General features: G+C 63.9%; 57 protein-coding genes and 1 riboswitch (1 of these 58 cut by a window edge). Of the genes, 43 read left to right on the top strand and 14 right to left on the bottom strand.

The features are described 5' to 3' along the window. Positions 1-379: 379 nt before the first annotated feature. Positions 380-1,435 carry a hypothetical protein gene (locus AB5I84_RS11415; RefSeq protein ID WP_369455988.1) on the bottom strand — a complete coding sequence of 352 codons (1,056 nt, stop codon included), beginning with the start codon at positions 1,433-1,435 and terminating at the stop codon, positions 380-382. Between the two features lie 381 nt (positions 1,436-1,816). On the opposite strand from AB5I84_RS11415, the gene AB5I84_RS11410 reads away from it, so the two are divergent. The 5 genes from AB5I84_RS11410 (at position 1,817) to AB5I84_RS11390 (ending at position 9,546) form a co-directional block, all read left to right on the top strand. Further along, a complete protein-coding gene (locus tag AB5I84_RS11410) occupies positions 1,817-2,317 on the top strand; it encodes a sigma-70 family RNA polymerase sigma factor (protein ID WP_369455987.1) in 501 nt (166 codons plus the stop codon). Positions 2,318-2,384: 67 nt separating this feature from the next. Further along, a complete protein-coding gene (locus tag AB5I84_RS11405; protein ID WP_369455986.1) occupies positions 2,385-3,293 on the top strand; it encodes a FecR family protein in 909 nt (302 codons plus the stop codon). 111 nt (positions 3,294-3,404) lie between these two features. Then, complete coding sequence (locus AB5I84_RS11400) at positions 3,405-6,140, top strand: TonB-dependent receptor (RefSeq protein ID WP_369455985.1); 2,736 nt, start codon at positions 3,405-3,407, stop codon at positions 6,138-6,140. Positions 6,141-6,190: 50 nt separating this feature from the next. Then, positions 6,191-8,770: a PKD domain-containing protein gene (locus tag AB5I84_RS11395; RefSeq protein ID WP_369455984.1), complete on the top strand. Its 2,580-nt coding sequence runs from the start codon at positions 6,191-6,193 to the stop codon at positions 8,768-8,770. 86 nt (positions 8,771-8,856) lie between these two features. After that, positions 8,857-8,998, top strand: a riboswitch (FMN riboswitch). 71 nt (positions 8,999-9,069) lie between these two features. Beyond that, positions 9,070-9,546, top strand: coding sequence for a 6,7-dimethyl-8-ribityllumazine synthase (locus tag AB5I84_RS11390; protein ID WP_369455983.1), 477 nt, complete (start codon positions 9,070-9,072; stop codon positions 9,544-9,546). A 76-nt stretch (positions 9,547-9,622) separates the two neighbouring features. On the opposite strand, the gene leuA is transcribed toward AB5I84_RS11390, so the two are convergent. From leuA to AB5I84_RS11375, 3 genes are all read right to left on the bottom strand, one after another. Then, positions 9,623-11,299 (bottom strand): 2-isopropylmalate synthase, encoded by a 1,677-nt coding sequence (gene leuA, locus AB5I84_RS11385; protein ID WP_369455982.1) that lies wholly within the window; start codon positions 11,297-11,299, stop codon positions 9,623-9,625. Positions 11,300-11,639: 340 nt separating this feature from the next. Continuing rightward, positions 11,640-12,401 carry an AraC family transcriptional regulator gene (locus AB5I84_RS11380; protein ID WP_369455981.1) on the bottom strand — a complete coding sequence of 254 codons (762 nt, stop codon included), beginning with the start codon at positions 12,399-12,401 and terminating at the stop codon, positions 11,640-11,642. Continuing rightward, entirely contained in the window at positions 12,398-13,045 is a 648-nt protein-coding gene (locus AB5I84_RS11375) for a DNA-3-methyladenine glycosylase family protein (RefSeq protein WP_369455980.1), read from the bottom strand. Before AB5I84_RS11375 ends, AB5I84_RS11380 begins: the two co-directional genes overlap by 4 nt. 157 nt (positions 13,046-13,202) lie before the next feature. Here AB5I84_RS11375 and AB5I84_RS11370 point away from each other — a divergent pair, with 157 nt between their 5' ends. The 14 genes from AB5I84_RS11370 to AB5I84_RS11305 all read left to right on the top strand — a co-directional run bounded on the left by AB5I84_RS11370 (position 13,203) and on the right by AB5I84_RS11305 (position 24,044). Next, positions 13,203-13,649, top strand: a complete 447-nt coding sequence (locus tag AB5I84_RS11370; protein ID WP_369455979.1) for a hemerythrin domain-containing protein — start codon at positions 13,203-13,205, stop codon at positions 13,647-13,649. Between the two features lie 109 nt (positions 13,650-13,758). Beyond that, complete coding sequence (locus tag AB5I84_RS11365) at positions 13,759-14,961, top strand: MFS transporter (protein WP_369455978.1); 1,203 nt, start codon at positions 13,759-13,761, stop codon at positions 14,959-14,961. 107 nt (positions 14,962-15,068) lie between these two features. Next, complete coding sequence (locus AB5I84_RS11360) at positions 15,069-15,215, top strand: hypothetical protein (protein WP_369455977.1); 147 nt, start codon at positions 15,069-15,071, stop codon at positions 15,213-15,215. Next, positions 15,208-15,870 carry a hypothetical protein gene (locus AB5I84_RS11355; RefSeq protein ID WP_369455976.1) on the top strand — a complete coding sequence of 221 codons (663 nt, stop codon included), beginning with the start codon at positions 15,208-15,210 and terminating at the stop codon, positions 15,868-15,870. The genes AB5I84_RS11360 and AB5I84_RS11355 overlap by 8 nt, the downstream gene beginning before the upstream one ends. 23 nt (positions 15,871-15,893) lie before the next feature. Beyond that, positions 15,894-16,169: a DUF2218 domain-containing protein gene (locus AB5I84_RS11350; RefSeq protein ID WP_369455975.1), complete on the top strand. Its 276-nt coding sequence runs from the start codon at positions 15,894-15,896 to the stop codon at positions 16,167-16,169. A 57-nt stretch (positions 16,170-16,226) separates the two neighbouring features. Further along, positions 16,227-16,619, top strand: coding sequence for a DoxX family protein (locus AB5I84_RS11345; RefSeq protein WP_369455974.1), 393 nt, complete (start codon positions 16,227-16,229; stop codon positions 16,617-16,619). Between the two features lie 541 nt (positions 16,620-17,160). Then, positions 17,161-17,298, top strand: coding sequence for a hypothetical protein (locus AB5I84_RS11340; protein WP_369455973.1), 138 nt, complete (start codon positions 17,161-17,163; stop codon positions 17,296-17,298). Between the two features lie 153 nt (positions 17,299-17,451). After that, positions 17,452-17,751 carry a hypothetical protein gene (locus AB5I84_RS11335; RefSeq protein WP_369455972.1) on the top strand — a complete coding sequence of 100 codons (300 nt, stop codon included), beginning with the start codon at positions 17,452-17,454 and terminating at the stop codon, positions 17,749-17,751. 42 nt (positions 17,752-17,793) lie between these two features. Next, entirely contained in the window at positions 17,794-18,564 is a 771-nt protein-coding gene (locus AB5I84_RS11330; RefSeq protein ID WP_369455971.1) for a M90 family metallopeptidase, read from the top strand. Next, positions 18,561-21,167, top strand: a complete 2,607-nt coding sequence (locus AB5I84_RS11325; RefSeq protein ID WP_369455970.1) for an intermembrane phospholipid transport YdbH family protein — start codon at positions 18,561-18,563, stop codon at positions 21,165-21,167. The genes AB5I84_RS11330 and AB5I84_RS11325 overlap by 4 nt, the downstream gene beginning before the upstream one ends. Before the next feature lie 44 nt (positions 21,168-21,211). Then, entirely contained in the window at positions 21,212-21,403 is a 192-nt protein-coding gene (locus AB5I84_RS11320; RefSeq protein WP_369455969.1) for a YnbE family lipoprotein, read from the top strand. Between the two features lie 10 nt (positions 21,404-21,413). Then, positions 21,414-21,737 (top strand): YdbL family probable chaperone protein, encoded by a 324-nt coding sequence (locus tag AB5I84_RS11315; RefSeq protein ID WP_369455968.1) that lies wholly within the window; start codon positions 21,414-21,416, stop codon positions 21,735-21,737. Positions 21,738-21,990: 253 nt separating this feature from the next. Further along, positions 21,991-22,908: an aspartyl/asparaginyl beta-hydroxylase domain-containing protein gene (locus AB5I84_RS11310; RefSeq protein WP_369455967.1), complete on the top strand. Its 918-nt coding sequence runs from the start codon at positions 21,991-21,993 to the stop codon at positions 22,906-22,908. Positions 22,909-22,997: 89 nt separating this feature from the next. After that, on the top strand, positions 22,998-24,044 hold the full coding sequence (locus AB5I84_RS11305; protein ID WP_369455966.1) for an NAD(P)H-dependent flavin oxidoreductase: 1,047 nt from the start codon (positions 22,998-23,000) through the stop codon (positions 24,042-24,044). A 19-nt stretch (positions 24,045-24,063) separates the two neighbouring features. Here AB5I84_RS11305 and AB5I84_RS11300 read toward each other — a convergent pair whose 3' ends face one another. Both AB5I84_RS11300 and purT read right to left on the bottom strand, forming a co-directional pair. Beyond that, positions 24,064-24,480 (bottom strand): NINE protein, encoded by a 417-nt coding sequence (locus AB5I84_RS11300; protein ID WP_369455965.1) that lies wholly within the window; start codon positions 24,478-24,480, stop codon positions 24,064-24,066. 111 nt (positions 24,481-24,591) lie between these two features. After that, complete coding sequence (gene purT / locus AB5I84_RS11295) at positions 24,592-25,779, bottom strand: formate-dependent phosphoribosylglycinamide formyltransferase (protein ID WP_369455964.1); 1,188 nt, start codon at positions 25,777-25,779, stop codon at positions 24,592-24,594. Between the two features lie 124 nt (positions 25,780-25,903). Between purT and tadA the strand changes: the two genes are divergently transcribed. Then, positions 25,904-26,335 carry a tRNA adenosine(34) deaminase TadA gene (tadA, locus tag AB5I84_RS11290; RefSeq protein WP_439650210.1) on the top strand — a complete coding sequence of 144 codons (432 nt, stop codon included), beginning with the start codon at positions 25,904-25,906 and terminating at the stop codon, positions 26,333-26,335. Between the two features lie 526 nt (positions 26,336-26,861). Here tadA and mltF read toward each other — a convergent pair. Beyond that, complete coding sequence (gene mltF, locus AB5I84_RS11285; protein ID WP_369455962.1) at positions 26,862-28,268, bottom strand: membrane-bound lytic murein transglycosylase MltF; 1,407 nt, start codon at positions 28,266-28,268, stop codon at positions 26,862-26,864. Between the two features lie 364 nt (positions 28,269-28,632). On the opposite strand from mltF, the gene purL reads away from it, so the two are divergent. The 5 genes from purL to AB5I84_RS11260 all read left to right on the top strand — a co-directional run bounded on the left by purL (position 28,633) and on the right by AB5I84_RS11260 (position 35,200). Next, complete coding sequence (gene purL, locus AB5I84_RS11280; protein WP_369455961.1) at positions 28,633-32,520, top strand: phosphoribosylformylglycinamidine synthase; 3,888 nt, start codon at positions 28,633-28,635, stop codon at positions 32,518-32,520. A 103-nt stretch (positions 32,521-32,623) separates the two neighbouring features. Further along, a complete protein-coding gene (locus AB5I84_RS11275; protein WP_369455960.1) occupies positions 32,624-33,310 on the top strand; it encodes a PaaI family thioesterase in 687 nt (228 codons plus the stop codon). Next, complete coding sequence (locus AB5I84_RS11270) at positions 33,310-33,639, top strand: YqfO family protein (RefSeq protein ID WP_369455959.1); 330 nt, start codon at positions 33,310-33,312, stop codon at positions 33,637-33,639. Before AB5I84_RS11275 ends, AB5I84_RS11270 begins: the two co-directional genes overlap by 1 nt. 284 nt (positions 33,640-33,923) lie before the next feature. Then, a complete protein-coding gene (locus AB5I84_RS11265) occupies positions 33,924-34,199 on the top strand; it encodes a hypothetical protein (protein WP_369455958.1) in 276 nt (91 codons plus the stop codon). Positions 34,200-34,303: 104 nt separating this feature from the next. Beyond that, positions 34,304-35,200 carry a CobW family GTP-binding protein gene (locus AB5I84_RS11260; protein ID WP_369455957.1) on the top strand — a complete coding sequence of 299 codons (897 nt, stop codon included), beginning with the start codon at positions 34,304-34,306 and terminating at the stop codon, positions 35,198-35,200. Here AB5I84_RS11260 and AB5I84_RS11255 read toward each other — a convergent pair. Continuing rightward, positions 35,197-35,754, bottom strand: coding sequence for an NUDIX hydrolase (locus tag AB5I84_RS11255; RefSeq protein ID WP_369455956.1), 558 nt, complete (start codon positions 35,752-35,754; stop codon positions 35,197-35,199). The two genes, AB5I84_RS11260 and AB5I84_RS11255, sit on opposite strands and share 4 nt — an antisense overlap. Positions 35,755-35,932: 178 nt before the next feature. Here AB5I84_RS11255 and AB5I84_RS11250 point away from each other — a divergent pair, with 178 nt between their 5' ends. Genes AB5I84_RS11250 through AB5I84_RS11240 form a run of 3 tightly spaced genes read left to right on the top strand, consistent with a single transcriptional unit; the run spans position 35,933 to position 37,276 of the window. Continuing rightward, on the top strand, positions 35,933-36,538 hold the full coding sequence (locus AB5I84_RS11250) for an NUDIX hydrolase (RefSeq protein ID WP_369455955.1): 606 nt from the start codon (positions 35,933-35,935) through the stop codon (positions 36,536-36,538). Next, entirely contained in the window at positions 36,535-37,068 is a 534-nt protein-coding gene (locus tag AB5I84_RS11245) for a gamma carbonic anhydrase family protein (protein ID WP_369455954.1), read from the top strand. The genes AB5I84_RS11250 and AB5I84_RS11245 overlap by 4 nt, the downstream gene beginning before the upstream one ends. Then, entirely contained in the window at positions 37,061-37,276 is a 216-nt protein-coding gene (locus AB5I84_RS11240; RefSeq protein ID WP_369455953.1) for a DUF1289 domain-containing protein, read from the top strand. The genes AB5I84_RS11245 and AB5I84_RS11240 overlap by 8 nt, the downstream gene beginning before the upstream one ends. A 6-nt stretch (positions 37,277-37,282) precedes the next feature. Here the strand turns inward: AB5I84_RS11240 and AB5I84_RS11235 are convergent, their stop codons facing one another. Together AB5I84_RS11235 and AB5I84_RS11230 are read right to left on the bottom strand one after the other, a co-directional pair. After that, a complete protein-coding gene (locus AB5I84_RS11235) occupies positions 37,283-38,518 on the bottom strand; it encodes an HlyC/CorC family transporter (protein ID WP_369456087.1) in 1,236 nt (411 codons plus the stop codon). 98 nt (positions 38,519-38,616) lie between these two features. Further along, positions 38,617-39,417: a cytochrome C assembly family protein gene (locus tag AB5I84_RS11230; protein WP_369455952.1), complete on the bottom strand. Its 801-nt coding sequence runs from the start codon at positions 39,415-39,417 to the stop codon at positions 38,617-38,619. Between the two features lie 140 nt (positions 39,418-39,557). Between AB5I84_RS11230 and ffh the strand changes: the two genes are divergently transcribed. From ffh to rplS, 5 genes are all read left to right on the top strand, one after another. After that, positions 39,558-40,955, top strand: a complete 1,398-nt coding sequence (ffh, locus tag AB5I84_RS11225; RefSeq protein ID WP_369455951.1) for a signal recognition particle protein — start codon at positions 39,558-39,560, stop codon at positions 40,953-40,955. 160 nt (positions 40,956-41,115) lie between these two features. Beyond that, on the top strand, positions 41,116-41,367 hold the full coding sequence (rpsP, locus tag AB5I84_RS11220) for a 30S ribosomal protein S16 (RefSeq protein ID WP_369455950.1): 252 nt from the start codon (positions 41,116-41,118) through the stop codon (positions 41,365-41,367). Between the two features lies 1 nt (position 41,368). After that, positions 41,369-41,908 (top strand): ribosome maturation factor RimM, encoded by a 540-nt coding sequence (gene rimM / locus AB5I84_RS11215; protein WP_369455949.1) that lies wholly within the window; start codon positions 41,369-41,371, stop codon positions 41,906-41,908. 13 nt (positions 41,909-41,921) lie between these two features. Next, positions 41,922-42,689: a tRNA (guanosine(37)-N1)-methyltransferase TrmD gene (gene trmD / locus AB5I84_RS11210; protein ID WP_369455948.1), complete on the top strand. Its 768-nt coding sequence runs from the start codon at positions 41,922-41,924 to the stop codon at positions 42,687-42,689. A 49-nt stretch (positions 42,690-42,738) separates the two neighbouring features. Then, positions 42,739-43,104 (top strand): 50S ribosomal protein L19, encoded by a 366-nt coding sequence (gene rplS, locus AB5I84_RS11205; protein WP_369455947.1) that lies wholly within the window; start codon positions 42,739-42,741, stop codon positions 43,102-43,104. 68 nt (positions 43,105-43,172) lie between these two features. Here the strand turns inward: rplS and AB5I84_RS11200 are convergent, their stop codons facing one another. Further along, a complete protein-coding gene (locus tag AB5I84_RS11200; protein ID WP_369455946.1) occupies positions 43,173-43,430 on the bottom strand; it encodes a GlsB/YeaQ/YmgE family stress response membrane protein in 258 nt (85 codons plus the stop codon). A gap of 118 nt (positions 43,431-43,548) precedes the next feature. Between AB5I84_RS11200 and xerD the strand changes: the two genes are divergently transcribed. The 5 genes from xerD to AB5I84_RS11175 all read left to right on the top strand — a co-directional run bounded on the left by xerD (position 43,549) and on the right by AB5I84_RS11175 (position 48,508). Beyond that, complete coding sequence (gene xerD / locus AB5I84_RS11195; protein WP_369455945.1) at positions 43,549-44,463, top strand: site-specific tyrosine recombinase XerD; 915 nt, start codon at positions 43,549-43,551, stop codon at positions 44,461-44,463. Between the two features lie 83 nt (positions 44,464-44,546). After that, the gene (locus AB5I84_RS11190) at positions 44,547-45,290 is read left to right on the top strand and encodes a DsbC family protein (RefSeq protein ID WP_369455943.1); all 744 of its coding nucleotides are present in this window, start codon (positions 44,547-44,549) and stop codon (positions 45,288-45,290) included. Positions 45,291-45,545: 255 nt separating this feature from the next. Next, entirely contained in the window at positions 45,546-46,850 is a 1,305-nt protein-coding gene (locus AB5I84_RS11185; RefSeq protein ID WP_369455942.1) for a homoserine dehydrogenase, read from the top strand. A 66-nt stretch (positions 46,851-46,916) separates the two neighbouring features. After that, on the top strand, positions 46,917-47,996 hold the full coding sequence (gene thrC / locus AB5I84_RS11180) for a threonine synthase (RefSeq protein ID WP_369455941.1): 1,080 nt from the start codon (positions 46,917-46,919) through the stop codon (positions 47,994-47,996). A 110-nt stretch (positions 47,997-48,106) separates the two neighbouring features. Beyond that, positions 48,107-48,508: a globin gene (locus tag AB5I84_RS11175; RefSeq protein WP_369455940.1), complete on the top strand. Its 402-nt coding sequence runs from the start codon at positions 48,107-48,109 to the stop codon at positions 48,506-48,508. Here the strand turns inward: AB5I84_RS11175 and AB5I84_RS11170 are convergent. Beyond that, the gene (locus AB5I84_RS11170; protein WP_369455939.1) at positions 48,502-49,722 is read right to left on the bottom strand and encodes a serine hydrolase domain-containing protein; all 1,221 of its coding nucleotides are present in this window, start codon (positions 49,720-49,722) and stop codon (positions 48,502-48,504) included. The two genes, AB5I84_RS11175 and AB5I84_RS11170, sit on opposite strands and share 7 nt — an antisense overlap. 161 nt (positions 49,723-49,883) lie before the next feature. Here AB5I84_RS11170 and AB5I84_RS11165 point away from each other — a divergent pair, with 161 nt between their 5' ends. The 4 genes from AB5I84_RS11165 to arr all read left to right on the top strand — a co-directional run bounded on the left by AB5I84_RS11165 (position 49,884) and on the right by arr (position 52,057). Next, entirely contained in the window at positions 49,884-50,201 is a 318-nt protein-coding gene (locus AB5I84_RS11165; RefSeq protein WP_369455938.1) for an Mpo1-like protein, read from the top strand. 7 nt (positions 50,202-50,208) lie between these two features. Continuing rightward, a complete protein-coding gene (gene ybaK, locus AB5I84_RS11160) occupies positions 50,209-50,685 on the top strand; it encodes a Cys-tRNA(Pro) deacylase (protein WP_369455937.1) in 477 nt (158 codons plus the stop codon). Between the two features lie 248 nt (positions 50,686-50,933). Continuing rightward, complete coding sequence (locus AB5I84_RS11155) at positions 50,934-51,563, top strand: dihydrofolate reductase family protein (RefSeq protein ID WP_369455936.1); 630 nt, start codon at positions 50,934-50,936, stop codon at positions 51,561-51,563. Positions 51,564-51,604: 41 nt separating this feature from the next. Then, the gene (gene arr, locus AB5I84_RS11150; protein WP_369455935.1) at positions 51,605-52,057 is read left to right on the top strand and encodes an NAD(+)--rifampin ADP-ribosyltransferase; all 453 of its coding nucleotides are present in this window, start codon (positions 51,605-51,607) and stop codon (positions 52,055-52,057) included. Between the two features lie 97 nt (positions 52,058-52,154). Here arr and AB5I84_RS11145 read toward each other — a convergent pair whose 3' ends face one another. Next, a complete protein-coding gene (locus AB5I84_RS11145; protein ID WP_369455934.1) occupies positions 52,155-53,363 on the bottom strand; it encodes a CaiB/BaiF CoA transferase family protein in 1,209 nt (402 codons plus the stop codon). A gap of 3 nt (positions 53,364-53,366) precedes the next feature. After that, positions 53,367-55,175, bottom strand: a complete 1,809-nt coding sequence (locus tag AB5I84_RS11140) for a hypothetical protein (protein WP_369455933.1) — start codon at positions 55,173-55,175, stop codon at positions 53,367-53,369. Between the two features lie 108 nt (positions 55,176-55,283). Here AB5I84_RS11140 and AB5I84_RS11135 point away from each other — a divergent pair, with 108 nt between their 5' ends. Beyond that, on the top strand, positions 55,284-55,724 hold the 5' portion of the coding sequence (locus tag AB5I84_RS11135; RefSeq protein ID WP_369455932.1) for a class I SAM-dependent methyltransferase. The gene runs 225 nt beyond the window's last position; only the first 441 of its 666 coding nucleotides appear in the window; its start codon is at positions 55,284-55,286; the stop codon falls past the right edge of the window.

Below are 55,724 nucleotides of genomic sequence, written 5' to 3'. Positions count from 1 at the left end.
GCTGGTAACTCATGTTTTGATGCGTTTTAAAATGTACTGCGACAAGTTGGAGGCACAAGATGGATAGAATTACCTCGGGGCCACGGCGGCTTAGTGTTGAAGAGATACAAGAGCTTCGTCGCGATATGCAAGAATCCTCAGCTTGGGGTAAAGCCGAACTAAAACGTCGACGGGCCGCAAAAAATCAAAAAAATTCTGTGCATGGTATAAATGATGGTATCGAGAAAGCTCGCCTTTCTAACTAGCTGTTATTTAGGTTGATTTTCTGCTCGTTGATATTCGAGTGGGAATGATCCCCGTCTCTAGCTACGTTGAGTGACTACCGACCAACCAATAAAAAAACCGGCGAAAGCCGGTTTTTTTATTGGTCCCAGTTCGATCAATGGTCGTGATAGAACAGGTACTCCAAAATGCGCTCTTGCGGCAGATAATCGCTGGCGTGAGTGTGGTCATCAGCAGTGTGGTAGGCGCTGAAAATTACACGCCCTTGGCCGTGGCGGAAGGACCAGGTCATTGGTGCTTGCGCCAACTGATCAACATCGGCTTTCACCAGCGTGCTGGGATGCAGGGTCGGATTGGGCACACCCCAGCGCCAGCCGGACAGGAAGTGGTACAGGGTGATATCCCCCTGGGCGTTGACACACTGACCGCTGTCACAGGGCACGGCGGCAAGCCAGTCGGCCAGTTCAGGGTAGTCGACGGTACCGATCAGCTGGTCCAGCTGGCCCTCCCATCCTTCGTCGCCGGTCAGCGCGTCCGGGAAGGCGGCGCGGATCACTTTCAGTTCCCAGTCGGTGGCGTACAGCGTGCCGCCTTGCTGGACGAAGCGGCGCAGCTGCTCCAGTGACTGTTCTTCGCCGGGCTGGAACACATGGCTCTCGATGCCGCAGTTGAGATAGAGCAGGTCGTACTCGGTCAACCGGTTTAGGGCGACCTTTTCCTCAAGCTCGGCAGCGGACAGGATGTCGAAGCGCTCGGTGCCGGCCTTAAGACGGGATTGGCCGCTCACATAGGGGTGCACTTCCAGTTCCCCCAGTCCCATTTTTGCCAGCAAGTGCTCGACGTGGTCGTAATAGCCTTCCACCACGGCGATGCGGGGCATGCCCAGTGACAGCGGGCTGAGCGGCACGTCGGCGCCGGTCAGCGTCACGGTTTGGCGGCTGTTCCAGCTGCCTTTGCGGATGTGCAGTTCTACTTCGCCCTGCAGTTCTCCGTAGGGCAAGCTGAAGCGACCTTCCGCGTCGGTACAGGTCCAATACGGCGTATTATCCGGTGGGTTGCAGGCACCGGGGTCGGTCACCGTGGGAGCGGCCAGTCCCTGCATTCGTAGCTGCGGTGTGTTAGGCAACCAGACGGCCGCCGACGGGATCGGGGTGCTGGCATTGGGGCCAGTGACCAGCCCGGAGATCGCCGGCCCCTCTTGCTGGGGTGGCATGGGGCCGGTGTGGCCGCCTCCTGAATTGCTTCCGCCGCCGCTCCCGCCACAGGCACCCAGAGCCAGAGTGATTAGCAGCAGGCTTCGCTGCATGGTCCGTGTTTTCATTTTTTCTCCCCACAATCGAAGGTCGCAAGCCAGCTTAAAAGGCGGTCATGATCAAGCCAGACCGGTCCCGGAGCAATTGGACCCGCGGTCAGTGGTGGGCTTTCTTTGCGTTTTGAGCAGAGCGTCTCAGCAGGAATGAGAGGCGCCTGTCGGCAGGGTCGGAGATTGGCTGTAACGGGGTGATTAGCGGCACTCGAGCATGTCGCAATTGATAACCGTTATCATTTAAAATAAGCTCCGCATCGGTTCTCCACCTTCTGAGCATCCGCCTCCATGACCTTCCGCGTCGGAAAACTGCAACTGTATCTCCAGCACCGTCAGGCGCTGGTGGACTTTGCCACGCCCATCACCGGCTGCCGTGACCGCGCCGAGGACGTGGTGCAGGACGCGTGGCTGCGCTTTGCTGATGCGGCCGCTGCCACCGATCAGCCGCGTGCTTACCTGTACCGCATCGTGCGCAATCTGGCTTTGGACGGCCTGCGTCGGCAGCAGATGGAAAGTCGCCACCAGACGCCGGACGGCACGCCGTGGCTGGAGCCGTCGCCGTTGCCGGAACCGGAGCAGACGTTGGACTTGCAGCAGCGCATGGCGCATCTGGTCGGGGTGCTGGATACTCTGCCGCCGGATGTGCGCCGGGCATTGGAGCTGTATCGCTTCAGCGGCTTGACGTTGGAGCAGGTGGCGGCGGAGTTGAATGTCTCGGTGGCGACCGCTCACCGTCATGTGCGCCGCGCGCTGGTGGCGTTGGCGCAGCACCTTTCTTCCACGGAATGAAAAAAGCGCATCCGGTGATCGTCTCGGTAATTGAGATCCTCCCTATGCCTCACGGCAAGGAGCTGCCATGACCCTGTTTCCTGATGACCAGGAGCGGCTGCACATGCAAGCCGCCGACTGGTTAATACGTTGCCGCGAAGACGGCGAAGAGCAGGCGCGGGCGGCGGGGCTGGACGCTTGGCTGGCGCGCAGTCCGGCGCATCAGCGTGCTTGGTTGTCGGTGTGTGAAAGCTGGACCCTGCTTGGCGTGTTGCCACCGCCGACGGAGCAGCCGGTGCGCAAGTTGGCGCGCTGGCCGTTGGCGCTGGCTGCTGCCTTGGCGCTGGTGATGTTCGCCGCCCTTTGGCCACAAGCGCCGGAGTTCCAGACCAGTCGTGACGGCTGGGCAAGCTGGACTTTGGCAGACGGCACGGAGCTGCACTTGGCCGCTGGCAGTGCGGCGGCACCGGGCGACTCGGCCCGTGAGCTGACGCTGCTGCGCGGCGAGCTGTATCTGGATGTGGCGCCGGACCCCGCGCATCCGTTTGTGCTGACGGTGAAAGACGGGCCGCAGGTGACGGTGCTCGGCACCGCTTTCAACGCGCGCCGTGGCGTGCGGCTGCATGAAGTGTCGGTGCACCACGGCCGGGTAGCGGTCGCGGCTGATGGCGCGCAGGTGCTGCTCGGCGCGGGTGACCAAGTGCGGGTGGCGGATGGTCAGTTCAGCGCGGTGCAACGCGTGGACGTGGCGCAGGTGGGGGCCTGGCGCCAAGGCCAGCTGCATCTGGACGCGCTGCCGTTTGAAGAAGCGGTGGCGGTGTTGCAACGTCATTTGCCGGGCTGGTTCTGGCAGCGCGATCCGTTGTCGCAGCGGCCGGTCTCTGGCGTGCTCGATCTGCAGCGTCCGCGTGAGGCGCTGGAAGGCTTGGCGCAAACCCAAGGTGCAACGCTGGATTACCGCTGGCCGGGTATCTGGCAGGTGGCACCGGCTCGCTGACAGCCTGCCGGCGGCGGTAATTAATTTCACTCGCCGGTGAAAAAAGCGCACACCTCCCTCGTCTTAACTCTCAATAGCGAATGAAACTCATTTGTAATTGAGAGCTTGCCCATGACCTCTTCCCGATCCCTTGTTGTTCGCCGGCGTCGCTGGCTGCTGTGCGCCGCCTTGAGTCTGGCGCCGCTAGCAGTGGCCGCCCCGGTGTTGGCGGACAGCGGTTACCAAGTGGCGGCGCAACCGCTTGGCAGCGCTTTGACGCAGTTGGCCCGTGATGCCGGTGTGCAGTTGTCATTCGATAGCGCGCTGGTGGCGCCTTTCCATGCACTGGAGATGCGCGCCGGGTCGGTGGGCGCCATGCTCGATCAGTTGTTGCTCGGCACCGGTCTGCGTTGGGGGCGTACCAGCGGTGGCGTCTATGTGATCGAGGCGCTGGCGCCGCTGGATGAGCGCGCCGACCTGTCGCTGGGCCCGGTGACCGTAATCGGCGAAGCCGGTCCGCAGGACGAACCCTACCGCAGCTCCGGCTCGGCGGTGGCGCTGACGCAGCGCGATATTGAGCTGTTTCGCGGCACCTCGGTGGGCGACATCTTCAAGGGCACCACCGGGGTGTTGGTGGGCGAGAACCGTAACAGCGGCGGCCTGGATGTGAACATCCGCGGTATGCAGGGCCAAAGCCGGGTACCGATCCTGATCGACGGCAGCCGCCAGGAAACCACCGTGTACCGGGGTTACGCCGGCGTGTCGTCACGCACCTATGTGGACCCGGATCTGATCGGCAGCATCTACATCGAGAAAGGCCCGGTAATGGGCGTGGAAGGCACCGGCGCCACTGGCGGGGTGGTGAACATGACCACGCTGCGGGCGGAGGACATCGTCAAACCCGGAGCGACAGAGGGGGTGCGGCTGCGCGCCAGTGCGCTCGGCAACAACAGCGGCAAGCGCGCGCCGGTGGGTTCCACCTCCGGCTACAACGTCAATAACCTCGACGGCCTCAGCAACGATGTTTACCGCATCAATTGCGTGACGCCGTCGCTGTGCGAAGGGCCCCATGACATCAACCGCGTAATGGGCCCGAGCTACACCATGAACCGTCCGCAGATGCTGGACTTGCGCGGCTGGGCGGGCAGCTTGGCGGTGGCGAAACGGTTCGAGTCGGTGGATCTGGTGGCGGCCTATGCCCAGCGTCGGCAGGGCAACTACTACGCCGGTCGCCATGGGCCGACGCCGGAGCTGGACCTGAGCGACCAGCTTGACCGCAAATTCTGGACCGAAGTGCGGCCGACGCTCACCGGTGCTTCGCGATTCCGTGGCGGTGAGCGCATTGCCAACAGCCATATGGAGAGCACGTCCACGCTGTTGAAAGCGCACTTTTTCTTGCCAGACGACCACGATCTGGAGCTGGGTTTTATTCGCTATGTCAGCGACTACGGTGAACTGATGCCGTCCCAGTTGCTGTGGCTGGGTGAAGTGCGTGAAACCGGCGGCAGTCATGTTGATGCCCGCACCTACACGGCACGTCACCGCTGGAATCCAGCGGCGTGGATGGACCGCATCAACCTGCGCGCCAATCTCTGGCATACCGACACCGATAGCAGCAACCAGAACTATTCCGAAGAGCTGACCGGCAGCACCGGCGTCACCGGCAAAGAGTCCGAGGACTACCAACGCTGGGGCGCCGACCTCAGCAACGGCATGCGCTTTGTGGGCGGCGGTGAATGGCACTGGCATTACGGCGTGTCTTGGCAGGAAGAAAAGCTCAGAACGGAAGACGGTGCCGGCGGCGCCGGTGGCTTTGTCGATACCAGCGGGCGTCAGGGCAGCCGCGATGAAGTGAGTGCGTTTACCAGTCTGAAATGGGCGCCGGTCGACAGCGTGGAAGTGGAAGCCGGGGTGCGTTACACCCGTTTCACCGCCCGCGACCGCAAGCCGTACCACGTCACCGCGGGCAACAGTGCCTGTGTCGACAGCAACGGCGACGGCCAGTGTGATCCGCTCAGCTACCGCAACACCCATTCCGGCACCGCGCCGGTGGTCAGTGCCAGCTGGGAGTTTCTGCCTGGCCAGCAACTGTATGTGCGCTACGCCGAAGCGCTGCGCATGCCGAGCCTATTTGAAAGCACTTCCGGCTTTTCCACCGCGCCGGCCTTGGATGTGGAGCTGAAACCGGAGCACGCCAAGAACCGCGAAATTGGCTGGAACCTGGCGCGCGATGACCTGTTCCTGCCCGGCGATCGGCTGCGGGTGAAGTTGGCCACATTTGAAAATCGCACCGACGATTACCTCACCCGCACCATGCCCAACCTGTGGGAGGAAGACGCCCATGCGCGCTTCTTCACCACCCGCAACATCGGCGATGTGGAGTTCTTCGGCAGCGAGCTGATGGTCGAGTACGACGCCGGCCGCTGGTTCACCGAGTTCGGCGGCACCCGCTATCACCATGTGGAGCTGTGCTACTACGGCAGCTACCGCCGCCAAACCTGCACCGATTACGGCATCGAAGGCAGCTACGTTAACAACATGATCCCGCCCAACTGGCACGCCAGCGCGCTGCTTGGCGTGCGTCTGCTGCAGAACAAACTGGAGCTGGGTGTGCGCACCATCCTGATGGGCAAACGCAACAGCACGCCGGAATTCGACAACGAAACCGCCGGCGGCTTTGCCTCGCCGGTGCAATGGCGCAACTACCAGCTCTACGACCTGTTCTTGAGTTACCGCCCCAACGACACCGTGACGGTGGACGTCAACGTCGACAACGTCACCGACCGCTACTACCTCGATGCGCTCAGCCTCGGCCTGGTGCCGGCGCCAGGGCGCAGCGCACGGCTGAGCGTCGCGCTGCAGTTTTGACACCTTGATCGCCGCCCGCTGGGGCGGTGTCCAACATGGAGATGACCTTGATGAAATTGACATCCTGGCAATGGGGCGCGCTGTGCCTGACGCTCGCCCTGAGCGGCTGTGGCAGTGGCGGCGGCGGTAGCGGTGGCGGCGGTGTGCCGGCGCCGGTGGCGAAGGTGGACATTAGCCCCGACCGGCTGCCGGTGGGCGATATTGCTGTGTTGGATGGCCGCGCCAGCGATTCCCCCAATGGCACCCTTACGCGCTTCAGCTGGCAGGTGAGCAAGGCGCCGGCCGAGAGTCGTGCGCTGCCGCAACCGGCTGATGACGCGCTGTCAGAGTTTGTGCCAGACCGGCCGGGCGAGTATCAGCTGTGCTTGGAAGTGGAAGACGATAAGCGCACCAGCACGCCGGCGTGCAGCACGTTGGTGGCGACCAACATTGATCCGGTGGCGGTGATCAGTTCCCACGCGGTGGCGGTGTTAGGCCAGTTCGTGCAACTCGACGGCACCGGCAGCTTGCCGCCGGAAGACGGCGACCCTCAGTTGCTGGTGTACCAGTGGGACATTGTCGGCAAACCCGACGGTAGCCAAGCGGCACTGGACGATGCGCACAACAGCATGCCGCGCTTCCGTGCGGACCTAGAAGGCGTGTACCAAGTGCAGCTGACGGTGTTCCATCAGCAGCGTGTCAGCCACAGCGTGACGCAGGACATCAGCGTATCGGCCATCAATACGCCACCGGTGGCCGTGGCCGGGCCGAAGATCGTTGATCAAGTCCTGGGTCAACGGGTGACACTGGATGGCGGCGGTAGCCATGATCCGGATGGCGACCCGTTGCAGTACCGCTGGGGCTTTGGTTACCAGCAAACCATCCCCGGCGGCGGTCGTCCCACGGGTTCCACCGCTGAATTAGTAGATTGGGATACCGCTACGCCCTCATTCGTGCCGGATGTGGTGGGCGAGTACGTCATCTGGTTGCAGGTGTTTGACGGCCAGGCGCTGAGTGGTTTGAGCTTCGTCAACGTGGTGGTGGACCAGCTGGCGCCTGATCACGTCAACCAGCCCCCTGTGGCAGTGATTACACCGCCGTGGAGCAAAACGTTTGAGCTGGAGTTGGGCGAGCAGTTGACGGTGACCACGGCCTACTCGTTCGATCCGGAGACCGGCCCGATCCAAGCCGGCCATGTGGAGCTGACACTGATCAAGCATCCGCCTGCTTTTGACCCGGTCAATGACGTCACCCAGCACCCGAATTGGAACACCTACAACCTGCGTGTGGCGGGCGAGTACCGTTTCCGCCTGCGGGTGTCCGACGGCGAGTTGTGGAGCGCGCCGGTGGAGCAGAGCTACGTCGTGCGCACCGGCGCCAACCGTGCTCCGCAAGCCGTTGCCAAGGTCAGCGGCCCGAGTGCCACCGTTGGCGTGGGGGACTTGATTACGTTGGATGCCGAAGGCAGTTATGACCCGGACGGCAACCGCATGACCTATCAATGGCGTATGTTGCAGAAACCGGATGGCAGCACTGCTGAGCTGGCGGGTGTGACCACCGCGTTGCCGACCTTCACCGCTGACCAAGCCGGTCCCTACATGGTGGCGTTGAATGTTACCGACAGCCACGGCGAGAGCAGCAGCCGTGAGGCCGTGGTGATCGTGTTCGCCAAGACCGAGAACCACGCGCCAGTGGCGCGGCCGCAGTATGCCAATCAGCATTTCAACGCCCGCCAACCGTTTGTGATTTATCCGAAGGCGGAATTGGAAATCAGTGGCAGCTGGCCAACCATAAGCAGCCACAATGCCTCGGTGCGGCTGCGCTCGGATGCCTACGACCCGGACAGCGACCAGCTCAGTTACTTGTGGAGCATGACCGATGAGCCGGCCGCCAACAGTTTAGTGTTGGCGGTGGGCAGCAATTACGACGCGGGTGTGTGCAGCATGGGGTATACCGTCAATCCGCAGGGGCCCTACACCACTGGCCAGCAGCTGTACGATGCGCTGATGGCGGTGCGTGACTGGACTTGCGCTGACCTCAATCTATCGCCGGCGCTGCCTGGCCGCTACGGAGTGCAGCTGATGGTCACCGACGGCATCGACATCACTGGACCGTTCAACTTCACTTTCCATGCGGTGGAGCGCGCCCAGTATCCGTCGTTGCTGTTGGAAGACATGGCCGGCACCTTTGCTTCCCCCAATGGCGACAACCGGGTGCTGGGTGAAGGCTCAACCGCCATGCGGCAGCTGACGTTCCCGGTCGCGCACAAATCGCCTGGCAGCTTCCCGCTGTTCGACAATCGCATTAGCGCCGGCGACGACATCGTCATGAAAACCTACCAGCTGACGGCGTTCGACAAGGATTACACCATCACCGATCTGGCCGCGATCAGTGGTGATCCGGCCAGCCGTTCCCACTGGGTGGCGGAGTTCGACGGTCTGGAAGACGGTCAGGTGATCAAGCGTGGTACCACAGTGACGTTCACGCTGATGCTGCGCATACCAGCCGATTACCAGCGTCTGGACATCGCAGAAGAAGGGCAGCGCGATGGCGCGCTGGGCATGGCGTACCGCTTTAATGTGGCGGAAGAGCCGGGCTGGTCGTTCTCCTACTCGCCGTACATCTATCTGACCCACGATAGCGGTCGTTGACCGTCAGCGGGCGACGGTTTCGCCATTGCCGTCGCCCCGCTGGCCGCTATACACTCCCCGCCGCTGGCTGCAGGACACCCTGCAGCCGACGTTTTCAGGGCGGGGTGCAAGTCCCCACCGGCGGTATGTGCCCCGTGCACGAGCCCGCGAGCGCCTGCTTCGGCAGGGTCAGCAGATTCGGTGAGATGCCGAAGCCGACGGTGATAGTCCGGATGAAAGAAAACGTACCGCTGCGGTGGCCCCGTGGCGGTTGCGTCGTGCGCCCTGATTCTGGCCCTTAATGCAGTTGTGAGGACTCCATGAATCAGTCTCCTGCCGTAGCTTTTCCCGCCGCCGGCCGTATTGCCTTCATCAAAGCCAGCTGGCACAGCGAAATCGTCGATCAATCCCTCAAAGGTTTTCTCGCCGCGTTGGAGCGGCTCGGCGTCGACCCGTCTCGGGTGGATGTATTCAGTGTGCCCGGTGCATTTGAAATTCCCCTGCATGCCCAGCGGCTGGCTCGCAGCGGCAATTATCTGGCGGTGGTGGGTGCTGCGTTGGTGGTGGACGGTGGCATTTACCGCCACGACTTCGTCGCCCCGGCGGTGGTGGAAGCGCTGATGCGGGTGCAATTGGATACTGACGTGCCGGCGTTCTCGGTGGTCCTGACGCCACACCATTTCCACGAGCATGACGAGCACCAGCGCTACTACTACGGCCATTTCGTCACCAAGGGTGAAGAAGCCGCCAATGCGGTGGTGCAGACCGTGTCCAGCTTGGCGGCGTTGCCGGCCTGATGGATGACCGGCGCCTTGCGGCGCCGGTTTCTGGTTCCATTTAGTGCCGTGGCGGCGACGGTTGGTTGTTGCGCTATCACAGCGGCAACGTTTGCCCTGCTGCGGCCCACTGACGGTTGACGGCACTCAATACCGCATCGAACGACGCCGTAAGGATGTCGCTGTGCACACCGGCCCCAAAGCCGGAACCGTGCTCGCCCAGACGCAACTCCACGTAGCAGGCCGCACGGGCGCTGGCGCCCTGGCCGATGGCGTGCTCGTGGAAATCCATCACCCGCACCGGCACACCCACTGCATCAATGAACGCCGCCAAGGCGCCATCACCTTGGCCGACCCGGGTGTGGGGCTGGCCGTCCAGCGCCAGCGTGACCGTCACCGCGACTTGGCCATCGGTGCCGGATTGCACGCTGTGGTGCAGCCGTTTGAGCGGTGTAGTGCGCTGCAAATACTCCTGCTCGAACGTCCGGTACAGGGTGGCGGCATCCACTTCGCTGCCTGAGCTGTCGGTGAGCTGCTGCACCGCGCGGCTGAATTCGATCTGCAACCGGCGCGGCAGCGCCAAACCGTATTCCTGTTCCAGCAGGTAGGTGATGCCGCCCTTGCCGGATTGGCTGTTGACGCGGATGACGGCGTCGTAGGTGCGGCCCAGGTCGGCCGGATCAATCGGTAAGTAAGGCACTTCCCAGAAGCCGCCGTCCTGCTGCTGGGCGAAACCTTTGCGGATGGCATCTTGGTGCGAGCCGGAGAATGCGGTGTACACCAAGTCGCCGCCATAGGGATGGCGCGGATGCACTGGCAATTGGTTGCAGTGCTCCACGCACTGGCGCACGGCGTCAATGTCGGAGAAATCCAGCCCCGGTGACACGCCTTGGGTATAGAGGTTCAGCGCCAACGTCACCAAGTCGACGTTGCCGGTGCGCTCGCCATTGCCAAACAGACAACCTTCCACCCGGTCGGCACCTGCCAGCAGCGCCAATTCAGCGGCCGCCACCCCGGTGCCACGGTCATTGTGCGGATGCACGCTGAGCACCAAGGCTTCTCGGCGGTGCAAACGGCGGTGCATGTATTCGATCTGGTCGGCGTACAAGTTGGGCGTGGTGCACTCCACCGTGGTCGGCAGGTTGATGATCATTTTTCGCTCCGGCGTCGGCTGCCAGGCGTCGATCACCGCATTACACACGTCTAAGGCGAATTCGGGTTCCGCCATCGAGAAAGTCTCCGGCGAATACTGAAATACCCACTCGGTGTCTGGGTAGCGCGCCGCTTGCTCACGCACCCAAGCGGTGCCATCCAGCGCAATCTGTTTGATCTGCTCCGGCGTCATGTTGAACACCAGCCGCCGCCACGCCGGCGCAATGGCGTTGTACAGATGCACGATCACCCGGCGCGCGCCGGCACAGGCTTCAAAGGTGCGTGCGATCAGATCCGGGCGCGACTGGGTAATCACCTCGATGGTGATGTCGGCAGGAATATGACCGTCGTCGATCAGCTCGCGCACGAAGTCGAAATCAGTTTGTGATGCGGACGGAAACGCCACTTCGATTTCTTTTAATCCCACCGCAATCAACTGCTTGAAAAAGCGCATTTTACGGCGGCTGTCCATTGGCTCGATCAGCGACTGGTTGCCGTCACGCAGATCGGTGCTCATCCAAATCGGTGCCGCCGTCAGGCGACGGGTGGGCCAAGTGCGCTCGGCGTAATCGGCAGCGAAGGGAATCACCGGACGGTATTTTTTTGACGGGTCAGACAACATGGAATACTCCTCGGCACGGCCGGGCCACGGCCACAGCCGGCATGGCTGGATCAGAATCACGGGGCATTTTGGGAGTGCTGCGCGGGGCAGCAGTGGCAGCAGGCGGCCGGGCGGCCACGGGTTACGAGGCCCGGACACCGCGTCCTAGGCGTAGCAGCCGACCGCCATCGCGCTGGCCGGCGCCGAGCGGCACTAGCACAGATAGCAGATGGAGGAACGACGATGACAGCATGTCGGCGTGCTCAGGATGAATAACGGAGAGCCTTATGCTGCGTCGCCGGGGGTGTGGCGTCGCTCGCCAAAAGGACAATCGCTGTCGCGTAAAGGACAACGGCGGTGTTCAGGATGGCGGCAGGAAATGGCTTGGCGGCGCACCAAAGGCACGGCGGAAGGCGGCGGAGAAGGCGCTCGGGCTGTCGTAGCCGTGTTCCAGTGCCACCGTCAGCACCGGGGTGCCGCGCGCCAAGGCGGTGAGGCTCAAGATCAGTCGCGCTTCACGCAGCCAGTGGCCAAAGGTGTAACCGGTCTGGCGTTGAAACAGTCGCGCCAGCGTGCGCGGGTGCATCGCCAGCGCGTCCGCCCAGTCGCTGAGTGTGGCGGCATCGGCGGGCCGCTCCAGCCATTGTCGGCAGCGTTCGGCCAGCGCCGCGTGCTGCGGCAGCGGGATGTGCAGTGACAGCACCGGCGCGGCGGCGATTTCATCCAGCAGCAGGGCGTCGATATGGGCACGGCGGACCGCCTCCGGCTGCGCCAGCGCCGCATCCAGCAACGCCGCCAGCAGCGCTGACACCGCCACCACTTCCGCCTCCAGCAGCAAAGCCGGGTGGGCACCAGGCTCGATGAACACCGAACGCACTTGCACCGGCGTCAGCGCACTGACCCGGTGCGGGAAATCCGGGGGCAGCCAAATCGCGCGCTGTGGCGGCACCACCCACTCGCCATCTTCGGTACCCACTGTCAGCAGACCGTCGGTGGCATATAGTAGCTGGCCGCGGCGGTGAGCATGGGCGGCATATTGGCGCCCGGCGGGCGCCTCCAACGCCAACACTTCCAGCGGTTGTGGGCTGTGCTGCAAATGTGCGGAGCAGTCGGCGCTGTTCACGGCGCCGGGGCCGGCAGGTTGTGGCCGGCGTGCCACAGGTACCAGCTGGCAAAGGTGCGGTAGGGCGCCCAAGCCGCGCCCAGCTCGCGCAGTTGTTTCGGTGTGGGCGACTGCGGCAGCTGTTTCAGACGCCGGTAGCCTTCGCGCACGCCGAAGTCATCCACCGGCAAGATGTCGGTGCGGCCGAGGGTATCAATCAACAACATCTCCACGGTCCAGCGGCCGACGCCCCATAGCTCGGTGAGCTGGCGGATCAGGCTGTCGTCATCCATCTGCTGGGCACTGTCGTAATCAGGAATGCGGCCGGCACGCTTGGCATCAGCGATGCCGAGCACGCTGCGCTGTTTGCTGGCGGATAAGCCGCAGGCTCGCAATTGTTCCGGGGTGGTGGCCAGCAACTGTTCCGGTGCTGGGAATGGCTGCTGCGGGAACAGCGCCAGCAAGCGGCCGAGGATCGCCGCTGCGGCGCGGCCGTGTACCTGCTGGTGGATCACCGCACGAATCAGAGTTTGGTAGGGATCTTGGCCGGGATGTTGCGGCGCGCCGCGCGGACCGCAGCGGTCAACCAGTCGCGCCCAGTCGTCATCCAGTTGGCGCAGGGCGTGGTCGGCGGCGGCGTGCAGGTCGGGATGGTAGCGCGGCATGGTCGGTCCTCACTTCAGAGCCGCTTACGTTACCGGCAAACCGGCGTCGGGTCAGCGTCGACTTAAACCTTGTTTTGCATCCGTAGCAAAACCGCCTGCCTATTATGGGGCCGCGTTGCTAGGCGCCGTCGCGCGCATTTCTGAAGGGAGACACCGCATGGATATTTTTGCAGCACTGCGAGAAAGCCACGAACGCCAACGTCAGTACGCCGATGCGCTGATCGAGACCCAGGGCGCTAGCGAAGAGCGCCAACGCCTGTACCGGCAATTGCGTGCCGAGCTGGCGGCCCATGAAACCGCCGAAGAGCGTTACTTCTACGTGCCGCTGATGCAGCACGATGCCGGCATGGACCTGTCACGCCATGCCATCGCCGAGCATCACCAGATGGACGAAATGGTGGAAGCGCTGGACGACACTGACATGAGCAGTTCTCACTGGCTGATCCGTGCCCGCGAGCTGCGGGACAAGGTGCATCACCATCTGAAGGAAGAAGAGCAGCGGTTTTTCCAAATGGCCGGGAAAATCCTCACCGATCAGCAGAAACAACAATTGGCCGGCCGCTACCTGAGTGATTTCGATCAGGAACTTGAACGGCACCAGTAACATCGGGTGGAGCCGCTGAAAGCTTTCCGGCCCGTGCCCGTCTAGTATGCAACGCGTGGTGGTGGCCATCGGGGCCACCACCGACTTTGCTCGCTGCCGGAAAGAGCCGATGCCCATCATCCGTCCCTTGTTCGTGTTCAACACCCTGTGCCTGACCGCCATGATGGCCTTCGTGCCGTTGGTCGGTCCGATCATCCGCGCGCTCGGACTGCAGGAGTGGCATGGCGGCTTGATGATTGCGCTGGCCGGTGTGTTTTGGATGCTGACGGCGCGCCGCTGGGGCGCAGCCTCTGACCGGCTTGGCCGCAAGCCGATGCTGCTCGCCTCCACGCTCGGCTATGTACTCGCTTATGCCTGTCTGGCGTTGGTGGTGGATGTGGCGCTGGCCGGCACGCTGGCGGTAGGAGCAGCGCTGTTGATGCTGATCGCGCTGCGGGCGTTGATCGGTGCGTTCTACGCCGGTATCCCCTCGATCAGCGCCGCCTTGGTGGCCGACCACACCACGCCAGCGCAGCGTGCCCGGACGTTGGCGCAACTGGGCGCCGCCAATGGTCTTGGGTTGGTGTTGGGGCCGGCACTGGGCGGTCTATTGGTGGGCCAAGGGCTGGCGTGGCCGCTGTATGTGGCAGCCTTGCTGCCGATGCTGGGATTGTTGTGGTTGTGGGCCACGCTGCCCGCCGGCGAGGTGGTGGCCAGCGCGCCGCCACCGCCGCGCGGCGGCGTATTCGATGCGCGCCTGCGGCTGCCGGTGATGGCGATGTTCATCGCCATGGGCGCGGTGGTGGTGTCGCAGATGGTGGTCGGTTTCTACGTGATTGACCGGCTCGGGCTGAGCCCGCAGGACGCTGGGCGGGTGGCCAGCCAAGCGATGACCGCGGTCGGCGTGGTGCTGATCTGCGTGCAAGTGACCATGAGCCGTCGTGCTGCGCTGAATATCGTGCGTTGCCTGTGGCTCGGCAGCGCCATTGCGGCACTGGGTTTCCTGTTGGTGACGCTGTGGGTGTCGCAGTGGGGCCTGATCGCCAGCTATGCGTTGATGGCGGCGGGATTGGCATTGGTGTTCCCGTCGTTGCAGGCACTGGCCGCCAACAGCGTCGGCCCGGATGAGCAGGGCCGCGCGGCCGGACAAGTGGCGGCGGCGCAGGGATTGGCGATGGTGTTGATGCCGCTGCTGGCCACGGTGCTGTACCGGTTGCACAGCGCGGCGCCTTACTGGATGGCGGCAACACTGTTGGTGCTGTTTGCGTTGGCAGTGTGGCGCCAGCTGGCACGGCAGTCTGCGCAGGCCGCGCCGTCTGACCAGATTTTATAATTCAGGGGGCCGATTTTTCATCACCGCTATACCGCCGTCACAGCACCGCAGGTATCGTCTTTCAACGGACGAACGTGCTGTGAAAGCTCAACGGAGGAGCTGTGAAGATGCGTTGGATGATGTGTCTGGCATTGGTGATGGTGGCTTCGCTGGCTGGCGCTTCGGCGCGCGCCGCCCACCTCACTGCAATGGCCGCCTGGTCGGCGCCGGAGAGCGTCGGCAGCGTGCAGCAACCTGCGGATCGACATGGCTGAAGAACCGGCGCCGCGCCCTGCGGCGCGAACCCTGCATTACTTCTACGATCCCCTTTGCATTTGGTGTTACGCCGCCGCGCCGCTGGTGGAGGCGGTTCGCCATGTGGTGAACCTGCCGCTGGCGCTGCACGGCGGCGGCTTGTTCGGCGGTCGCCACCGGCGCCGCTGCGATGAAGCTTGGCTGGTGGGCATGACCGCGCTGGAAGGACGGGTTGCGGATCTCACCGGGCAGCGCTTTTGCGACACGACCCAGCGCAGTGCGCTGGCGGCCCGGGCACCCTGGTTGGACTCCGGTGTGCCGATAGCCGCAGTCGAGGCTGCCCAGCAACTCGGACACGACCCCGCCGCATTCCTGGCGGTGCTACAGTCCGCCTGGTTTGCCGAAGGCGAAGCCATTACCGAGTTGCCGGTGCTGCAACGGTTGGCCGCGCGTTGTGACCTGCCGGCGGCGGATTTCGCCGCCGCGTTGGTGCGCTGCCAACAACAAGTGCAGCCCCACATGCGCACCAGTCGCCGCCTATTGCGCGCGGCCGGTGCCCGCGGCTACCCGGCCTTCATGCTGGAAAGCGGGGCACGGTGGCAGGTGCTGGATGCGGGGACATTCCTTGGCAAGCCCGACCATTGGGCTGCGCATCTGGCGGGGCTGCAACATTGAAGTGGTAAGAGGGAGTAGTGGCAGTGGCTGAACAGAAGTTCCGAGTAATCAGTGAGGACCCGGCACGCATCATGCGGCGGCTGGTCCGCCATTGGGCGCACAAGTATGAGACCGAGCTGGACGATACCAGCGGCCGCGTGCATCTTGGCGAACAGGGCAGCGTGGTGATGCAGTGGGTGGAGTCCGCCCTGGCCATACAGATCCAGGCCGACGACCAAGCCGGCTGCGACACGCTGAGGGAAATCGTAGTGGCGCACTTGCAGAACTTCGAGGGCGAGCGCCCATTGCGTGTGGAATGACCCGCTTTCGGGTCAGCGTTGGGCACCTTCCGGGTGCCGCTTGCGGAGAGAGTCACGATGAATGCACTGCACCAGCCGGATCTCGGCAAACTGATTTTGCGTCTGACGCTTGGCATCCTGCTGCTGTTGCACGGCATCGCCAAGCTGCGTTACGGCATCGACTGGATCGGTGACTCATTGGTAGGCATGGGGCTGCCGCGCTTCATCGCTTATGGCGTCTACGTCGGTGAGATTTTGGCGCCGCTGATGTTGATCCTCGGCATCTACGCCCGTATCGGTGCGCTGCTGGCGGTGGGCAACATGGCGTTTGCCATCCTGATCGCGCATATGGGCGAGCTGTGGCAGCTGAATGACAGCGGTGGCTGGGCATTGGAACTGCAGGGCTTCTTCCTGTTCACCGCGCTGGCGCTGGTGTTCATCGGCCCGGGGCGCTACGCAGTGCGGCAATGATCGACGCCGGGTCTGCCTGGTGTGATGGCTGAAAACAATACGCTCCCATTCGGGAGCGTATTGCTATGGGGCTCAGGACAATTTTTGTGATGCAGATGCCGCGCCCGGCTGGGCGCTCTTGGTGCTGGCATGGTCCTGGGCCGCTTGGGTCGCTGCACCGGTTTTGGCGTCCTGCTGACCGCCGCGGGTCGCCGCCGTCTGTGATGACGGGCTGCCGCTGTGGCTCTGCTGCGTCTCGCTACCGGTTTTCACCGCGTGCTCATCCGAGCGACTGTGGGCCGCTGCGGCTGGCGAAGAACTGCCGGCCGCGTGTTGCTGTCCTGCCTGATGACTATTGCTGTGTGCTGGGTTGGGCGACGCCGCACCATTTTGGGACTGCGCAGTGCCTGGATTGGATGCTGCGCTGTGCTGCTGGCCTTGCTGCGGTGCGGAGCCGGTGGCCTGGCTGTGGGTACTGTTGGCTGCAGTATGTGACGATGCTNTGCGGTGCGGAGCCGGTGGCCTGGCTGTGGGTACTGTTGGCTGCAGTATGTGACGATGCTTGCTGACCCTGCTGACCCTGCTGACCCTGCTGACCCTGCTGACCCTGCTGACCCTGCTGCCGTTGTTGACCCTGTTGACCCTGCTGGCCTTGTTCAGCCTGCTGCATGCGAGTGGTCTGCTGCGAAGCAGCGTGTGATTGGCTGCTGCCAGCTGCAGTTGAATGATGGTCGTGGGCGTGATTGTCCGTGTGGCGCTCGGCACCGGTGTGCGACAGCATGTCGTCATGCTGGTGCTGGGTCGGCTGGCCAGCGTGCGCTGTGTGTGCCGATGACTGGCCAGCAGCGTGTTCATGCTGACGCTCGCCCGCGGCTTGATCCAGGCGCTCTTGGCCGGCTTCCACATGGGCGCGACCCCGCGCTTCCAGCTCCTCGTTGCCGAGCAGTTTGCCGGCCAATTCTTCAACTTTACCTTGAGCGACTTCCGTACGACCTTTGATCTGATCCTTGTTCATGATGATCTCCTGAATGTCGTGACTAGAGACTGCGCTTGCGGCAGGTGGATACCCTCCTGCACTAGAAGTGACTGGCGCCGCTGGGTGGAGTTGCTCAAAAACTGCTCAAACACTGTAAAAGCCGTGGCGCAACTATGAAGCCCGGTAAAACACGCGCGGCAGCAAGAGGAATGACTGGGAATGTGGTCACGCTGGTTGGAAAATCGACGCATGCGGCGCTACCGCTTCGAGCGCAGCGACTGGGAACGCTGCGTGGCGTGGTGGCCGCCGGCGGCGGCAGTATCGGGTCCGTTGCGTGAGCAGTGGTTCGATCTGGTGAAGCGCTTTTTGCTGCGTAAAAGCATCGTCGGCGGCGCTGGGTTCGAGGTCACCGATGACATGCGCTGGACCGTGGCGAGCATGGCCACGCTGCCGGTACTCGGACGCGGTTTGCAGCTTTATCGCGGCTGGGAAGTGGTCGTGTTGTACGAGACCCAGTTCTGTTCCGACCTGGAGCACGAGGATGAGCATGGCGTGGTGCATCGCGATGAAGAATGGCGCAGTGGCGAAGCCTGGGAGCAGGGGCCAGTGATTCTGTCCTGGGAAGACGTGCAAGGCGCCAGCAGCATGCCCCCCTACAACGTGGTGATCCACGAGATGGCGCACAAAATCGACCTGCTCACCGGCAGTGCCAATGGCGCGCCGCCGCTGCCGGTAGGTGTTTCGGCGCAGCATTGGCAGCAGGTGATGGCGGCGGCGATGGCCGAATTGGCGCAATGGGAGCGCGACGGCGATACCGGCTGGCTCGATCCCTACGCGCTGGAGCATCCGGCCGAATTCTTCGCCGTGCTGGCCGAGGTGTTTTTCGAGGCGCCGCAAGCGTTGGCGCAGCAATGGCCGCAGGTGTACACCGCGCTGGCCGGCTGCTTCCGACTGCACTGGCAGCAAGATCGTTGGGAGGTGGCCGCATGAGGGTGCGCAAGCTGTTGCTGTGGCTGGGCCTGGTCGTGCTGGCGCTGATGCTGCTGCTGATCGCGCTGTGGTACGGACTGCGCCCACTGGCCGGCCATTACGGCGTGAACTGGCAGAGCCATAACTGGCAGCAGGGCGCACTGGTGCTGCGTCAGCTGCGCTGGCAGGACGACGACTGCGAGCGGGTACAGCTGGACGCGCTGGTGCTGGTGCCAGGCTGGCCGCTGCGGGTGCTGGCGGACGGTGTGAAATTGCCGGCCTGCCCAGCGGCGCCGGCCACCGACGAGCCGTTTACGTTACCCCAGTTGCCGTGGATGCCGCCGCTGGAAGCGCGCGTCAGCGGATTGGTGGTGGCCGACCAGCAACTGGATCTGCGGTTATCACACCGGCAGCGCCAGTGGTGGCTAGTGGCGCGGGCACTGACCTGGCCCCAGGCGCTGCTCAGCGCCACCCTCGATCAAGAAGGGCGCTGGCAAGTGGCGGGTCGCTGGCCGCTGGCGGCCCTGTCGGATCAAGTGGTTGGTGGTCTGCGCGTGCATGGCAGCGGTGACCAATACAGTCCGCGCCCACAAGGGCGGCTGGAGCTCACGCTGGATGAGGTCGGTGTGGTGGACCGCCCGGAGCGTGCTGATCTGGCCGCTACCCTGACGCTGTCGGAGGCCGGCTGGCAGGCTGCCTTGCAGAGCAGTGGTCCGGTGCGCGGCGCGCCGGAGCTGTTGATCAGGCTGGAGCCGTGGCAGTTGCAGGGCGATTGGTCCGGCACCATTGCCCATGCCGACGGCGCCTTGACGGTGGAGGCCGAGGCCGGCCGCGCGGCACTGCACCTGGACAGCGACGGGCTTGACCAGGGCAACGGCCGGCTGGCGTTCAGCAGCGAATGGCTGTCCGGCGAGGTGCCGTTCAGTTGGCAGCAGGGACAGCTGACCGTGCCCGCCCACGAGCTGGCCGGCAGCGATGGGTTGCGGGTGCGCTGGCCGGAGCTGACGGTGCCGTTGGCCACCAGCGGCGAAGCCGCTGTTTCACTGGCGTTGGATTATCAAGAGCTGGCGGCGCAGGTGGTTGGCAGCCGCGTCAGCTGGTCGCTGCCAGATTGGCGCTGGCAGGGCCGCGTCCGGTTGTCCGGCACGGTGGCTGACGCCAAGCTGGACGGCGGTTGGAACGGCCATTGGGATGCCGCCGGTCCCGGCGGCGAGCCGCTGCGGCTGGCGCTGCAGCACCCGCAGGGCCAACTGGCGCTGGACGTGCCGGTGTCACCGGCCGTGTTGGACCAGCAACGCGTTGAAGGCAGTGTGCGCGGCCGCGCGGAAGACATCCCGCTGAGCGGGCGCTGGAGTGCGTCTTGGGCTGGGGCGCAGCCGCACGGTGATGTCACCCTGACTGCACAGTTGCCGGAGTTCAGTCACGGCGGCCAGCTGACGCTGACCAGCCGCTGGCAATTGGACACCGAGGCGATGGCGCTCACCCTTCCCGCCGGCGCCACGCTGCAGTTGGACAGCTCGGTATGGCAGGAGCTGCTGCTGCGCCCAGTGACGGTCACCAGTGTCGGGCCGCTGCAACTGGATGAACACGGCGCCCGAGGCCGGCTGGCGCTGGCTGCTGAGGGGCTGGTGGCGGCCCGTCACCGGGTGCCGGCGCTGGCGGGCGAGTTGGATCTCAAGGGTGTAGCGGCGGCTCTGACGTTGCGCGTGCCGGACTGGGACACGCGCTTGAGTGCCGATGCCGCGCCCCACGGCGGCGGCTGGGCCGGCCGCCTGACGTTGGAGTCGCCACTGTCGCCAGCGCAGAGCCAATCATTACCACTGACGTTGGCCGACGGTCAGGTGTCAGCCTCTGGTCGCTGGCAGTGGCAGGACGATCTCAGTCTGGAGGCATCGCTGCGATTACGTGATGCGGTGCTCGACTGGGGCGGTGTGCGTGCGGAAGGCGTCGCCGGTGAATGGGCGTTGTCGATGCTGCCGGGGCAGCGGGTACGTGCCCACAGTGTGGGGCCGATGACGGTGGCCAAGGCCGATGTCGGCTTCCCGATCACCGAGATTGCCGCCACCCTCGATACTGATTTGGAGCAGTGGCGGTTGACCGATATTCGCGCTGAGCTGCTGGGCGGCGAGTTGCTGGCGCCGGCGCTGAGCTGGCCGGGCAGCGCGTACCAAACTGTCGTGGTGACGCGCATCGAGTTGCCGCAGCTGGCGGCGTTGCAATCAGAGCCGGTGGTAACGCTGACCGGTCGCGTTGGCGGCTACCTGCCGTTGCGACTGGGTGCCGACAGCGTGGCGATCCGCGCCGGCAAGCTGGCCAATGAGACGCCGCTGGGGCTGTCACTGCTGAGCAGTGATGCCTTGACCGCCATGAAGGCCTCGAACACCGCGGTATCGCTGGCGCTGGATAGTTTGTCGGTGCTCGAGATCGGCACCTTCCAAGCGCAGCTCGACATGGCAGATGATGGTTGGCTGTCGGCGGCGGTGAACCTTGCTGGCGTGAATCCGTCCCAAGGGGGGCTGGCGGTGGCATTTAATTACACCCACCAAGAGAATCTGCGCGTGCTGTTGCGCAGCCTACGGATTGCCGATGAGTTATCACAGCAGGTCATGGAATCGCTGCCGTGAATGTTTTAAAACCCTTCCACTGCGGGCCGAATGAGGCAATCGATATGGCATTAAACCGAGGCTTGGGAGCACTGTTGTGCGTGCTGGCGCTGGGCGGCTGTACGCCGCGCATTGCGCTGGAAGCGCCCAAGGAACCCATCACCATCAACCTGAACGTCAAGATCGACCACGAGATCCGTCTCAAGGTTGAGAAAGACCTGGATGCGCTGTTTGGCGCAGACAGCGATTTGTTCTGAGGAGAGCCCCATGAAGATGAAACCTGTGCTGATCGGAATGCTGGTGCTGGGCTTGGCCAGCGGCGCTGCGGCGCTGGATCTGGATGGTGCCAAACAGCGTGGTTTGGTGGGCGAACAGGCCGATGGTTACCTGGGGGTAGTGAATGCGACCCCGGAAGTGGTGGAGCTGGTCTCGGAAGTGAACGCCCGCCGCCGCGACGCCTACCAGCGCATTGCCCGCCAGAACGGCATCACCCTCGACCAGGTCGCGGCGCTGGCTGGCGAGAAGGCCATCGACAAGACCCCAGCTGGCGGCATGGTGCAGGACGCTAGCGGTAAATGGGTGAAAAAGTAGCCCGTCTTTGATGGCCAACAGCGCCGTGATACCGGCCCCGATAATGGGGCCGGTATTCAAGATTTAACTCTTTTTTCACGAAAATCAGTTATTATGCCCGCCGCACGCGGGCGCCTTATCGGGTCGCACCGTACCGTGCCGGATTCCGGTTTCTGCCGTTGCCTTGTCTGGGCTTGGGCGCCGGCAGCGCGGTGCAGCGATACCCAGCGCCTCACCTTTCCTGGTTTTAAAATCAATACTGTCGAGGTGGTCTGTGGATTGGCTCTGGACCGGTAATATCTGGATTCTCTATGTTTTCATTGCCTGCGGGGCTTATGTCCATTACCGCGGCAAGGTGCGCCACAAGTTTCGCCGTCAGGTGCTGGATCACTCCACCATCATGGCGCCGGTGAACTGCCTGATTTACGCCACCAGCTCGGTGCCGAACAAGCCGTTCCTCGACCGCAGCAAATTCCCGGAGCTGGACCTGCTCAAGGACAACTGGGAAGTGTTCCGTGAGGAAGCGCTGGCGCTGACCCAAGGCGGCTACATTGGCCAATCCAGTACCGACAACGACCTGGCGTTCCACTCGTTCTTCCGTACCGGTTGGAGCCGTTTCTACCTGAAGTGGTACAACGACGCGCAGCCGTCTGCGATGCAGATGTGCCCCCGTTCGGTGGAACTGGTGAACCGTATCCCCGGCATCAAGGCGGCGATGTTTGCCAAGCTGCCGGCCGGCGCCAAGCTCGGCCAGCACCGTGACCCGTTTGCCGGCTCGCTGCGGTACCACCTCGGCCTCGATACCCCCAACGATGACCGCTGCGCCATCTTCGTCGACGGTGAAGTGCACTCCTGGCGTGACGGTGAAGACACCCTGTTTGATGAAACCTACATCCACTGGGCCGAAAACTTCACCGATAAGGATCGTCTGATTCTGTTCTGCGACGTCGAGCGCCCACTGCGCTACCGCTGGGCCCAGGCATTCAACCGCGTATTCCAGAAGCTGGTGGTGAGCGCGACCGAAACCGAGAACGTTAAAGGCGACGACGTCGGCGCGCTGAACAAAGTATTCGACGTGGTGTATAAAGTCCGGGCGTGGGCAAAAGGCATCAAGAAGAAAAACCGCAAGCTCTACTACGCCATGAAGTGGGTGCTGATCGGCGGTTTGTTCTATCTGATTTTCGTGCGCTGAGCCGCATCCTGAAACCCCGCTGCGGCGGGGTTTTTTGTGCCTGTTATTTCCACTTGGCAGCGCGCTGCCGCTTTGCAGGAGATGCACCGATGACCGATCTGGCGAAGTGGTTGGGTATTCAATGGCCGCTGATTCAAGCACCAATGGCCGGGGTGCAGGACCAGCGCTTGGCGCTGGCAGTGTGTCAGGCTGGCGGGCTCGGCTCATTGCCGGCCGCGGCGGTGTCGCTGGAGGCGCTGTCCGAGCAGGTGGCCGCACTGCGGGCGGTCACTGCGGCGCCGTTCAATGTGAACTTCTTCGCCCATACTGCGCCGGCGGAGGATGCCGTGGCCGATCAGGCCTGGCTCGACAGCCTCGCCGGCGAGTACCAGCAGTGGCAGCTGCCGCGGGTGGCGGCGTCCGCCGCGCCACGACAGCCGTTCAACCCGCTGGCGGCGGATTGGGTCAGCGCCATGCGGCCGGCGGTGGTGAGTTTCCATTTCGGGTTGCCGGCGCCGGCGCTGCTGGCACAAGTGAAAGCGGCCGGTGCCAAGGTGTTGGCCTCCGCCACGACGGTGGCAGAAGCGCAGTGGCTGGTGCAGCACGGCGCCGACGCGGTGATCGCGCAGGGCTGGGAGGCCGGCGGCCACCGTGGCCATTTCCTCGATGCCGATGTCAGCCGCCAGTTGGGTACCTTTGCGCTGGTGCCGCAGATCGCGGCGGCCGTGGCGGTGCCGGTGATCGCGGCCGGCGGTATCACCGACGCGGCCACGGTGGCGGCGGCACGCCGGTTGGGCGCCGCGGGGGTGCAGGTGGGTACCGCCTTCCTGCGCACGCCGGAAGCCACCACCACGGCACTGCACCGCAGTGCGCTGGCCAGCGATCGACCGACGCTGGTGACGCACCTGTACAGCGGCCGGCCGGCGCGGGCGATTGCCACGCCGTTCTTGGAGCAGGTTGGCCCGCTGGCGGGATGTCCGGCCCCTTTTCCACGCGCCAGCGCGGCTATTCTGCCGCTGAGAAAGGCGGCAGAAGCGCACGGCGATGACCGCTATACGTCAATGTGGAGCGGGCAGAACCGCAGTGGTTGCCGGGCGCTGCCGGCAGCGGAGATTTGCCGCGCGTTGGCGGCCGGGTGGGACGTGCCGGCCGGATGAGTCCGGCCGGCGGCAGGCGTCAGCGGCTGAATTCCAGCTCGCGGTTGCGCTCCGAAACTTGGCCGTTGAGGGTCCACAGGTCATACAGATAGCCGAGCAGGAACAGACCGCCGGTGCACAGGTAGATGATGCCGGTGATCCACTTGCCCATGTACATGCGGTGAACGCCGAACACTCCGAGGAAAGTCAGCAGAATCCAGCTGATGTTGTAATCAACGCGGCCGGAGCGGTAGCGCCGGTCAGCGCGTTCATCCATGCCGGGAATCAAGAACAAGTCGATGATCCAGCCAATCAGAAACAGGCCGAAGGTGAAGAACCAAATGGTGCCGGTGATCGGCTTGCCGTAATAAAACCGGTGGGCACCGGTGAAGCCGAAAATCCACAGCAGGTAGCCGAACAGTTTGCTGTGGGTGTCGTGCTGGCCGCTCAGTTGCATGGGGCTCTCCTTGCTGCGAAAGGGTGGAACTCAAGCGCCGATTATGCCGTGCCGGCCCTCGAAACCGAATGCTAGGCACGGGATGTGGGACACAATTTCACCAATTACCGTTTACAGCGTCACCTTGATCTGCGCTGCCACGCGCTGGACACGCTGCACCGCGGCGTCGATATCGTCGGCGCGGGCCAGGCCAACGCCCAGACGCCGCTCGCCGGCCACTTCCGGTTTACCGAACAGACGCAGGTCCGTGTCAGGCTCGGCCAGCGCGGCGGCCAGGTTGCCGTACTGCATTTGGCTGGAGTCGCCGCTCACCAGCAATACCGCCGAGGCGCTCGGGCCCCATTGGCGAATCAACGGGATCGGCAGGCCGAGAATGGCGCGTGCATGCAGTTCGAACTCGGACAGGTTCTGGGAGATCAGCGTCACCATGCCGGTGTCGTGGGGGCGTGGTGACACTTCCGAGAAGTACACCTGATCGCCTTTGACGAACATCTCGACGCCGAACAGGCCACGGCCGCCGAGCGCACCGGTGACCGCTTCCGCCATCTGGTGGGCCGCCGCCAGTGCCGCGTTGGACATCGGCTGCGGTTGCCAGGATTCGCGGTAGTCGCCGCGCTCCTGGCGGTGACCGATCGGTGCGCAAAATGCGGTGCCGTCCCGGTGGCGCACGGTGAGCAGCGTGATCTCGTAATCGAAATCGATGAAGCCTTCCACGATCACTCGGCCGGCGCCGGCGCGGCCGCCGGATTGGGCGTGGGTCCAAGCGGCATCAATGTCGGCGTCGCTGCGCACTGTGCTCTGGCCTTTACCGGAGGACGACATGACCGGCTTCACCACGCACGGCAGGCCGATGGCGGCGACGGCGGCGCGGTATTCAGTTTCGGTGTCGGCAAACCGGTACGGCGATGTGGCCAGCCCCAGTTGTTCCGCAGCCAGGCGGCGGATGCCTTCGCGATTCATGGTCAGCTGGGCGGCGCGCGCAGTGGGCACCACGTTCAGCCCTTCTGCTTCCAACTCCACCAGCACATCGGTGGCGATGGCTTCGATTTCCGGCACCACATAGTGTGGCTGTTCAGCGCTGATGACGCGGCGCAGGGCGTCGCCATCGAGCATCGAAATTACATGGCTGCGGTGCGCCACCTGCATGGCCGGGGCATTGGCGTAGCGGTCCACCGCGATCACTTCGCAGCCCAGTCGTTGCAGAGCGATCACCACTTCCTTGCCCAACTCGCCGCTGCCGAGCAGCAATACGCGGGTGGCGGTGGGGGACAGGGGGGTGCCAAGGGTGGGCTGGTCCATGCGGGCCTCCGGAACAGGGAATCAGACAGCGGGAAACGCGCAGTCTACCCCATGCGGTGCGGGCTGGCAGCGGCTAACATGGGCGCCGCAAAAGGAGAACCTGGTGAACGACGATCAACATTGGATGCAGCAGGCGCTGGCGTTGGCGGCCCAGGCCGCCGAAGCGGGCGAGGTGCCGGTGGGTGCGGTGGTGGTGCGCGACGGCGAACTGCTGGGCGCCGGCTTTAATCGGCCGATTTCCGGCGCCGATCCTACCGCCCACGCAGAAATCGTGGCGCTGCGCGCCGCCGCGGCACGGCTTGGTAACTACCGGCTGACCGGGGCGACCCTCTACGTCACCATCGAGCCCTGCACCATGTGCTTCGGTGCGCTGATGCACGCGCGCATCGGGCGACTGGTGTATGGCGCCACGGAACCGCGCGCCGGCGTCTGCGAAAGCCAATTGCAGCTGCCGGCAGCTGAGTTCTACAACCATCGGCTGGCGGTGACCGCCGGGGTGATGGCGGAACACAGTGCCGCCCTGCTGCGGCAATTCTTCCGCGCGCGACGCGGGTAAGGGGCAGCGTCACAGGTGCCTGCCGAGCCGCGCAGTAGGTGGAGAAAGTCATGCCGAGGAGCGGGGCGGCTCTGGCTTGCTGCCCGTGAAGGTGCGGCACCGGCGCGATAGTGTGCTTCGTGGAAAGCCAGGTGGGATATGCTCGGCAATTGTCGGCTGCCGATTCTAGGTTTTCGATTTCTGAATTGTTAAGCAGAAAGGCCGAACGGTCGCTGAACGAACCCCGAACCCCGAATTCAGAATTCAGAATTCAGAATTCAGAATTCAGAATTCAGAATTCAGAATTCAGAATTCAGAATTCAGAATTCAGAATTCAGAATTCAGAATTCAGAATTCAGAATTCAGAATTCAGAATCCAAAATTCGGAATCGGCCCTCCGATTTCAGCCGCTAGAAAAAAATAATGCTGGTTCCATCATCATGATTTAGTCCCGCAGCATTTAATTTTATGGGGCCGAAAAAAAAGCCCAATACGTTATCAGTATTGGGCTTTGTTCTTTACACCGACCAAGCGGCTATCCATGGTCTTAGTGCAGCATTGCTAGCAAGGTCGGTGCCGGTTCGCCATTGTGCTGATCGAGCCATACCAAACGGTCGTAGTAGTTCTGGATTTCGCGCACATACACCACGGCTTGGCCACCGCTGGCAAAGCCGTGGCGAGTTTGGCGGTAATAGTCCGGGCGGCTCAGCAGCAGCAGCCGCTGGCGCACGTCCTGCCAGCGATTGGGGTCGCCACCGCCGCGGGCGGTCAGCTGACGCGCGTCTTCCAAGTGGCCGATGCCGACGTTATAGGCGGCCAGCGCCATCCAAGTGCGGTCGGGTTCGGGAATGTCCTCGTTGATGCGGTCGTGCATCTTGCGCAGGTAAGCGGCGCCGGCCGCGATACTCTGGCGCGGGTCCTCGCGGTTGGCAACGCCCATTTCCCGGGCGGTTTGCTGGGTCAGCATCATCAGACCGCGCACGCCAGTGGGCGAGACCGCGCCGGCGTCCCACATTGATTCCTGGTAGGCCACGGCGGCCAGCAGGCGCCAATCAAAGCCGGTGCTGGCGGCGGCGGTATGGAAGTCGTCTTGATACTGCGGCAGCCGCTGATCGCGGTGGCGAATGAAAGAGCGTGCAGCGTACAGATCAAAGCGGTCGTGATGACGGAAGAAGCGCCGCTCCAGCTTGGCCACCTCGCCGCTGAGCTTCATGCGCGTCAAGTAGCGCTGGGCGGCGTGGTGCAGGCGGCGGTTGGGCTCGGGCCGGAAGAACCAGCCCATACTGCTGGCTTCGGCGTCGAATGCGGCGTCAAGATCGGGGAACAGGGTGCGATGCAGTGCGAAGCGGTTGGAGTCCACCAGGGTGTAATCAGCACGGCCGCTACGTACCAGTGCCATGAGCGCTTCGACACCCGCGCCGGGCAGTTCGGTCACATCCAGGAAGGGTACGTCTTCTTGCAGGTGGCGCAGCAGCTCGGCGTTGGCGGAGTCGGCCTCCACCACGATGCGTTTACCGGCCAATTCCGACAACTGGCGCGGGCGGGTTTCGCCGCGGCGATAGATGATTTTGTGTTGGATCGACTGGTAGCTGGTGGTGAAGTCGAAGTGGCGGGCGCGGTCCGGTGTGATGGACAGGCCCGCAGCGGCGATATCGACGCTGCCTGCCTCCAGCAGACTGAACAGCTCACCCAAGTCCTGGGCTTCGATCACTTTCAATTCCAGCCCCAACTCCTCGGCAAAACCACGTACCAGTTCATAATCCATGCCGGTGGGGCCGTGCTGGTTATGGTAGTAGGTGGTCGGCGAGAGGGTGGTGGCGAGCACCAGCTCACCCCGGCTGTGCACGCGATCGAGTGCATCCGGCGGGGAGCCACTGCCGGTCATGACGGCCAGCGCAGTCAGCGCTACCACCGGCACCAGCAATGATTTCAGCTGTGCAAACACCATGTTCATGAGGATTCCCGCTGCACCACGCAGAGTGCGTGGCCAGTCCGGTATGGCCGCTGCCGGCCCCTTCCGTGGCGTGATGACCCAGCCACCCATCCCTGCGGCCAGACGCAATTTCACCTTCTCAGATGGGGGGCGAGTCTAGCAGCAGGTGGTCTTTTGAACAGCTTCCATGTCTGACAAATAGGCACAGTGGCGCCCAGAGACAGCAATTTCAGACTTCGGTACCACGCCGTGATCAGGCGAGGGACTGATCAGGTAGCGGCCGCTAGCGGCGGGGCGGCAATGGCTGCCTTCGCGAGGCTTTTCCCGTATCATGCGCGTCTTCCGATTAGTCCCCTCCCTGAACCCAGGTAAACAAAGGCGCGCCATGCTCATCCTTCCCGGTTCCTCCGCGTTGTCCCCATTCCGTCAGGAAAAACTGCAGGCGTCACTGCCCGGCGTGTCCGCTCTGGGCGCCCGCTTTGTGCATTTCGTGGCGCTGGATGGCGCCCTGACCGACGCGCAGGAAGGCGTGCTGGAACAACTGCTGCGCTACGGCCCGACCGGCGCAGTGACGCTGCCGGAGCAAGGCGAGCAGTTCGTGGTGGTGCCGCGTCCGGGCACCATTTCACCGTGGTCCTCCAAGGCCACCGACATCTGCCACAACGCCGGACTGGCGGCGGTGCAGCGCATCGAGCGTGGCATCGAATACCGTGTGGTATGGGATGCCGCGGTGACCGATCGTGCCGCCGTGTTGGCCGCACTGCATGACCGCATGACCGAAGCCGTGCTGGAGTCCCTAGAGCAGGCGCAGGTGCTGTTTGCGCGCCAAGCGCCGCGCCCGCTGGCGCGGGTCGACGTGCTGCAAGGCGGCCGCGATGCGTTGGTGCAGGCTAACCGTGAGCTGGGCCTGGCGCTGGCCGAGGACGAAATCGATTACCTGCTGGAGCAGTTCCTGCGTCTGGACCGCAATCCCACCGACGCCGAGCTGATGATGTTTGCGCAGGCCAACTCTGAGCACTGCCGCCACAAGATTTTCAATGCGTCGTGGACCATTGATGGTGAGCAGCAGTCCCACAGCCTGTTCGGCATGATTCGCAACACCTTCAAGGAAAACCCGGGCCGGGTGCTGTCTGCCTACAAAGACAACGCCGCAGTGATGGCGGGCCACGACGGCGCACGCTTCTTCCCCAATCCGGATACCGGCACCTACCACTATGTGCAGGAGCCGATCCACATTCTGATGAAGGTGGAAACCCACAACCACCCGACCGCCATCGCGCCGTTCCCGGGGGCATCCACCGGTTCCGGCGGTGAAATCCGTGATGAAGGCGCCACCGGTCTGGGCGGCAAGCCGAAAGCCGGGCTGTCTGGCTTCTCGGTGTCGAACCTTAATATTCCCGGCTTCGCGCAGCCGTGGGAGCAGCCTTACGGCAAGCCGGAGCGCATTGTGTCGGCGCTCGACATCATGGTTGAAGGCCCGCTCGGTGGCGCCGCGTTCAACAACGAATTCGGCCGCCCCAACCTGTGCGGTTACTTCCGCACCTTAGAGCTGGAAGTAAACGGCGCTAACGGTATGGAAGTGCGCGGTTACCACAAGCCGATCATGATTGCCGGCGGCCTCGGCAACATCCGTGACGGCCACGTGGAAAAGAAACCCATTCCGGCAGGCGCCCACATCATTGTGCTCGGCGGCCCGGCGTTGCTGATCGGTCTTGGCGGTGGCGCGGCGTCGTCGATGGCATCCGGTGAATCGGCGGAAGAACTCGACTTCGCCTCGGTACAGCGCGACAACCCGGAAATGGAGCGTCGCTGCCAGGAAGTGATCGACGCCTGCTGGGCGCAGGGCGAACGGAACCCGATCGTGTCGATCCACGACGTCGGCGCCGGTGGCCTGTCCAACGCGTTGCCGGAGCTGGTGCACGACGCGGAGCGCGGTGCACGGCTGGAACTGCGTGATATTCCTTGCGATGAGCCGGGCATGAGCCCGGTGGAAATCTGGTGCAACGAAGCCCAGGAACGCTACGTGATGGCGGTGCTACCGGCGGATCTAGACCGCTTCGCCGCCCTTTGTGCCCGGGAGCGGGCGCCGTTTGCGGTGCTCGGTCAGGCCACTGACGAAGAACATTTGCTGCTGGGCGATCGCCACTTCAATGAAGCGCCGGTGGATCTGCCGATGGACGTGCTGTTCGGCAAGGCGCCGAAGATGCAGCGCGAGTTCGAGCGCACTGATTTCGAGCGTCGGCCGTTTGATCTGGCCGGCATCAGCTTGAAAGAGGCCACCCAACGGGTACTGCAGTTGCCGTCGGTGGCATCCAAGTCGTTCCTGATCACTATCGGTGACCGCTCGGTGACCGGCTTGGTGCACCGCGATCAGCTGGTGGGCCCGTGGCAGGTGCCGGTGGCCGACTGCGCGGTGACCGCTTCCAGCTTCCAGGGGTACACCGGCGAAGCGATGTCGATGGGCGAACGCACGCCGCTGGCCTTGGTGGATGCCGCCGCCTCCGGTCGCATGGCGGTGGCGGAAGCGCTGACCAACTTGGCCGGCACCGATGTCGGTGACATCACCCGCATCAGCCTGTCTGCCAACTGGATGGCCGCCGCCGGTCACCCGGGCGAGGACCAGAACCTGTTCGACACCGTGAAAGCGGTGGGCATGGAGCTGTGCCCGGCGCTCGGCATCAATATTCCGGTGGGCAAGGACTCACTGTCGATGCGCACGCTGTGGACCGACAAGGGCATCGAGAAGAGCGTGACCGCGCCGCTGTCGCTGATTGTGTCCGCGTTCGCGCCGGTGAATGACATCCGCAACACGCTGACGCCGCAGCTGCAGACCGGGGTCGACAGCCGTTTGGTGCTGGTGGATCTCGGCGCTGGCCGTAACCGTATGGGTGGTTCGGCGCTGGCGCAGGTGTATGGCCAGGTCGGTGCCGAAGCGCCGGACGTGGACGCCGCCGACACCCTCAAAGCGTTCTTCCAGACCACCCAGACGCTGGTGGCTGGCAAGCAACTGCTGGCTTATCACGATCGGTCCGACGGCGGCCTGTGGGCGGCGGCAGCGGAAATGGCGTTTGCCGGCCGGGTTGGCATTGAGCTGACGCTGGACGCCCTCGCCGGGGATGACGAAGAAGTATTGGCTGCGCTGTTCAACGAAGAAGCCGGCGCACTGCTGCAAGTGGCGGAGAGCCAGTTGGATGCGGTGCTGGCGGCCTACACCGCCGCCGGCCTCGGCGGCTGCGTGCAGGTGGTCGGTGCGCTCAACGACGAAGACGAAATCCGGGTGCGCCTCGGCGGCGCCGTGCTGCTGGCGGCGCCGCGCCGTGAGCTGCACCAACTGTGGGCGGAAACCAGTTTCCGCATCCAAGCCATGCGCGACAACCCGAGCTGCGCGCAACAGGAATTCGATGCCATTCCGCAGCGTGACGATCCGGGGCTGTCGGCGCTGTCGCTGAGCTTCAAGCTCGGTGAGAACCCGGCGGCTCACCTGCAGGGCGCCGAGCGTCCGGCGGTGGCGGTACTGCGTGAGCAGGGCGTCAACGGTCACGTGGAAATGGCGGCTGCGTTCGAGCGCGCCGGCTTCCGTGCGGTGGACGTGCACATGAGCGACCTGCTCAGCGGCCGCGTGCAGCTGCAGGACTTCCGTGGGCTGGTGGCGTGCGGCGGCTTCTCCTACGGCGACGTGCTCGGCGCCGGCGGTGGCTGGGCCAAGACCATCCTGTTCAACCCGGCCCTGCGTGAGGCGTTCAGCACCTTCTTCCAGCGTCCGGATACCTTCACCCTCGGCGTCTGCAATGGCTGCCAGATGCTGTCCGGCCTGAAAGAATTGATTCCGGGTGCCGAGCATTGGCCGCGCTTCGTGCGCAACCGTAGCGAGCAGTTCGAAGCGCGCATGGTGCTGGTAGAGGTGCAGCCGTCGCCGTCGATCTTCCTCAAGGGCATGGAAGGCTCACGCCTGCCGATCGCCTCCGCCCACGGTGAAGGCTTTGCGGAAATCAGCGCCGAGAGCCTGGCCAGCTGTGAAGCCAACCAGCAGGTGGCGGTACGCTTTGTGGATGGCAACGGCCAGCCCACCGAGCAGTACCCGGCCAACCCCAACGGTTCGGTGGCCGGTGTCACCGGCTTCACCAGCCTCGACGGCCGCGCCACCATCATGATGCCGCACCCAGAGCGCCTGTTCCGGGTGGTGCAAAACAGCTGGATGCCGCCGCAGTGGCGCGATCAGGAAGACGGTGCCTGGCTGCGCATGTTCCAAAACGCGCGTAAGTGGGTGGGCTGATCCCCTCCTACTTGCTCGCGACACCAAGCCCCTCGCGCCCGCGCGCAGGGGCTTTTTGTTGGCCGCGCTGTGGCCGCCCTCGAGAATGTTGACGGAGAACGCCATGAGCGAGTCCGAGTACGACCTGCAACAACTGCCGCAAAGCGAGCCGGTGGCAGCCAACCCGGAATACCGGGAGCGCCGCCGCTTGGCGGCTGCGCTGCGACGCATCATCGACCGCTTGGTGCGCGTCGAGGCGCCGCAACAGAAACTGACCCAGTGGGCCGATCAGGCCGAGCAGTGGGCCGACGACGTGGCCAGCCACCCGCGCCGCCAACAGCAGCCGCTGCTGATGCGGCTGTGGACCGGCAAGGGCAGCCAGCAGGATGCGCTGGACATGGGTGACCACGACATCATGACCGGCCTGTCGGCGGCCATGGCGCCGCCGTTAGAGCTGTGGCTGGACGGCGATGTGGTGCGTGGGCGCGCCACCCTTGGCCCGGCCTGGCAGGGGCCGCCGGGGCGCGTGCATGGCGGCGTGGTGGCGCTGATGCTGGATATCCTCATGGCCAAGTGTCAGGACCTGGTCCATGGATTGGGCATGACCGGCACCCTCAATATCCGCTACCAAGCGGGCACGCCGCTGCGCAAGGAAGTGCTGATGGAGGCACGCATCCAGCGCATCGAGGGCCGCAAGATGTTTGTCGAAGGTCGCTTCTTCGTAGACGGCGAGCAGACCGTGCTGGCGGAGGGCATCTGGATCAGCATGCAGGAGCCGTACCGCTGGCGTGATGGCCACGGGCCGCAGTGATGACGCTCTACAAGCTGTGTGTGTTCGTGCCAGCGACCCACGCCGAGGCGGTCAAGCAGGCGCTGTTTGACGCCGGCGTTGGGCGGGTCGGTGATTACGATCACTGCGCCTTCGAGCTGGTCGGGCAGGGCCAGTTCCGGCCCCTGCCCGGCAGTCAGCCGTTCCTGGGCAGTACCGGGCGAGTTGAGCGGGTCACCGAACACCGTATCGAGCTGGTTTGTGACCAGCGCTACCTTGGCGCCGCACTGCGCGCGCTGGTGGCGGCGCATCCCTACCAAGAGCCGGCGGTGGACCTGTGGCCGCTGCTGGATTACCGCCAATTCCTCTGACGGCTGCGCCGGCGGCCCGTGATTCGGTTCACATAACGCTGCAATGCGGTAGCGAACGGTTCGCAAAGGCGCTGTTGCGTAAGCGCCGGGCAACGCTCTGTGTGCTGTGTAGGCTGTTTGTTCTGAAACTGTATCGTGGCCTTGTTTGGCGGCCGATCTGACTGAAAATGAAGGGCTCGAAACCAGGTCAGGCAGGAGGCCGGTGCCATAGCAACGCGTACTGATTCAGGGGGTGGATGCCCGTGGTGAAGACAGCTTTGGCCATCGGGCCAGCGGAGACAGTTATGACGCTTTCACAGGCCTTGCGGTGGCTCGACGACGTGGAGTACGTGATTGAGTGCTTGGCGTTGAATGCCACGGCCGAAGCACGTGCAGCGTTAGTGGAGTTGATCCTTGACGCCGAATCCGACCAGCACTTAGACGGCGCCGACCGAGCGCGGGTGTTGGATGCCCTGGAAGGCGCGCGCGCCGCCTTGATCACGCCGCCGGAGAGCCCGGAGGCTCAGCCGGCCTATCTACTCAGCCGGCTCACCCGCCATCTCTGGCGTCAGGTGCACTGATCCTCGGCGACCTTGGCGCCATGGCGTAAGCTGTTCCGGCTTCTGACCCGGAGCGGGCCTGCTATGACCACATCCTTTCCCACTGTTGTTGCCGGAGCGCTTCCATGAGCGCCGCCGGCGGCTGGCGTGCGCGGGGGATCCCGGTGCATTTGGTCACCGGCCTGCTCGGCAGCGGCAAAACCACCTTGGTGCAGGCACTGTTGGCGACGCCGTCGGCGGAGCGCTGGGCGGTGCTGGTGAACGAATTCGGTGAGCGCGGTTTCGACGGCGAATGGCTACGCCGCCAACACGCTGGCGTAGCAGAGCTGGCCGGCGGCTGCATGGGCTGCAGTGGGGCAGTGGCGTTGCCAGTCACGCTCAATCGCTTGCTGCGCCAGACTCAGCCGACGCGCGTGCTGGTGGAAGCCTCCGGCGCTGGCCATCCGGCGGAAATCCTCGCGCTGCTGCGCGGCACACACTATCGCGGCATCCTGCAGCCGGCGCCGACTCTGTGCGTGGTGGACCCACAGCAGTTGCGGCCGGAGTCAGCGGTTTACCGACAGCAGTTGGCGGTTGCGGAGGTGTTGGTGGGCAGTCGCGCCGATGGCTGGAGCGCAGCGGAGCATGCCCGTTTTGAGGCTCTCGCGGCGAGTAGGCCGCAGGCGCGAGCGGTGAAATTCGATGGCGCCAAGGCGTCGCTGGACTGGCTGCAAGGCCCGGTGCAGCCGCTGCCAGCCTGGTTGCCCAGCGGCGCGGAAGCAGTTTGGCAGCAGGCGCTGCAATGGCGTGCCAGTGGCGGGCTGGCGTTGGCACAGCTCGCTGCGTTGCAGGCTACGCTGCCCGGTGTGCGGATCAAAGGTGAGGTGGCGGCTGCCGAAGGGGGACATTGGCAGCTCAACAGCACCGGCAACCTGCAGGCGCCGCAGTGGCGGCCGGGGCCGGGCGCCGGTCAGGTGCAGTTGCTCGGCACCCGGGCGCCGTCGCTGGCGGCTTGGCTGGCCGCCGGTTGGACGCTGATCTAGTCGCGCAGCCCGGCGATGGGCTTGGCGGTGATGTCCTGCAGTCGCAACGGAAACTCGCCGCGCACCCGGTCATCAAGGAAGTAGCGCAGCGTGCGCGACACGGTGGGGAAGGCCAATTGGTCCCAGGGAATCTCGCTCGGCAGAAACAGCCCAGCGTCGGATGATTCCTCGCCGACGCCGTAGCGCTCATCGACCATGGTGGACAGGAAGAACACATGGATTTGCCAGATGTGTGGCAAATTGAACACCGTGTACAAGTCGCTGATGTTCACCGTGGCGCAGGCTTCTTCCCAGGTTTCTCGGGCGGCACCTTCTTGCAGTGTCTCGCCGTTTTCCATGTAGCCGGCCGGCAGCGTCCAGTAGTCCTTGCGTGGTTGGATCGCGCGCTTGCACAGCAGGATGCGGTCTTCCCAGACCGGGATCGCGCCGACCACCACTTTCGGGTTTTGGTAATGCACAGTGCCGCAGGCCGGGCACCAGTAGCGGGGGCGGTTGTCACCTTCGGGAACATCAAAACGGAGCGCATCACTGCCGCAGTGGCTGCAAAACTTCATGGCGTCTTTCCAGTCAGGGTCCAACGCAGCCTAAAGGCTTGTTTTGCAGTCTGCAACGCGATGCCGCGCAGGGCTTGCAGCGGCCCGCCGCTCTGTTCAAACTGGCGTTTGAAAAAAATACAGCCAGCGTGCGCTGCCCGCACCGCACTGGTCCGCGGGCACTACGGGGATACCTGTGATGCAAGTGATTGACCATATTCAGCGGGGGCTGCAGGACTATCGCCAGCAGGACTACCCGGGCGTGCTGCCGGAGGCGGCCATCCTGATGCCGTTCACCGACGCGCCGGACCCGGAATTGATCCTCACCGTGCGTTCCCAATACATGCCCACCCATGCCGGCGAAGTGGCGTTTCCCGGCGGCCGCCGCCATCTCGAAGATGCCGATCTGCTGGCCACCGCGTTGCGCGAGTCGAACGAGGAGGTGGGGCTGGCGCCGGATGAGGTGCGGGTGCTCGGGCAGTTGTCGGCGATTCCATCGCGCTTCGGCATGAAGGTCACGCCGTTTGTCGGCGTGGTGCGGCCAGATGTGGAGCTGGTGGCCGAGCCCGGTGAAATCGCCAGCATCTTCCGCGTGCCGTGGCAGTTCTTCATGGAAGAAAAGCCGCAGTTCACGCCGGGTGAGGTCAGCGTCTACGGCCGCGTGCTGCGGATGCCGAACTACTACTTCGAGGGTCACCGGATTTGGGGCCTGACCGCCTTCATGATTCTCGACCTGCTCAACCACGTGTTCGATGCCGGTATTGAGTACATCGACCACGACGTCTATCAGCGGAACAAATCATGATTTACACCATTGACGATCGACGCCTGGAAACCCAAGGCGAGTACTGGATTGCCGACAGTGCGTCGGTGATCGGCTCGGTGGTGCTGGGCCCGGATGCCAGCATCTGGTTCAACGCGGTGCTGCGCGCCGACGTCGACACCATCACCATCGGTGAAGGCTCCAATGTGCAGGACGGTGCCGTGCTGCACGTGGATCCGGGCATTCCGCTGACGGTGGGCAAGCATGTCACCGTCGGCCACCAAGCGATGCTGCATGGCTGCACCATCGGCGATAACAGCCTGATCGGTATCGGTGCCGTGGTGCTCAACCGCGCGCGCATCGGTCGCAACTGCGTGATCGCAGCTCATTCCTTGGTGCCGGAAGGCATGGAAATTCCCGACGACTCATTGGTGATGGGGGTGCCAGCGAAGGTGGTGAAGCCGGTATCAGAAGGGCAGAAGATGATGATCACCATGGGCACCCTGCATTACGTGCAGCATGCGAAGCGCTTCGCGGCCGAGCTGAAGCCGGACCCGCGTTTCCATGACTGAGCGGGTCGCCTCGCCCTGCGTCAGCATCTGTGCCCTGGACGGCGATGATGTATGCGTGGGCTGTTTCCGCACCGGCATGGAAGTGAGTCAGTGGGGAGTGCTGGAGCCGGCGGCCCAGCGCGAAGTGCTGGCTCGCTGTCGGCGGCGTATGCAAGGCGAGCCGGCGCTGTGCTGGGTGTTGGAACAGCGCGCGCTGCGGCGGGCCTGAACCAGCTTAGCGCGGGCTGTGGGTGAGGCGGGCGGTCTTCACCATGTGGTCTTTCACGTGCATCACTTCAATCAGGTAATCGCCGAGTCGGAACGCTGAGTTGCTCTCCGGAATGTCCTGCAAGTATTCGAGGATCAGCCCGTTGATGGTCTTGGCACCTTGGCGCGGCAGATCCCATCCCAATGCTTTGTTCACGTCGCGCACATGGGCGGTGCCATCCACTAGATAGCTGCCGTCGTCCTGCGGCAGCAGGTCCGGGCTGCTGGACGCCATGTCGGTGGTGAATTCGCCGACAATCTCCTCAAGGATGTCCTCCAGCGTCACCAGCCCCATCACGTCGCCATATTCATCCACGACCACGCCGAGCCGGCGCCGGTGATGCTGGAAGTTGATCAGCTGCCGGTGCAGCGGCGTGCCTTCCGGCACGAAATGCGGTTCGCTGGACATCTGCATGATGTCGGCCTTGGTCACTTCGTTGTGCATCAGCAGCCGTGACACCCGGCGCAGGTGCAGGGTGCCGATCAGGTTGCTGGGGTCGTTGCGCCAGATTGGCAGCCGCGTGTGCTGGGCGTTGCGCAGGATGTCGAGGATGTGGTCGAGGTCGTCCTCGATGTCGATGCCGACCATCTCGTTGCGCGGGATCATGATGTCCTCGACGGTGATTTCTTCCAGGTCGAGAATGTTGAGCAGCATTTTCTGGTGGGCCGCCGGGATCAGCGGGCCGGCTTCGTTAACCACCGAGCGCAGCTCAGCCGGGCTGAGATTGTCGTCCGCCGGCTTGGCGGCATTGAAGCCGAACAGCCGCAGCAGGCCATTACTGATGCCGCCCACCACCCACACCAGCGGCGCCAGCAGCAGGTTGATCAGCCGCAACGGTCCACTGGCGGCAAACGCAATTTTCTCCGGGTGCCGGGCCGCAAACGTCTTTGGGGTGATCTCAGCGAACACCAGCAGAATCAGCGTGATGGCGACCGGCGCCAGCGCCGCGCCCAAATTGCCAAACCAGCGGATCGCCAGCAGCGTGGCGATGGTGGCGGCGTAGCTGTTGACGAAGTTGTTGCCGATCAGAATGGTGCCCAGCAGCCGATCGATGCGGGCCAGCAGCCGCTCCACGCGCAGCGCGCCACGGTGGCCGCTGCGCGCCAAGTGGCGCAGGCGGTAGCGATTGATCGCCAACATGCCGGTTTCACTGCTGGAGAAAAATGCCGAGGCCAGTACCAGCACCACCAGCAAGCCGATCATCAATGAAGCGGGAAGGTCAGCCAAAATCAGTTGTGAACCTTGTGGCGGGTGAGACGCGATTGTCTGGAACCGGGTTTGGCAGTGTCAAGCCGACGCGGTCAATGGCGCAGGATGAATTCCAGCACCAGCTGGGTGCCGAAGAACCCCAGCACTAGCACCAGGAAGCCAGCCAGCGTGAAACGCACCGCGGTGAGCGCACGCCAGCCGAGCCAGCGGTTGCCGAGCACCAGCATGGCGAACAGCAGCCAGGCGCCGAGCGTCAGCACCGTTTTGTGGGCCACGCGCTGGGCAAACATGTCGTCGACGTAGACGAAACCGGTGACGATGGCCGCGCTGAGGAACAACAGGCCGGCCCACAGCAGTTGGAACAGCAAGCTTTCCATCACTTGAATCGGCGGTAGCGCGCGCAGCACGCCGCCGCGGATGTGGCCGCGCTTGAGCGCCCGGTGTTGCAGCAGGATCAGCAGTGAATGCATGGCTGCGATGCCGAGCACTGCTGACGCCAAAATCGACAGCAGCACGTGGAAACCCAGTCCCGGCGACAGCGCATAGCTGGGGCCTTGGAACCAAAGCAGCGGCGGGATCGACAGTGCGCACAACGGGAACAAGATAGCGCCGACCCATTCCAACCGACGGAACAGGCCCACCGCGGTGACCAGCGCCGCGCCGGTGCCGGCCACCAGCGAGGCCATCGGGAACAAGCCGAGATTGACGCCTTCACTGCTGAAGAAACTGGTGTCCCACAGGCACAGCGCATGGGCGGCCGCGGCACCGAAGCCGACCAGCACCAAGGGTAGGCTGCGCCCGGTGCGGGCACGCTGCAGTCGCCGCAGCACCAACAGGGTGGCGGCGAAATAAAGCAGGAGGGCGGCAATGCCGCTGGAAGTGGCTATGGTCATGATCGTAACGATTCCCAAGACGCCGCAGTGTGTCATAAGCGTTGGGGCAGCGAAAGGCTGGCGCCGACAGGGCGTGGCCTGCGGCGGCCGGGCCACGCTATACTGCGCGGCTTGCATCAATCCGTTCCGGAGTAACCGTCATGTTCGAGAATCTCAGTGAGCGCCTTGGCGCGTCGCTGCGCAACCTGGCCGGCCAGGGGCAGCTGACCGAGGACAATATCCGCGACACCCTGCGCGAGGTCCGCAAGGCGCTGCTTGAGGCGGACGTGGCGCTGCCGGTGGTGAAGGACTTCACCGAGCAAGTGAAGGAGTTGGCGCTGGGTCAGGATGTGCTGGCCAGCCTCAATCCGGAGCAGGCGTTCGTCAAGATCGTCCACGACCAGCTGGTGGCCACCATGGGCGAGGCCAACGTCGGCCTCAATCTGGCCACGCGGCCACCCGCCATCCTGCTGATGGCCGGTCTGCAAGGTGCCGGTAAGACCACCTCGGTGGCCAAGCTGGCCCGCCACCTGAAAGAGCGCGACAAGAAGAAAGTGATGGTGGTGTCGGCGGACGTGTACCGCCCGGCGGCCATCGAGCAGTTGAAAACCTTGGCTGGCGAAGTGGGGGTGGAATTCTTCCCGTCCACCGCCGACCAGGATCCGGTGGCGATTGCCACCGATGCGGTGGCGGAAGCGCGCCGCAAGTTCATGGATGTGCTGATCGTCGATACCGCCGGGCGACTGGCGGTGGACGAGGACATGATGGCGGAGATTCGCCGCCTGCACGCGTCGCTGTCGCCGATCGAAACGCTGTTCGTGGTAGATGCCATGACCGGCCAGGACGCGGCCAACACCGCTGCGGCGTTCAATGATGCATTGCCGCTCACCGGCGTGATCCTGACCAAGGCTGACGGTGACTCACGCGGTGGCGCAGCGCTGTCGGTGCGTGCCATCACCGGCAAGCCGATCAAGTTCATCGGTGTCGGTGAGAAGACCGAGGCGCTGGAGCTGTTCCACCCGGAACGGATCGCCTCACGCATCCTCGGCATGGGCGACGTGCTGTCGCTGGTGGAGGAAGCTGAACGCAAGCTGGACAAGGCCAAGGCCGAAAAAATCGCCAAGAAGCTCAAGAAGGGCAAGGCGATGGACTTCGACGACCTGAAGGACCAGTTCCAGCAGATGCGCAATATGGGCGGCATGACCTCGCTGTTGGACAAGCTGCCGGGCATGGGTGGCCTGTCGAAAATGACCGAGGACCCGGTGGCGGTGAAGCATTTCAAGCACATGGAGGCGTTGATCGACTCCATGACGCCGGATGAGCGCCGCAACCCGGAGCTGATCAAAGGCTCGCGCAAGCGCCGTATCGCCCAGGGCGCCGGCCTCGACATCCAAGAACTGAATCGTCTGCTCAAGCAACAGAAGATGATGGGCAAGATGATGAAGAAGATGAAAGGCAAAGGCATGCAGCAGATGATGCGCGGCATGGGTGGCATGTTTGGCGGTGGTGGCCAAGGTGGTCCTGGTGGCGGCTTGCCGCCGGGCTTCCCAGGCATGTAACGCCGGCGGCCGCTGCGGTGGCCGCCAATGAAAAAACCCCTTTCAAAGTCGCGGCGACATGGCTACAATCTGCGGCCTTTCTGGGTCCGAGTCGCGGATTCCGGGGGTCGGCCGCCGTGGCGGAGTCCCGAAAGCAAAGATTACAAGGCAGAGAAACCGTATGGTAACCATTCGTCTGGCCCGTGGCGGGTCAAAAAAGCGTCCGTTCTACCACGTTGTGGTAACTGACAGCCGCAATGCGCGTGATGGCCGCTTCATCGAGCGCCTGGGTTTCTTTAACCCGATCGCTCGCGGTGGCGAAGTGCGTCTGAACCTGAACGAAGAGCGTCTGGCGCACTGGGTTGGCAACGGCGCCGGCACCTCCGAGCGCGTTCAGTCGCTGCTCAAGGAGCACCGCAAGCAGTCTGCTTGATATGCAGACCGCTTTGTCCGACGCAGACGCACTGGTCATAGGCCGCATTGTTGCGGCCTATGGCATTAAGGGATGGGTCAAGGTGCAATCCTTCACCGATCCCCGCGAGAATATTTTCGACTATCAGCCGTGGTTTATCCGTATGGATGCCGGCTGGCAGCCGATCAAGCTGGCCAACGGCCGCCTGCAAGGCAAGGGGCTGGTGGCACTGCTTGATGGGGTGGTGGACCGTACCGATGTTGAGCGCCGTTTGATCGGCCGCGACATCGCCATCGCCCGCGATACCCTGCCGCCGGCAGCGGATGACGAGATCTATTGGCGTGATCTCATTGGCCTGCGGGTCAAGCTCGCTGACGGCCGTGACTTGGGGCGCTTGGATCGTTTGTTCGAGACCGGTGCCAACGATGTCATGGTGGTGCGCGGCGACCGTGACAGCATGGATCGGCAGGAACGCCTGATTCCGTGGCTGCCGGGTGATGTAGTCGGTGATATCGACACTGAGGCGGGCACCGTCGAGGTGGATTGGGATCCCGAATTCTGAGCCGGGAGCAGGTATGAAACTGGCGCTGTTGACGCTGTTTCCCGACATGCTCCAGGCGCTGACCGGATACGGCATTACCGGTCGCGCGGTGGACAGCGGGCGGTTGACCGTTTCGGCGGTGAACCCGCGGGATTTCACCACCGACCGCCACGGCACCGTGGACGACCGCCCGTTTGGTGGCGGCCCGGGAATGCTGATGAAGGTGGAGCCGCTGTTGGCGGCTTTGGCCAGTGCCCGCGAGCAAGTGGGCAGCTCGGCAAAAGTGATCTACCTGACCCCGCAAGGGTCGCCGCTGACGCAAGCGGCAGTGGATCGGTTGGCTTCCGAGCCAGCATTGATTTTGATCGCAGGCCGCTACGAAGGTATCGACGAGCGGGTTGTGGAAATGGAAGTGGATGAGCAGTGGTCGATCGGTGACTACGTGCTCAGCGGCGGCGAGCTGCCCGCCATGGTGTTGATGGATGCCATGGCGCGCCGGTTGCCCGGGGTCCTCGGACATCGGGAATCGGCGGAGCAGGATTCGTTCAGTGGATCACTGACCAACCTGCTGGATTGTCCGCACTATACGCGCCCGGTGGATATTGCCGGGCGGCGGGTGCCGGATGTGCTGCTCAGTGGCCACCATGAAGCGGTACGCCGTTGGCGTCTCAAGCAGTCACTGGGACGCACCTGGCAGCGCCGACCGGATTTGCTGGCAGCCCGACAAGTTGACCCTGGGCTCAGCAAGGAAGAACAGGAATTGCTGGCGGAATTCATCCGCGAGCAGGATTCGACAGCGTAACAACGACCGGTCCCAGTGCCGGCCATGACAGTAACAGGAGCAGGCAGACATGAGCGGCAGCAAACTTCTGGTGCAGGAAGTTGAGCAAGCACAACTGAAGACCAATGTGCCGGACTTCGCACCGGGCGACACCGTGACCGTACAGGTAAAGGTGAAAGAGGGCGCCCGCGAGCGTCTGCAGGCATTCACCGGCGTGGTTATCGGCAAGCGCAACCGCGGCCTGAACTCCGCGTTCACCGTGCGCAAGATGTCCCACGGCGTGGGCGTAGAACGTACCTTCCAGACCCACAGCCCGCTGGTGGACTCCATCACCGTTGAGCGTCGTGGTGATGTACGTCGCGCCAAGCTGTACTTCCTGCGTGAGCGCTCCGGCAAGTCCGCGCGCATCAAAGAGAAGGTGCGTTCGGCCAACTGAGCCGGCGTGCTTTCCGCGCATAGAAAAAGGGCCGCAATGCGGCCCTTTTTTGTGCCTGGTGGATACGCTCAGGCGCGCGCGATCAGGCGGTAGAGTGCCAGCAGCACAATGGCGCCGACCACAGCGGTGACGATCGAAGCGATCGACAGGCCGCCGGTGGTAGTGGTGCCGATGCCGAGCATGTTGCCCAGCCAGCCACCGACGAAGGCGCCGGCGATGCCGATGATCACGGTGATGATGAAACCGCCCGGATCGCGTCCCGGCATGATCCATTTAGCGATGACCCCGGCGATCAGGCCGAGGATGATCCAGGTCAGGATGGCCATAGCGATGCTCCCTCTGCTTAGCAGTTTGTTGTGGACTTATTTCCCACAGGAATTATTACTACAGCACTTCTGAGGGCGCTGTTATGTTTGGTAAATTCCCGATTTGCAGAGCATTTCCATGAGTGCAGTCCTGGCGCCGACGGCGGCCGACGCCGCCTTGATCCAGCAGTGGCTGGACAGCCTATGGCTGGAAAAAGGCCTCAGTCCCCACAGCCTCGACAATTACCGTCGCGATGTAACCCGGTTCGGCCGCTGGTGTGCAGAGCAGGGCGCCAGCTTGCCCGGCTGTCACCGTGGCGACCTGTATCGCTATCTCAGCGCGCTGGCCGCCGCCAACATGAGCCCGCGTTCGGTGGCGCGGCATCTGTCGGCGCTGCGCGGGTTCTACCGCTGGTTACTGCGCGAGGGCCGTATCGCCGAGGATCCGACGCTGCGGGTGGAGCGCCCACGTCTCGGCCGGCGGCTGCCGGACACCCTCACCGAACAAGATGTGGAGCAGTTGCTGGCGGCGCCGGACCTCGACAGTGCGCTGGGACTGCGCGATCGCGCCATGCTGGAAGTGATTTATGCCGCTGGCCTGCGGGTGTCTGAGCTGACCGGCCTAACACTGACCCAAGTGAGCCTCACTCAAGGGCTGGTGCGGGTGATGGGCAAGGGCCGCAAAGAGCGCTTGGTGCCATTGGGTGACGAGGCGCTACGCTGGCTGGAGCGCTATCTGCGCCAAGCGCGCGCAGAGTTGCTGGGGGTGCAGGCCAGCGACATGGTGTTTCCTGGCCGCGAAGGCGGGGTGATGACGCGCCAAGCATTCTGGTACCGCATCAAGCATCTGGCCAAGGTGGCCGGCATCAGTAAGCCGCTGTCGCCGCACACTTTGCGTCACGCGTTCGCCACCCACCTGCTTAATCACGGTGCCGACTTGCGCGTGGTGCAGATGTTGCTGGGCCACAGCGACCTGTCCACCACGCAGATTTATACCCATGTGGCTCAGCAGCGGTTGAAGACCCTGCATGCCGAACACCATCCGCGCGGATGAACGGTGAAACCAACCGCCACTTTCAACGTCAGAACGGAAGCGGCACACTCGTGCCGGCGATAACAAAACAGGGAGTGAGACGAATGGGCAAAGTATGGATGCGTGGGGGGCTGGCGGTCCTGCTGCTGGCGGTGTTGGCGGGCGTGGCCCAGGCCAGCACCGACATCAAACGCAATGTGGAACGGGCACTGCGCGCCGAGGGGCAGGGCGGCGTGGTGACCTCGGTAGAGCCGACACCAATGGCCGGCTTGTTTGAAATCGAGCTCAACGGCAAGCAGCGTTATTACGCCAGCAGCGACGGCAGCTTTTTGATTGCCGGGGAGCTGTTCAAAGTCAGTGAGCAGGGCGTGAAAAACCTCACCGAAGAGGGTGAGGCGGCCCGTCGTGCGCAGCAATTGGCGAAGCTTGATCTGAGCCAGTCGGTCACCTTCCCGGCGGCCAACCAGAAAGCGGAAGTCCTGGTGTTCACCGATCCCACCTGCGGTTACTGCCAAAAAATGCACCGTGAGATCGAGCAGATCAACGCGCTCGGCATCACCGTCCATTACATGGCATTCCCGCGCGCCGGCGCCAACAGCCCCAGCGGCAAGCTGATGGAGCAGGTGTGGTGTGCCGACGACAGCCTGGCGGCGATGACCGAGTCGAAAACCCGTGGTCGGCTGGCCACCGCGCCGGCTCCTTGCAGCAACCCGGTGGCGCGTCAGTTGGAGCTCGGTCATCAACTCGGCGTCAACGGCACGCCGGCGGTGTTTTCCCTCGATGGCCAGCAGTTGGGTGGCTACCTGCCGGCCGAGCAGCTGGCACGCCGTCTCGGCGTCACGCGCTGAATCTTGGGTGCTGCGCGGCGCCGATTTTCACGGCGCTGCGCACTGCACCTCATCACAGTCCGCGGCCACCGCGCCCTTCATTGACGTCCCCCAAGTGCCCAAGTAAGGTGTCGGGCTTCCTGCCCGGTTCCATCCCATGTCCGCTTTGCCCCCACGCTTGCCGTGGCGGGGATCGCTGGGGTGCGGCTCGCTGGGCAGGCCACGCGCAGCGCTGCGGCGCGGCGCAGACCGCATCAGTTTATGAGGAGCAAGGTTGTGGCGCCTGTGAAGGTCGGTATCGCCGGTTTGGGAACGGTGGGCAGTGGCACCGTCAATGTATTGCAAAGCAGTGCCGCGGATATTGCCCGCCGCATTGGCCGGCCGATCGAGATTACCCACATTGGCGCCCGCCGCCCCAACCCCCACTGCGATATCGGCGACATCCGTGTGTCGGCCGACGTCATGGCGCTAGCTGATGATCCTGAGCTGGACATCCTGATTGAGCTGATCGGTGGCACCACGGTGGCGCGCGAGCTGGTGCTGCGCGCCATCGCCAACGGTAAGCACGTGGTCACCGCCAACAAAGCGATGATTGCCGAGCACGGCAACGAGATTTTTGCCGCAGCGGCGGAGCACGGTGTGGACGTCGCGTTCGAGGCATCGGTGGCCGGTGGCATCCCGATCCTGAAAGCACTCAGCGAAGGGCTGGCTGCCAACCGCATCAATTGGGTGGCGGGCATCATCAACGGCACCGGCAACTTCATCCTCACTGAAATGCGTGAGAAGGGCCGCGATTTCGCTGACGTGCTCAAGGAAGCCCAGGAGCTGGGTTATGCCGAAGCCGATCCCACCTTCGATGTGGAAGGCATCGATGCGGCGCACAAGCTGACCATCTTGGCGTCGCTGGCGTTCGGCATTCCGCTGCAGTTCGACAAGGTGTACACCGAAGGCATCAGCAAGCTGACCGCAGAAGATATCCGCGCGGCGGATCATTTCGGCTACGTCATCAAGCACCTTGGCATTGCCCGCCAAACCAGCGACGGTGTCGAGCTGCGTGTGCACCCGACGCTGGTGCCGAAGGAAGTGCTGCTGGCCAACGTCAATGGCGTCAAGAACGGCGTCATGGTGGAAGGAGATGCAGTGGGCCCGACGCTGTTCTACGGCGCCGGTGCCGGCTCCCTGCCGACCGCTTCGGCGGTGGTGGCGGACGTGATCGAGCTGGCGCGCACATTGGCAGTGCCGCAGGCGGACCGCGTGCCCTACCTCGGTTTCCAGACCAATGGCCTGTCCGATCAGCGCGTGCGTGACATCGACGAAGTCGAGTGCTCCTTCTATGTGCGCTTGCATGTGCGTGACCGCACCGGCGTGTTGGCGGACATCACCCGCATTCTTAGCGAGCAGGGCATCAGCATTGAGGCGCTGCACCAGCAGGATGTGGACGGCGACAGCCCGGTGCCGATCGTGCTGCTGACCCACACCGTGCGCGAGAGCGCCATGCGCCAGGCACTGGAACAAATCGGTGCCCTGGGCGACGTGATTGGCGATATCATGCGCATTCGCGTGGACACCCTGGGCGCCTAAGCCCACCCCACACCGACGATGGGCCGGCGGGCGCCGGTCCTGTACAGCGAGAGATAGAGAGATTCCATGTTGATGCGCGAACGCTACACCGGACTGATCAACCGCTACCGCGACCACCTGCCGGTGTCCGAGAACACCCCGGTGATCAGCCTGGGCGAGGGCAACACGCCGCTGATCCGTTTGCAGAACATTCCCCGCTTGCTCGGCAAGGACGTGGATATCTACGTCAAATACGAAGGTCTGAACCCGACCGGTTCGTTCAAAGACCGTGGCATGACCATGGCGGTGACCAAGGCGGTAGAAGCCGGCAGCAATGCCATCATCTGCGCCTCCACCGGCAACACCTCGGCGGCAGCAGCAGCCTACGCCGCGCGCGCCGGCATCACTGCGTTCGTGCTGATCCCTGAAGGCAAGATCGCCATGGGCAAACTGGCCCAGGCAATGATGTATGGCGCCGTGATCATGCAGATTCGCGGTAACTTCGACGCCGGCATGCAGCTGGTGAAGGAAGTCGCTGACAAGGCGCCCGTGACCATCGTCAACTCGGTCAACCCGTTCCGCCTGCAAGGTCAGAAGACCGCTGCGTTTGAGATCGTTGAAGAACTCAACCGTGCGCCGGACTTCCACTGCCTGCCGGTCGGCAACGCTGGCAACATCACCGCGCATTGGATGGGCTACAGCGAATACCACCGTGCTGGTGTCTGCAACAGCCTGCCGAAGATGGTCGGTTACCAAGCGGCCGGCTCGGCGCCGTTCCTGCGTGGCGGGCCAGTAGCTGATCCGGAAACCGTGGCCACCGCGATCCGCATTGGCAACCCGCAGTCCTGGGATAAAGCGTGGGCACTGCAGAAAGAATCACAGGGCTGGTTCGACGAACTCCAGGACAACGACATCCTCGCTGCCCAGCGTCTGCTGGCAGAAAAAGAAGGGGTGTTCTGTGAGCCGGCGTCTGCCGCGTCACTGGGTGGGGCCATGCGTGATGTCCGTTCCGGCAAGATTCCGGAAGGCTCCACCGTGGTCTGCACCCTGACCGGCAACGGCCTGAAGGATCCGGACACCGCTATCGAGCAGTGCCGCGAAGCGCGCATGGTCACCATCGACGCCGAACTGGGCGCGGTACGCGACGCCATCCTGTCACAGATGTAACCAGTGTGTGGCCGGTGCGGTGCTGGGGAAGGCACCGCCCGGCCGCATTTGATCGGGGCACCCAGCCGGGGGCAGGACGCACCTGCTCTGGGTTGTTGGGGGAGATCGCCATGCGGCCGCTGTCAGATGCTGATGCCGTATTCCAGAGTTACGGTCGTTGCTGCCGTAGCGAACGTTTCTTCGAAGACTTCTATACCCATTTCATGGGCTCATCCGAGGCCATTCGAGCCAAGTTCGTCGACACCGACATGCCGGCCCAGCGCCACCTGCTGCGTGCGGGTTTGCTGTGGCTGATCATGTACGCGCGTGGCGCGCCGGGCGGTAAGCTGCGCGACCTGGGCAAGAGCCACAGCCGCGGCGGCTATGACATCCACCCATCTTGGTACGGACTGTGGCTGGATGCGTTAATGACCACCATCCGCAGCCACGACCCGGAGTACGTGCCGGAGCTGGAGCGCCAATGGCGCGCGGTGATGCAGGGCGGCATTGACGTGATCAGCGGCGCCTACTGACGGCGGCCGGCAGTACGCCGGTTGAGGTCATGCTGGAACGCCATCACCGCTGGCACCAACGGACCGGCCACGCATTTGCCGGTGGTCAGCAGCGCTGCTGACAGCGCTCGGTCGGGATCAGCCCAGCAGTAGATGCTGATGAAGCCGAGATGGCCGAATGCATGCGGGGTGCCGAGGCCGAAAATATTCGGCCCGCGCGCACCGAGCATGAAGCCGGGGGAGAACTCCAGCGGCAGCATCAGCGTGCGGTCGAACTGGCTGCCACGGCCGGTACGGGTGGTGGCCAGTCGCACCACGTCTGGGCGCAGCACTTGGCGGCCCTGATAGCGGCCGCCGTCGAGCAGCAGCTGGAAGAAACGGCAGGCTTCTTCAGCGGTGGCGTAGAGGTTGCCGGCCGGGATCACCACCTGCTGGAAGCGTGGGTCGTTGGACGCGTCGATCACTTCACCGAGTCCGGCACCCACCGCGTGGGTAAGGAAATAATCCACCCCTTTCAAGGGAACCCCGGTGGCGTAATTGCGCGCTGCCGGTACCCCTGCACCGTCATCGCCGTAACGGAAATAACGCATCCCCAGCGGCTGGCGGATGACACGATCGAGCAGCACATTGGGGCTGTCGCCGGTGACCCGGCGGATCACTTCACCGAGCACGAAACCACCGGTAATAGCGTGGTAGGACTGCAACCGACCGGGGCGGTGCGCCTCAGCGTCACACATCAATTGCAGGATGCGGCCGTCGTCGAACAGGTCTTCGGCGCTGGCGTCGCCGCTGATGCGCGGGATGCCGGCGCGGTGCATCAAGACCTGCATCAGCGTGGTGCGGTGCTTGCCGTTGCGACCGTACTCCGGCAGGTAATGGCTGACACGCTGATAGAGGTCGAGCTGACCTTCCGCCGCCAACTGGTGGATCAGGATGGCGGTGACCGCTTTCGAGGCGGAAAACAGACAAATCGGCGTGTCCACGGTCAGCGGCCGACCCTGCTCGCGGTCGGCCTCGCCGTAGGCGCGGTTAAACACCAGTTCGCCGTGGCGACGCAGGGCAAACGCCACGCCCGGCGACATACCAGTGCGATAGAGCCGTTCCAGTCGCCGCTCGATGGCAATGCGGTCTTGTTCATCAAGCCCGCCGGCAGCGGCTGGGGCTTCGATACCCCGGTCGCTGGCAACGGGGCGGGGACGGGTCAGGAAACGGGGCAACGGCAAGGACAGGGCCATGGACAGACTCGCAACGAACTTGTTATCAATGCCCGGGCACGCCGAGCGTTGCCGCAGTGTACGCGCCGGCCGTTGCCGCCACCGAGGCCGTGGCGCGCCGCCGCGGGCGGTGTCCGGTCAATGACCGCCGCTGTCGCGGTCCAGTCACAGGGGAGAGTCACATGAGCACAATAAAACAGAGCGACTTCCAATCCTTCGCCGAGTTCTACCCGTATTACTTGCAGGAACACACCAACGTCATTTGCCGCCGGCTGCATTTCTTCGGCACCTTGGGCGTATTGCTGATAGCTGCCGCAGTGGTGGCCGGTGCCAGTCCTTGGTGGCTGCTGGCGATGCCTGTATTCGGTTACGGCTTTGCCTGGGTCGGCCACTTCGTGTTTGAGAAGAATCGTCCGGCTACCTTCCAGCACCCGTTCTACAGCCTGGCCGGCGACTTCGTCATGTTCAAAGACATCCTGCTGCGCCGTATCGCTTGGTGAGTGGCCGATGACTCCCGCCATTGATGCGTTGCGCAAAGCCAAGATCGCTTACCAGATGCACAGCTACAGCCATGAGCCCGGTGCTGACAGCTACGGCCAGGAAGCCGCTGACAAACTCGGTCTGGATCGCGCCGAAGTGTTCAAGACTTTGGTGGTGGAAACCGAACGCGGGCAGCTGGCGGTGGCGGTGGTGCCGGTGTCCGGGCAGCTTGATCTCAAGCGCATGGCACAGGCGTTGGAAGTGAAAAAAGTAGCGATGGCGCCGCCGCCCAAGGTGGAGCGCAGTACCGGCTATGTGCTCGGGGGAGTCAGCCCGCTGGGGCAGAAGAAGCGCTTGCCAACAGTGATCGACAGCAGTGCCGAGGCGCTGGAGCAACTCTATGTCAGCGGTGGCAAGCGGGGACTTGATCTGTCGCTGGCGCCCGCGGATCTAGCCGCGCTCACCGGCGCCAAATTCGCGCCCATCGGCCGCGCCGGCGACTAAAAACCTGCCACGGTACGGGATTGCAGGGGCTGGTCGAGCACCCTCGCAAACTCGACGCCGCCTAGCTGACCTGGTGCCAACAGTCTCCCCTCCGTTCTGTTCCGCAATACGACGAAATCCAGCATTTCGTCGTTGGACCTCTTGAGTATGTGCTGCGCTCCATCTAAAGACGTGTTGGTACCGGCGGTGACCTGCCGTTGATAAACAGGTCTACGCGTCGCGTCAGAGTCAGCCAGAGGAGCAGCAGGATGGGCAGCGTGTTCGTGAGTGTGGGGCTGAGTCTCGACGGATATATCGCACCGGAAGGCATGGTGATGCACGACCCGGGCAATCAAGGGTGGGGGGCCAAATGGGGAGAGCTGATGGCATGGGCGCTCAACCAGCGTTACTTGCGCGAGCGATTAAAGCTGGGCGCGGGCGGCGAAACAGGGCCGGTGAATGACTTGTTGCGCCATACCTTCGAGCGCACCGGTGCCTACATCATGGGCAAGCGGATGTTCGAGCAGGGCGAGCAGACCTGGCCTGAAGACGCGCCGTTCCAGACACCGGTATATGTGCTGTCTCACAGACCGCGGGCGCCATGGCTACGCCCCGGAGGCACCGAATTCCACTTTGTCGATCAGGGACCTGAGTCGGCGTTAGCGCTGGCGCGCGCTAGTGCTGGCGATGCCGATGTCCGCATTTCTGGCGGTGCAGACACTATCCAGCAGTATCTGGACTTGGATGCTGTCGACGAACTGGAAATCGCCTTGGTGCCTATCTTGTTCGGCGGCGGCCGGCGGTTGTTCGAACAGCGACGGGAGCCGCTACCGCAGTTTCGCATTGATCGGGTTATTCATACTGCAGCGGCCACGCATTTGCGTTACGTGCGTCGCTGAGCGGCGCCGGCCGCAGCCGTGTACGGCAGGGGAGAGTGCCTGTGACAACAGACTGGGCTGCCGTCACCAGCGAAAACTGTGGCGCCATAGCGGGCCCGTTTTACCATGGCAGCTGGGCCCACCTAGCGGTGGGGGCACTGTTGGTGCCGGGGTACCCGTCCCACTTTGATGGCGGTCGCGGGCTGCGGCACGTCTACTTTTCGGCCCTGCTTGAATCCGCTGTCTGGGGCGCTGAGCTGGCGGTAGCACTGACGGGCAACAGTGGGCCGGGTTGGGTTTATCGGGTCCGCCCAACTGCGCCATTCGAGGACGATCCGAATCTCACTAACAAACGCTTTCCCGGTAATCCCACCCGAAGTTACCGAACTCCAGGAGCGCTGCGCGTGGAGGCAGTAGTGGTGGGCTGGACACCGCACAGCGTTGCGGAGGTCGCGCGCATGGTTGCGTCGATTCGCGATCGTCAGCGACAGGGGATCGCAGTGATAGAAGACTGACTGCACGCTGTTCCCGGTGTGTTTCGGCGGTGCAGAGCCCTAGGGTAGGTTGTTCAAACAGGCTACCGATGTCAGCGCCGCAAGTCGGGAGTAAAGCTTACTTCTGTGCGATTACTCCCGAGCGCACCAGCGCGGCCCAGTCTGCATCACTCAACCCTAATCCCTGTCGCAGCACTTCTTCGTTGTGAGCGCCCACCGCCGGGCCCGGCCAGGCGGTGCGTCCGGGAGTGTCAGTGAGGCGCGGCAGCAGCGCCGGCAGCGTCAGCGGTTGGCCGTTGATTTCCACCTGCTCGAACAGGCCGCGGGCCTGGAAGTGGGGGTCGCGCAGCATGTCGGCCACCGAGTAAATCGGGCCGGCCGGCACCCGCGCCGCTTCCAGCACCGCTAGCGCTTGCTCCAGCGGCAGGGTGGCGCACCAGTCGCCCAGCACTTGGTCGATTTCGGCTTCGTGTTGTACTCGTCCGGCGTTGTCGGCCAGGCGCGTATCGTTGGCTAAATCATCACGGCCGATGGCGCTCATCAGGCGTTTGAAAATGGAATCACCGTTGCCGCCGATGATCAGGAAGCGGTCGTCGGCGCAGCGGTAGGTGTTAGTGGGTACGATGCCGGTGACGGTAGATCCCGACGGCCCGCGTACCGCGCCGGCGCCGGAGAACTCCGGAATCACCGCTTCCAGCAGGTTAAACACCGCCTCGAACAGCGCCACGTCCACCACCTGGCCGTTGCCGCCGCGTTCGCGCTGGAACAGCGCCAGCACAATCCCCAAAGCAGCGTGCAGGCCAGCGAGGGTATCGCCCATCGACAGGTTAGGGCGCACCGGCGGCTCGCCGGGCATGCCGTTGACGTGGCGGAAGCCGCCCAAGCCTTCGCAAACCGAGGCAAAACCGGGTTTGTCCGCATAGGGACCGGTCTGGCCGTAACCGGAGATGCGCGCATAGATCAGCGCCGGTTGCTCGGCGCGCAGTTGTTCCGGCGCCAGCCCCCAATTTTCCAGCGTGCCGGGGCGGAAGTTCTCGATCACCACGTCGGCGCCGGCAATCAACTGCCGCGCCAGCGCCACGCCCTGCGGTTGCTTCAGGTCCAGCGTTACGCACTTCTTGTTGCGGCCGAGGCTGCGCCACCAGAACGAGGTGCCTTGCTCATCGCGCAGGCGCCAACCGCGGATGGGGTCGCCCTCCGGCGGTTCCACCTTGATCACTTCAGCGCCGAAGTAACCCAGCAACGCGCCGGCAAAGGGGCCGGCCAACAGCTGGCCAAGCTCAATCACGCGGATGCCGGCCAGCGGCAACCGGGGCGAATCAGTCATGCGTCACTCCTGCGTGGAAGGGGCGGTCACGTTCACGCGTACCGCTGCGCGGGCGGCCGCATGGAAGGCCGCCGGATCGTCGAGACGATGGGGAAACCAGAACGCGTTGTCCAGTTGCACATGGCGCAGTTGGTCGAGGTCCACGCCCACGGCGGCGCCATCGCTGCGGATACGGTGCAGTAGCGCGCGGTGATCGACGCGGGTGGGCGTAGGCGCTGCGGCGCGTAGCGAGCGCTGTACCAGCGGCATCAATGCCTCGCTGTCGAGTCCGGCAAAGCGCATACGGCGGATATCTTCCACCAGCAGTGAGTACAGGTCATCGGCATTGGCCAGCGGTGGTCGGTGGGCGCTGAGTACCTGAGCCAGCAGCTCATCAAAGTCGCGCAGCAGACTGGGGTCCGGATGCTGATCGATCCACGCCAGTGCGGCGCCGAGTTGGTCCAATGTTTTCGGCAGTTTGGGTATCGCGCCGAGCAGTTTCACGAGCCGTGGCGGCAGACCGGTGGCCGCGAAGCCCAGTTGCGGACCGGCGGCATCGGGCCGGTCGCGGTACAGCATGTGCAGCTCGGCGCCGTCGAGGAAATCATCCAGCAGGCCGCCCTCGGTGATCGGGATGCGGTTGTCGAACAGGATGGCGAGCCCGCGCTTGGAGTCGATGCTGACCCAGTCGCCCGGCAGCCGGTATTGGTTCAGCGCTTGTTCAGCGCTATCCATGCGGCCATCGGAACGCGCCCGCTGCTGGTGCTGCCACGCGCGCTGGAAACTGATTTCGGCGCCGCCGGGATGGGACAGGTCGGCGCGCAGTTCCATGCGCGGCTCGCGCAGCATGGACACGAAGAAACGTGCCGCGCCAAGCTTGTTCAGTGACAGCCGCAGCGGCAGCCCGACGCCTTGTTCGTAGAAGTGCAGCGCGAAGGTTTCGCGCCAGAACATCGGCATGCCGAGGTACCACACCCGGGCTTCCAGCAGCACGCTGGCGCGGATCGGCCCCACTGCGGTGGCCAACGGCACCGCGCGGATATTGGCGCGGTTGTCGAGGGTGATACGCAGTGCGCGGTGCAGCACGCCGGTGCTCAGCTCCAGGTGCAGCGCATCGAGCAGACTGCGGCTGCGGTCTGGCCCCAGTCGCGGCGCCAGGCCGGTGACCTGCGCCAGGTTGTCAGGATTAAAGCGCAGTGACAGCAGCGTGGTGTCCACTGTGCCGTGCTCTAAGTCCAGAGCCACGTAGCGCACGTTGGAGCGCGGCGCGGCGTCCTGCAGCAGGTAGGCGTGACGCGTCGGTTGGCCATCGGCATGCAGTGTCAGTTCGGCCAGCAGGCTTCCGGGTAAGGCGCCATGCTCGCTGCGGCGGTAGCGTTCGATGCCGGCATCGCGATACATCATCAGCACTTCATCGTGGGCATCGAAACGGCCCGGTTCGCCGTCGGCAACACGGCCCTTGCGGGGGCCGGCCCAAACCAGCCCCTCGCGGTCGTACTCGTCGATCTGGAACGGGATCGGTACCAGCTGACCGCCGCGCACCGCCATCACGGACAACTGTTCCAGCCTGCGACCCTGGGCCATCGGCAGCCGGTCGGCGGCGATCGCCACGGGCGCCAAATGGGTGTAGGGGGTCAGTTGCAGTTGTTCCAGTACCCGGTCGAATTGCGCCGGGCTGATGTCGGCCAACCGTTCGCGGCCGGCGCCGAGGGCGCCGGGATCATCGCGGTAGCGTTCGGCCCAGTGAGCCACAGTGTCGTCGCTGACGGCGTGGGCGATGGCGGCCGCTAGCGCCAGCACCGCACCCAGTACGCACAAGCTGATTGCTCTCATCTGCTATGCTCCGCATCCATTCATTGGGGACGGTGGTTCACTGCCGTGCCGGCATGCCGGCGCCTGATATCGCCGGATTATTGCAGACTTTGCGCTGGAGCCACTGACATGAGAGACGCCTTGCTGGCGCGCTTGCATACCCACCTGCATAGCTTGCTGCCGAGCGCCCGGTTGCGGCCACAGGCGCTGCCGCAATTGCCCAGCGTCAGCTTATGGCTGATGGACGATTTGATGCGAGAGCAAGCGCTGGAACCCGCCGTCATCAACGCGCTGATGGATGCGCCGCCCTACTGGTCGTTCTGCTGGGCATCGGGGCAGGTGCTGGGGGCGTGGCTGCGCGATCATCCGCAGTGGGTGGCCGGGCGCACCGTGGTGGATGTGGGCAGTGGCTCTGGCGTGGTGGCGATTGCCGCGGCTCAGGCCGGCGCCGCGCGGGTGATCGCCTGTGACGTGGACCCGCTGGCGCGGGTGGCAGTGAGCCTCAATGCCGCCCACAACGGTGTCACTGTGGAACTAAGCGATGATCTGGAACAGTGCCTGGCACTGGCC

It is taken from the genome of Alcanivorax sp. REN37 (genome assembly GCF_041102775.1).
Taxonomy (GTDB): domain Bacteria; phylum Pseudomonadota; class Gammaproteobacteria; order Pseudomonadales; family Alcanivoracaceae; genus Isoalcanivorax; species Isoalcanivorax beigongshangi.
The sequence above is the reverse complement of the archived record's forward strand: the minus strand, read 5'-3'. Positions and strand labels throughout refer to the sequence as shown.

Coding starts and splice junctions, on each gene's coding strand:
- AB5I84_RS11155 (WP_369455936.1), top strand. CDS start 50,934: ATGGGCAGCGTGTTCGTGAGTGTGGGGCTGAGTCTCGACGGATATATC.
- AB5I84_RS11355 (WP_369455976.1), top strand. CDS start 15,208: ATGGCTGAAGAACCGGCGCCGCGCCCTGCGGCGCGAACCCTGCATTAC.
- rimM (WP_369455949.1), top strand. CDS start 41,369: ATGCAGACCGCTTTGTCCGACGCAGACGCACTGGTCATAGGCCGCATT.
- trmD (WP_369455948.1), top strand. CDS start 41,922: ATGAAACTGGCGCTGTTGACGCTGTTTCCCGACATGCTCCAGGCGCTG.
- AB5I84_RS11300 (WP_369455965.1), bottom strand. CDS start 24,480: ATGCAACTGAGCGGCCAGCACGACACCCACAGCAAACTGTTCGGCTAC.
- rplS (WP_369455947.1), top strand. CDS start 42,739: ATGAGCGGCAGCAAACTTCTGGTGCAGGAAGTTGAGCAAGCACAACTG.
- AB5I84_RS11250 (WP_369455955.1), top strand. CDS start 35,933: ATGCAAGTGATTGACCATATTCAGCGGGGGCTGCAGGACTATCGCCAG.
- AB5I84_RS11345 (WP_369455974.1), top strand. CDS start 16,227: ATGAATGCACTGCACCAGCCGGATCTCGGCAAACTGATTTTGCGTCTG.
- AB5I84_RS11265 (WP_369455958.1), top strand. CDS start 33,924: ATGACGCTTTCACAGGCCTTGCGGTGGCTCGACGACGTGGAGTACGTG.
- AB5I84_RS11170 (WP_369455939.1), bottom strand. CDS start 49,722: ATGGCCCTGTCCTTGCCGTTGCCCCGTTTCCTGACCCGTCCCCGCCCC.
- AB5I84_RS11405 (WP_369455986.1), top strand. CDS start 2,385: ATGACCCTGTTTCCTGATGACCAGGAGCGGCTGCACATGCAAGCCGCC.
- thrC (WP_369455941.1), top strand. CDS start 46,917: ATGTTGATGCGCGAACGCTACACCGGACTGATCAACCGCTACCGCGAC.
- AB5I84_RS11190 (WP_369455943.1), top strand. CDS start 44,547: ATGGGCAAAGTATGGATGCGTGGGGGGCTGGCGGTCCTGCTGCTGGCG.
- AB5I84_RS11245 (WP_369455954.1), top strand. CDS start 36,535: ATGATTTACACCATTGACGATCGACGCCTGGAAACCCAAGGCGAGTAC.
- AB5I84_RS11335 (WP_369455972.1), top strand. CDS start 17,452: ATGCTGACGCTCGCCCGCGGCTTGATCCAGGCGCTCTTGGCCGGCTTC.
- AB5I84_RS11410 (WP_369455987.1), top strand. CDS start 1,817: ATGACCTTCCGCGTCGGAAAACTGCAACTGTATCTCCAGCACCGTCAG.
- AB5I84_RS11230 (WP_369455952.1), bottom strand. CDS start 39,417: ATGACCATAGCCACTTCCAGCGGCATTGCCGCCCTCCTGCTTTATTTC.
- AB5I84_RS11325 (WP_369455970.1), top strand. CDS start 18,561: ATGAGGGTGCGCAAGCTGTTGCTGTGGCTGGGCCTGGTCGTGCTGGCG.
- AB5I84_RS11390 (WP_369455983.1), top strand. CDS start 9,070: ATGAATCAGTCTCCTGCCGTAGCTTTTCCCGCCGCCGGCCGTATTGCC.
- AB5I84_RS11270 (WP_369455959.1), top strand. CDS start 33,310: ATGACGCTCTACAAGCTGTGTGTGTTCGTGCCAGCGACCCACGCCGAG.
- AB5I84_RS11365 (WP_369455978.1), top strand. CDS start 13,759: ATGCCCATCATCCGTCCCTTGTTCGTGTTCAACACCCTGTGCCTGACC.
- AB5I84_RS11200 (WP_369455946.1), bottom strand. CDS start 43,430: ATGGCCATCCTGACCTGGATCATCCTCGGCCTGATCGCCGGGGTCATC.
- AB5I84_RS11400 (WP_369455985.1), top strand. CDS start 3,405: ATGACCTCTTCCCGATCCCTTGTTGTTCGCCGGCGTCGCTGGCTGCTG.
- mltF (WP_369455962.1), bottom strand. CDS start 28,268: ATGAACATGGTGTTTGCACAGCTGAAATCATTGCTGGTGCCGGTGGTA.
- AB5I84_RS11275 (WP_369455960.1), top strand. CDS start 32,624: ATGAGCGAGTCCGAGTACGACCTGCAACAACTGCCGCAAAGCGAGCCG.
- xerD (WP_369455945.1), top strand. CDS start 43,549: ATGAGTGCAGTCCTGGCGCCGACGGCGGCCGACGCCGCCTTGATCCAG.
- AB5I84_RS11305 (WP_369455966.1), top strand. CDS start 22,998: ATGACCGATCTGGCGAAGTGGTTGGGTATTCAATGGCCGCTGATTCAA.
- leuA (WP_369455982.1), bottom strand. CDS start 11,299: ATGTTGTCTGACCCGTCAAAAAAATACCGTCCGGTGATTCCCTTCGCT.
- purT (WP_369455964.1), bottom strand. CDS start 25,779: ATGGACCAGCCCACCCTTGGCACCCCCCTGTCCCCCACCGCCACCCGC.
- AB5I84_RS11165 (WP_369455938.1), top strand. CDS start 49,884: ATGAGCACAATAAAACAGAGCGACTTCCAATCCTTCGCCGAGTTCTAC.
- AB5I84_RS11330 (WP_369455971.1), top strand. CDS start 17,794: ATGTGGTCACGCTGGTTGGAAAATCGACGCATGCGGCGCTACCGCTTC.
- AB5I84_RS11375 (WP_369455980.1), bottom strand. CDS start 13,045: ATGCCGCGCTACCATCCCGACCTGCACGCCGCCGCCGACCACGCCCTG.
- AB5I84_RS11260 (WP_369455957.1), top strand. CDS start 34,304: ATGAGCGCCGCCGGCGGCTGGCGTGCGCGGGGGATCCCGGTGCATTTG.
- AB5I84_RS11415 (WP_369455988.1), bottom strand. CDS start 1,435: ATGCCACCCCAGCAAGAGGGGCCGGCGATCTCCGGGCTGGTCACTGGC.
- AB5I84_RS11240 (WP_369455953.1), top strand. CDS start 37,061: ATGACTGAGCGGGTCGCCTCGCCCTGCGTCAGCATCTGTGCCCTGGAC.
- AB5I84_RS11235 (WP_369456087.1), bottom strand. CDS start 38,518: ATGATCGGCTTGCTGGTGGTGCTGGTACTGGCCTCGGCATTTTTCTCC.
- ybaK (WP_369455937.1), top strand. CDS start 50,209: ATGACTCCCGCCATTGATGCGTTGCGCAAAGCCAAGATCGCTTACCAG.
- tadA (WP_439650210.1), top strand. CDS start 25,904: ATGCAGCAGGCGCTGGCGTTGGCGGCCCAGGCCGCCGAAGCGGGCGAG.
- rpsP (WP_369455950.1), top strand. CDS start 41,116: ATGGTAACCATTCGTCTGGCCCGTGGCGGGTCAAAAAAGCGTCCGTTC.
- AB5I84_RS11370 (WP_369455979.1), top strand. CDS start 13,203: ATGGATATTTTTGCAGCACTGCGAGAAAGCCACGAACGCCAACGTCAG.
- AB5I84_RS11145 (WP_369455934.1), bottom strand. CDS start 53,363: ATGACTGATTCGCCCCGGTTGCCGCTGGCCGGCATCCGCGTGATTGAG.
- AB5I84_RS11175 (WP_369455940.1), top strand. CDS start 48,107: ATGCGGCCGCTGTCAGATGCTGATGCCGTATTCCAGAGTTACGGTCGT.
- purL (WP_369455961.1), top strand. CDS start 28,633: ATGCTCATCCTTCCCGGTTCCTCCGCGTTGTCCCCATTCCGTCAGGAA.
- AB5I84_RS11320 (WP_369455969.1), top strand. CDS start 21,212: ATGGCATTAAACCGAGGCTTGGGAGCACTGTTGTGCGTGCTGGCGCTG.
- AB5I84_RS11255 (WP_369455956.1), bottom strand. CDS start 35,754: ATGAAGTTTTGCAGCCACTGCGGCAGTGATGCGCTCCGTTTTGATGTT.
- AB5I84_RS11315 (WP_369455968.1), top strand. CDS start 21,414: ATGAAGATGAAACCTGTGCTGATCGGAATGCTGGTGCTGGGCTTGGCC.
- AB5I84_RS11395 (WP_369455984.1), top strand. CDS start 6,191: ATGAAATTGACATCCTGGCAATGGGGCGCGCTGTGCCTGACGCTCGCC.
- AB5I84_RS11360 (WP_369455977.1), top strand. CDS start 15,069: ATGCGTTGGATGATGTGTCTGGCATTGGTGATGGTGGCTTCGCTGGCT.
- AB5I84_RS11140 (WP_369455933.1), bottom strand. CDS start 55,175: ATGAGAGCAATCAGCTTGTGCGTACTGGGTGCGGTGCTGGCGCTAGCG.
- ffh (WP_369455951.1), top strand. CDS start 39,558: ATGTTCGAGAATCTCAGTGAGCGCCTTGGCGCGTCGCTGCGCAACCTG.